Annotated in this window: 56 protein-coding genes and 1 tRNA gene (1 of these 57 running past the window's edge); 21 read left to right on the top strand and 36 right to left on the bottom strand. The window is 40.6% G+C overall.

Annotated elements, in window-relative coordinates; all coding sequences use genetic code 11:
- Positions 1 to 268 precede the first annotated feature (268 nt).
- From METLIM_RS00820 to METLIM_RS00805, 4 genes are all read right to left on the bottom strand, one after another.
- The gene (locus METLIM_RS00820) at positions 269 to 1504 is read right to left on the bottom strand and encodes a COG1470 family protein (protein ID WP_004075899.1); all 1236 of its coding nucleotides are present in this window, start codon (positions 1502 to 1504) and stop codon (positions 269 to 271) included.
- Between the two features lie 148 nt (positions 1505 to 1652).
- Positions 1653 to 2720, bottom strand: coding sequence for a hypothetical protein (locus tag METLIM_RS00815; protein ID WP_004075897.1), 1068 nt, complete (start codon positions 2718 to 2720; stop codon positions 1653 to 1655).
- 597 nt (positions 2721 to 3317) lie between these two features.
- Positions 3318 to 4922, bottom strand: a complete 1605-nt coding sequence (locus tag METLIM_RS00810; RefSeq protein ID WP_004075895.1) for an SBBP repeat-containing protein — start codon at positions 4920 to 4922, stop codon at positions 3318 to 3320.
- 19 nt (positions 4923 to 4941) lie between these two features.
- On the bottom strand, positions 4942 to 5520 hold the full coding sequence (locus tag METLIM_RS00805) for a hypothetical protein (protein ID WP_004075893.1): 579 nt from the start codon (positions 5518 to 5520) through the stop codon (positions 4942 to 4944).
- A gap of 266 nt (positions 5521 to 5786) precedes the next feature.
- Here METLIM_RS00805 and METLIM_RS00800 point away from each other — a divergent pair, with 266 nt between their 5' ends.
- A complete protein-coding gene (locus METLIM_RS00800; RefSeq protein WP_004075890.1) occupies positions 5787 to 6275 on the top strand; it encodes a hypothetical protein in 489 nt (162 codons plus the stop codon).
- Positions 6268 to 6966 carry a hypothetical protein gene (locus tag METLIM_RS00795; RefSeq protein ID WP_004075889.1) on the top strand — a complete coding sequence of 233 codons (699 nt, stop codon included), beginning with the start codon at positions 6268 to 6270 and terminating at the stop codon, positions 6964 to 6966. Before METLIM_RS00800 ends, METLIM_RS00795 begins: the two co-directional genes overlap by 8 nt.
- Before the next feature lie 1413 nt (positions 6967 to 8379).
- Here METLIM_RS00795 and METLIM_RS17245 read toward each other — a convergent pair.
- The gene (locus METLIM_RS17245; protein ID WP_245543561.1) at positions 8380 to 8694 is read right to left on the bottom strand and encodes a hypothetical protein; all 315 of its coding nucleotides are present in this window, start codon (positions 8692 to 8694) and stop codon (positions 8380 to 8382) included.
- On the opposite strand from METLIM_RS17245, the gene METLIM_RS17240 reads away from it, so the two are divergent.
- Together METLIM_RS17240 and METLIM_RS00785 are read left to right on the top strand one after the other, a co-directional pair.
- Positions 8585 to 9397 carry a PKD domain-containing protein gene (locus tag METLIM_RS17240; protein ID WP_394295888.1) on the top strand — a complete coding sequence of 271 codons (813 nt, stop codon included), beginning with the start codon at positions 8585 to 8587 and terminating at the stop codon, positions 9395 to 9397. The two genes, METLIM_RS17245 and METLIM_RS17240, sit on opposite strands and share 110 nt — an antisense overlap.
- Positions 9398 to 10213: 816 nt before the next feature.
- Positions 10214 to 10810: a hypothetical protein gene (locus METLIM_RS00785; protein WP_157202184.1), complete on the top strand. Its 597-nt coding sequence runs from the start codon at positions 10214 to 10216 to the stop codon at positions 10808 to 10810.
- A gap of 347 nt (positions 10811 to 11157) precedes the next feature.
- Here the strand turns inward: METLIM_RS00785 and METLIM_RS00775 are convergent, their stop codons facing one another.
- The 3 genes from METLIM_RS00775 to METLIM_RS00765 all read right to left on the bottom strand — a co-directional run bounded on the left by METLIM_RS00775 (position 11158) and on the right by METLIM_RS00765 (position 17938).
- Positions 11158 to 12786: a hypothetical protein gene (locus METLIM_RS00775; protein WP_157202183.1), complete on the bottom strand. Its 1629-nt coding sequence runs from the start codon at positions 12784 to 12786 to the stop codon at positions 11158 to 11160.
- A 307-nt stretch (positions 12787 to 13093) separates the two neighbouring features.
- Positions 13094 to 16636 carry a PAS domain S-box protein gene (locus tag METLIM_RS00770; RefSeq protein WP_004075883.1) on the bottom strand — a complete coding sequence of 1181 codons (3543 nt, stop codon included), beginning with the start codon at positions 16634 to 16636 and terminating at the stop codon, positions 13094 to 13096.
- Between the two features lie 366 nt (positions 16637 to 17002).
- The gene (locus METLIM_RS00765; protein ID WP_004075882.1) at positions 17003 to 17938 is read right to left on the bottom strand and encodes an IS5 family transposase; all 936 of its coding nucleotides are present in this window, start codon (positions 17936 to 17938) and stop codon (positions 17003 to 17005) included.
- Between the two features lie 140 nt (positions 17939 to 18078).
- Between METLIM_RS00765 and METLIM_RS00760 the strand changes: the two genes are divergently transcribed.
- The 4 genes from METLIM_RS00760 to METLIM_RS00745 all read left to right on the top strand — a co-directional run bounded on the left by METLIM_RS00760 (position 18079) and on the right by METLIM_RS00745 (position 21263).
- Entirely contained in the window at positions 18079 to 18360 is a 282-nt protein-coding gene (locus METLIM_RS00760) for a glutaredoxin family protein (RefSeq protein ID WP_004075881.1), read from the top strand.
- Positions 18357 to 18893 carry a ferredoxin-thioredoxin reductase catalytic domain-containing protein gene (locus METLIM_RS00755; protein ID WP_004075880.1) on the top strand — a complete coding sequence of 179 codons (537 nt, stop codon included), beginning with the start codon at positions 18357 to 18359 and terminating at the stop codon, positions 18891 to 18893. Before METLIM_RS00760 ends, METLIM_RS00755 begins: the two co-directional genes overlap by 4 nt.
- Positions 18894 to 19135: 242 nt before the next feature.
- On the top strand, positions 19136 to 19756 hold the full coding sequence (locus METLIM_RS00750; protein ID WP_004075879.1) for a 2'-5' RNA ligase family protein: 621 nt from the start codon (positions 19136 to 19138) through the stop codon (positions 19754 to 19756).
- Between the two features lie 184 nt (positions 19757 to 19940).
- Entirely contained in the window at positions 19941 to 21263 is a 1323-nt protein-coding gene (locus tag METLIM_RS00745; RefSeq protein ID WP_004075878.1) for an NCS2 family permease, read from the top strand.
- Between the two features lie 57 nt (positions 21264 to 21320).
- Here the strand turns inward: METLIM_RS00745 and METLIM_RS00740 are convergent, their stop codons facing one another.
- A complete protein-coding gene (locus METLIM_RS00740; protein ID WP_004075877.1) occupies positions 21321 to 21782 on the bottom strand; it encodes a HEPN domain-containing protein in 462 nt (153 codons plus the stop codon).
- Between the two features lies 1 nt (position 21783).
- A complete protein-coding gene (locus METLIM_RS00735) occupies positions 21784 to 22365 on the bottom strand; it encodes a nucleotidyltransferase domain-containing protein (protein WP_004075876.1) in 582 nt (193 codons plus the stop codon).
- 287 nt (positions 22366 to 22652) lie between these two features.
- Here METLIM_RS00735 and METLIM_RS00730 point away from each other — a divergent pair, with 287 nt between their 5' ends.
- Positions 22653 to 23843, top strand: a complete 1191-nt coding sequence (locus METLIM_RS00730; protein WP_004075875.1) for an argininosuccinate synthase — start codon at positions 22653 to 22655, stop codon at positions 23841 to 23843.
- Between the two features lie 229 nt (positions 23844 to 24072).
- Here METLIM_RS00730 and METLIM_RS00725 read toward each other — a convergent pair whose 3' ends face one another.
- The gene (locus METLIM_RS00725; protein ID WP_004075874.1) at positions 24073 to 24489 is read right to left on the bottom strand and encodes a pyridoxamine 5'-phosphate oxidase family protein; all 417 of its coding nucleotides are present in this window, start codon (positions 24487 to 24489) and stop codon (positions 24073 to 24075) included.
- 252 nt (positions 24490 to 24741) lie between these two features.
- Here METLIM_RS00725 and METLIM_RS00720 point away from each other — a divergent pair, with 252 nt between their 5' ends.
- The 3 genes from METLIM_RS00720 (at position 24742) to METLIM_RS00710 (ending at position 26888) form a co-directional block, all read left to right on the top strand.
- Positions 24742 to 26235: a methanogenesis marker 14 protein gene (locus tag METLIM_RS00720; protein WP_004075873.1), complete on the top strand. Its 1494-nt coding sequence runs from the start codon at positions 24742 to 24744 to the stop codon at positions 26233 to 26235.
- 9 nt (positions 26236 to 26244) lie between these two features.
- Positions 26245 to 26484, top strand: a complete 240-nt coding sequence (locus METLIM_RS00715; protein ID WP_004075872.1) for a hypothetical protein — start codon at positions 26245 to 26247, stop codon at positions 26482 to 26484.
- Between the two features lie 122 nt (positions 26485 to 26606).
- A complete protein-coding gene (locus tag METLIM_RS00710; RefSeq protein ID WP_004075871.1) occupies positions 26607 to 26888 on the top strand; it encodes a hypothetical protein in 282 nt (93 codons plus the stop codon).
- Between the two features lie 90 nt (positions 26889 to 26978).
- On the opposite strand, the gene purD is transcribed toward METLIM_RS00710, so the two are convergent.
- Genes purD through METLIM_RS00695 form a run of 3 tightly spaced genes read right to left on the bottom strand, consistent with a single transcriptional unit; the run spans position 26979 to position 29301 of the window.
- Complete coding sequence (purD, locus tag METLIM_RS00705) at positions 26979 to 28271, bottom strand: phosphoribosylamine--glycine ligase (protein ID WP_004075870.1); 1293 nt, start codon at positions 28269 to 28271, stop codon at positions 26979 to 26981.
- A 32-nt stretch (positions 28272 to 28303) separates the two neighbouring features.
- The gene (gene pyrE / locus METLIM_RS00700; RefSeq protein ID WP_004075869.1) at positions 28304 to 28816 is read right to left on the bottom strand and encodes an orotate phosphoribosyltransferase; all 513 of its coding nucleotides are present in this window, start codon (positions 28814 to 28816) and stop codon (positions 28304 to 28306) included.
- Positions 28810 to 29301, bottom strand: a complete 492-nt coding sequence (locus tag METLIM_RS00695) for a CDP-2,3-bis-(O-geranylgeranyl)-sn-glycerol synthase (protein WP_048145400.1) — start codon at positions 29299 to 29301, stop codon at positions 28810 to 28812. Before METLIM_RS00695 ends, pyrE begins: the two co-directional genes overlap by 7 nt.
- A 257-nt stretch (positions 29302 to 29558) precedes the next feature.
- On the opposite strand from METLIM_RS00695, the gene tes reads away from it, so the two are divergent.
- Both tes and METLIM_RS00685 read left to right on the top strand, forming a co-directional pair.
- Positions 29559 to 31049, top strand: a complete 1491-nt coding sequence (tes, locus tag METLIM_RS00690; RefSeq protein ID WP_004075867.1) for a tetraether lipid synthase Tes — start codon at positions 29559 to 29561, stop codon at positions 31047 to 31049.
- A 15-nt stretch (positions 31050 to 31064) separates the two neighbouring features.
- Positions 31065 to 31856 (top strand): ATP-grasp domain-containing protein, encoded by a 792-nt coding sequence (locus tag METLIM_RS00685; protein ID WP_004075866.1) that lies wholly within the window; start codon positions 31065 to 31067, stop codon positions 31854 to 31856.
- 140 nt (positions 31857 to 31996) lie between these two features.
- Here the strand turns inward: METLIM_RS00685 and METLIM_RS00680 are convergent, their stop codons facing one another.
- Both METLIM_RS00680 and METLIM_RS00675 read right to left on the bottom strand, forming a co-directional pair.
- Positions 31997 to 32449 (bottom strand): chemotaxis protein CheW, encoded by a 453-nt coding sequence (locus METLIM_RS00680; RefSeq protein WP_004075865.1) that lies wholly within the window; start codon positions 32447 to 32449, stop codon positions 31997 to 31999.
- A 20-nt stretch (positions 32450 to 32469) separates the two neighbouring features.
- The gene (locus tag METLIM_RS00675; RefSeq protein ID WP_004075864.1) at positions 32470 to 35850 is read right to left on the bottom strand and encodes a methyl-accepting chemotaxis protein; all 3381 of its coding nucleotides are present in this window, start codon (positions 35848 to 35850) and stop codon (positions 32470 to 32472) included.
- 317 nt (positions 35851 to 36167) lie between these two features.
- Here METLIM_RS00675 and METLIM_RS17470 point away from each other — a divergent pair, with 317 nt between their 5' ends.
- Positions 36168 to 36290 carry a hypothetical protein gene (locus METLIM_RS17470; RefSeq protein WP_281034208.1) on the top strand — a complete coding sequence of 41 codons (123 nt, stop codon included), beginning with the start codon at positions 36168 to 36170 and terminating at the stop codon, positions 36288 to 36290.
- 84 nt (positions 36291 to 36374) lie between these two features.
- Here the strand turns inward: METLIM_RS17470 and METLIM_RS00670 are convergent, their stop codons facing one another.
- From METLIM_RS00670 to METLIM_RS00630, 9 genes are all read right to left on the bottom strand, one after another.
- The gene (locus METLIM_RS00670; RefSeq protein WP_342633004.1) at positions 36375 to 36689 is read right to left on the bottom strand and encodes a UPF0058 family protein; all 315 of its coding nucleotides are present in this window, start codon (positions 36687 to 36689) and stop codon (positions 36375 to 36377) included.
- Positions 36690 to 36897: 208 nt separating this feature from the next.
- Complete coding sequence (gene dnaG / locus METLIM_RS00665; RefSeq protein WP_004075862.1) at positions 36898 to 38109, bottom strand: DNA primase DnaG; 1212 nt, start codon at positions 38107 to 38109, stop codon at positions 36898 to 36900.
- Between the two features lie 288 nt (positions 38110 to 38397).
- Positions 38398 to 38715, bottom strand: coding sequence for a DUF167 domain-containing protein (locus METLIM_RS00660; RefSeq protein WP_004075861.1), 318 nt, complete (start codon positions 38713 to 38715; stop codon positions 38398 to 38400).
- A gap of 195 nt (positions 38716 to 38910) precedes the next feature.
- Complete coding sequence (gene pyrC, locus METLIM_RS00655; RefSeq protein ID WP_004075860.1) at positions 38911 to 40203, bottom strand: dihydroorotase; 1293 nt, start codon at positions 40201 to 40203, stop codon at positions 38911 to 38913.
- A gap of 136 nt (positions 40204 to 40339) precedes the next feature.
- On the bottom strand, positions 40340 to 41338 hold the full coding sequence (hypE, locus tag METLIM_RS00650; protein WP_004075859.1) for a hydrogenase expression/formation protein HypE: 999 nt from the start codon (positions 41336 to 41338) through the stop codon (positions 40340 to 40342).
- Positions 41335 to 41676, bottom strand: coding sequence for a hydrogenase maturation nickel metallochaperone HypA/HybF (locus tag METLIM_RS00645; RefSeq protein WP_004075858.1), 342 nt, complete (start codon positions 41674 to 41676; stop codon positions 41335 to 41337). The genes hypE and METLIM_RS00645 overlap by 4 nt, the downstream gene beginning before the upstream one ends.
- Positions 41676 to 41900: a HypC/HybG/HupF family hydrogenase formation chaperone gene (locus tag METLIM_RS00640; protein WP_004075857.1), complete on the bottom strand. Its 225-nt coding sequence runs from the start codon at positions 41898 to 41900 to the stop codon at positions 41676 to 41678. The genes METLIM_RS00645 and METLIM_RS00640 overlap by 1 nt, the downstream gene beginning before the upstream one ends.
- Positions 41901 to 42086: 186 nt before the next feature.
- A tRNA-Ser gene (locus tag METLIM_RS00635) sits at positions 42087 to 42170 on the bottom strand.
- Between the two features lie 45 nt (positions 42171 to 42215).
- Positions 42216 to 43322 (bottom strand): hypothetical protein, encoded by a 1107-nt coding sequence (locus METLIM_RS00630; protein WP_004075856.1) that lies wholly within the window; start codon positions 43320 to 43322, stop codon positions 42216 to 42218.
- Between the two features lie 29 nt (positions 43323 to 43351).
- On the opposite strand from METLIM_RS00630, the gene METLIM_RS00625 reads away from it, so the two are divergent.
- Positions 43352 to 44338 (top strand): archaeosine biosynthesis radical SAM protein RaSEA, encoded by a 987-nt coding sequence (locus METLIM_RS00625; RefSeq protein WP_004075855.1) that lies wholly within the window; start codon positions 43352 to 43354, stop codon positions 44336 to 44338.
- A gap of 183 nt (positions 44339 to 44521) precedes the next feature.
- On the opposite strand, the gene METLIM_RS00620 is transcribed toward METLIM_RS00625, so the two are convergent.
- The 3 genes from METLIM_RS00620 to METLIM_RS00610 all read right to left on the bottom strand — a co-directional run bounded on the left by METLIM_RS00620 (position 44522) and on the right by METLIM_RS00610 (position 47427).
- Positions 44522 to 45751: an ornithine cyclodeaminase gene (locus METLIM_RS00620; RefSeq protein WP_004075854.1), complete on the bottom strand. Its 1230-nt coding sequence runs from the start codon at positions 45749 to 45751 to the stop codon at positions 44522 to 44524.
- 78 nt (positions 45752 to 45829) lie between these two features.
- Positions 45830 to 46438 (bottom strand): NTP transferase domain-containing protein, encoded by a 609-nt coding sequence (locus tag METLIM_RS00615; protein ID WP_004075853.1) that lies wholly within the window; start codon positions 46436 to 46438, stop codon positions 45830 to 45832.
- On the bottom strand, positions 46423 to 47427 hold the full coding sequence (locus tag METLIM_RS00610; protein WP_004075852.1) for a pyridoxal phosphate-dependent aminotransferase: 1005 nt from the start codon (positions 47425 to 47427) through the stop codon (positions 46423 to 46425). Before METLIM_RS00610 ends, METLIM_RS00615 begins: the two co-directional genes overlap by 16 nt.
- Before the next feature lie 206 nt (positions 47428 to 47633).
- Here METLIM_RS00610 and METLIM_RS00605 point away from each other — a divergent pair, with 206 nt between their 5' ends.
- From METLIM_RS00605 to METLIM_RS00590, 4 genes are all read left to right on the top strand, one after another.
- Positions 47634 to 47813, top strand: coding sequence for a ribbon-helix-helix domain-containing protein (locus METLIM_RS00605; protein ID WP_004075851.1), 180 nt, complete (start codon positions 47634 to 47636; stop codon positions 47811 to 47813).
- Positions 47814 to 47916: 103 nt separating this feature from the next.
- A complete protein-coding gene (gene ftsZ, locus METLIM_RS00600; protein WP_004075850.1) occupies positions 47917 to 49113 on the top strand; it encodes a cell division protein FtsZ in 1197 nt (398 codons plus the stop codon).
- Positions 49114 to 49840: 727 nt separating this feature from the next.
- Positions 49841 to 50704: a coiled-coil protein gene (locus tag METLIM_RS00595; protein ID WP_004075849.1), complete on the top strand. Its 864-nt coding sequence runs from the start codon at positions 49841 to 49843 to the stop codon at positions 50702 to 50704.
- A 520-nt stretch (positions 50705 to 51224) separates the two neighbouring features.
- Positions 51225 to 52343 (top strand): DUF373 family protein, encoded by a 1119-nt coding sequence (locus METLIM_RS00590; RefSeq protein WP_004075848.1) that lies wholly within the window; start codon positions 51225 to 51227, stop codon positions 52341 to 52343.
- A gap of 267 nt (positions 52344 to 52610) precedes the next feature.
- Here METLIM_RS00590 and METLIM_RS00580 read toward each other — a convergent pair whose 3' ends face one another.
- The 8 genes from METLIM_RS00580 to METLIM_RS00545 all read right to left on the bottom strand — a co-directional run bounded on the left by METLIM_RS00580 (position 52611) and on the right by METLIM_RS00545 (position 57449).
- The gene (locus METLIM_RS00580; RefSeq protein ID WP_004075847.1) at positions 52611 to 53075 is read right to left on the bottom strand and encodes a hypothetical protein; all 465 of its coding nucleotides are present in this window, start codon (positions 53073 to 53075) and stop codon (positions 52611 to 52613) included.
- Between the two features lie 61 nt (positions 53076 to 53136).
- Positions 53137 to 53409 carry a DNA-binding protein Alba gene (gene albA, locus METLIM_RS00575; RefSeq protein ID WP_004075846.1) on the bottom strand — a complete coding sequence of 91 codons (273 nt, stop codon included), beginning with the start codon at positions 53407 to 53409 and terminating at the stop codon, positions 53137 to 53139.
- Positions 53410 to 53430: 21 nt separating this feature from the next.
- The gene (gene asd, locus METLIM_RS00570; protein ID WP_004075845.1) at positions 53431 to 54447 is read right to left on the bottom strand and encodes an aspartate-semialdehyde dehydrogenase; all 1017 of its coding nucleotides are present in this window, start codon (positions 54445 to 54447) and stop codon (positions 53431 to 53433) included.
- 49 nt (positions 54448 to 54496) lie between these two features.
- Positions 54497 to 54670: an indolepyruvate ferredoxin oxidoreductase subunit alpha gene (locus tag METLIM_RS00565; RefSeq protein WP_004075844.1), complete on the bottom strand. Its 174-nt coding sequence runs from the start codon at positions 54668 to 54670 to the stop codon at positions 54497 to 54499.
- 383 nt (positions 54671 to 55053) lie between these two features.
- The gene (gene dapB / locus METLIM_RS00560; protein WP_004075843.1) at positions 55054 to 55821 is read right to left on the bottom strand and encodes a 4-hydroxy-tetrahydrodipicolinate reductase; all 768 of its coding nucleotides are present in this window, start codon (positions 55819 to 55821) and stop codon (positions 55054 to 55056) included.
- Complete coding sequence (dapA, locus tag METLIM_RS00555; RefSeq protein ID WP_004075842.1) at positions 55814 to 56689, bottom strand: 4-hydroxy-tetrahydrodipicolinate synthase; 876 nt, start codon at positions 56687 to 56689, stop codon at positions 55814 to 55816. Before dapA ends, dapB begins: the two co-directional genes overlap by 8 nt.
- Positions 56690 to 56696: 7 nt before the next feature.
- Entirely contained in the window at positions 56697 to 56888 is a 192-nt protein-coding gene (locus tag METLIM_RS00550) for a 30S ribosomal protein S17e (RefSeq protein WP_004075841.1), read from the bottom strand.
- A 9-nt stretch (positions 56889 to 56897) separates the two neighbouring features.
- Entirely contained in the window at positions 56898 to 57449 is a 552-nt protein-coding gene (locus METLIM_RS00545; protein WP_004075840.1) for a thiamine-phosphate synthase family protein, read from the bottom strand.
- Between the two features lie 135 nt (positions 57450 to 57584).
- On the opposite strand from METLIM_RS00545, the gene METLIM_RS00540 reads away from it, so the two are divergent.
- Positions 57585 to 57671, top strand: the 5' portion of a protein-coding gene (locus METLIM_RS00540; protein ID WP_157202182.1) for a hypothetical protein. It continues 84 nt past the right edge of the window; the window shows 87 of its 171 coding nt (coding positions 1-87); the start codon lies at positions 57585 to 57587; its stop codon lies beyond the right edge, outside the window.

The raw sequence follows: 57671 nt of genomic DNA, 5'->3' as shown, positions 1-57671 counted from the left end.
GTAATTATTATCTTTTGATAGTGACGGGCAGTTATATTTTGAGCCGGTATTTTATCTGCATAGTTCACTCTTTTTGATATCTTATAACGTGCAGTATCCGGAATACACCCTTCATGAAACATCTGTATCAGGCATCATAATGTTTTATCTGTTATCTGTTTGCAGGCAGATTTGCCAGAAGATAAAGTGACTTTTGTGAAACAGTTTATGTCTTGGGAGATCTTTCCTTAAAGGTATAAGTTGCAAAAAGAAAGTTAAAAAATAGTTATTATTTTCTGAAAGCTGATTTTAGTGCCATTACAAGTGCAAATATTGTAAGTGCTGCAATTACAAGTGCGGTTGGTAGCGGTGCTTTTCCACTTTCTGTCGGTTTTGAACTGTCACCAGTAGAGTCAGCTGATCCGGTGACTTGTATATTTAATTCCTTTTCACCGGTTTTTTTGTCTTCATAAACTATGTATGTTATGATTTTGTATTCCCCTGAGATTTCCGGTTTATAATAGTAAACAAGGTTCTCTGTCCCCATGGCTGTCACAGTTAATTCATCGGATTCAAAGGTGTCTATTAGTTCATCGTCTTTATAGATCTCACCTTTAAGAACTGCTTTTGTTGGAATTTCTCCTGTATTGACAAATGTTCCGGATATCTTTAATATCCTCCCTACAACAGTTTTTCCTTCGTAGTTAATCTCTGTGAACTCACCTTTTCTCGTAAGCGTCCCTTCCGGAATAAGACTGAACTTTGTTTCTTCTCTTAATATCTCATTATCTCCGATATTAACTGTTACAATGGCAGAGTAGTCCCCGCTTTCCAGACCATTGTTTTCCCAGTTCACTGTTATTTTCTCCTTTTCACCCGGTTTTATCTCTGAAGCGGTTTTTCTGACTGTGTCGATGTTTTTTCCTTCTTTTGATATTACAATCGTTATTCCCGGTGCAAGCACTACATTACCTGTATTCTGAAACATAATTTCAACAGGGACAGGGTAATTAACTTCGGAATCACTGATTCTGAGGAGATCTGCTTCACCACTGATTATTTCAGTACCTGTTACATCAATTTCGACTTTGGTCGTTGCCCGGACTTTTAGTACGGCTCCTACTTCAGTATTTTCTGAAGATTCCGGACTTTTTGTGTCAAAATTAATTTCGGCTCTGTACATGCCGTTTGCCGTATCTTCCGGGACTGAAATTCTGGCTTTTACTTTAATATTTTTGCCCGGAATTTTGATCTCGTTTACAGGTTCTCCCGCATCGGGGGTATCCTCATAGATTTTTATCCATTCTTTGGCATCTCCGGAGATCATGATGTCTGCCATTAGTTCATCATTTCCGGGATTAAATACCGTAATTGTTTTTTCATACTCAATACTCCTTGCTGCATCACTGATATTAATTAATGAAGGTGTTACTGCAATTCCTGCTGCTGAAACTGTATGAAATACAAACAGTGATGTAAATATCAGCAAAGCAATTAATTTGAATCTGTTAAAATCCCCTTTCATTTTCTTTCCTCCTCTTTAAGAATAATTTTTCTGAATCGCTAAAAATAAAAAAGTAGTTAGGTCTGGTTTATCAGTAAATCAATAAATTAAATTAGATGAGAGTTAGAGAATATTATCTCTACTTCTCAGTTTTTATTATTCAGCCTTCTCAGAATGCTTTATCGAATCCGAGGATCATCTCACCCTCGTGAGTTTCTCCTGCAAATCCTTTCAGAATGTGGATTGAGAAGTCAAGTTCTTCGCTGTGGCACATCCAGAGGTCGTCTGGTAATACTTCATTCTGGTCAGGTTCACCGGCTGCAACAGGGTCGTATGCTACGACTGTTCCTGAATCCCCGAGGCGTGCATCGAATTCAACATCCCAGTTGCCCAGGTTGTCTCTTCCAAACTCCATTGCGTCCTGCCTGATAATCTTTACATTTACAGGTACGTTTCCTATATTACGTACTGTTGGGAGGTTGTCCCCGATTGAGAATACTGTGTTTCCTGTTGTCCACTTGTTTGTGCAGACACTTGTGCTTCCGTAATTTACAGAGCTAAAATCAAACTCTGCTGCCGGAACTTCAAGGTAGTTGAAGATGTTTATAAGATTGATTGCAGGGTTGGAGTTTCTGTCAACTGCACGGACAACCACTTCATAGTCGCCTGCTGGCTGGCAGTAGTGAATCTCTGCTGTACCCATCCAGACATCAGCGGTTCCCTTGCCAAGTCTGTACATTACTGCTGTTCCGTTATCTCCGTTCCAGGTGTATCCTGAGGCGAGCTGGATAAGGCCGGCTTCGTATGCTGCTGTTGCATTGGTGACTGCACAGTTGTCATGTCCGATATTTGTGAGCATAACCTGGTACTTAAGCTCCTCCCACATATCAGGGTCAAAGTAAGCGTTGTCAGGGTGGTATACATATGCAGAAACGAGGCTTAAATCTCCTCCGTCTTCCTCATCGCAGACAATTGCATAGTATTTTATCTCTTTTACCCCTTCAAATGTTGCCGGTGGCAGGAATTGTGATCCTAATGTCAGGTGTGTCGGGTCACCGTCTTCAAGTTCTGCTGTAGTATCCTGTTCCCACTTTGCCATAATTACCGGTGCATTTCCCCCCCCGGTGGCAATGTTTACTCCGGTTGTTACTGTTGTATCGGCTGATACCGGTGCAACAAGTGCAAATACAAGCATTGCAAGAATAATGCCTGCAATACCAATTTCTTTTCGCATCATTTTTTCACACATCCGATTTTTTAAAAGCTTATCCTTCCAGTAGTTTCCCCGGTTTCATGTCGGGTTTTCCCCATATCTGGAAAGTTAAACTGTTCTTTATTTTGGGATTACACAGAAGACTGGCTGATTAAACAGATTTCCTCTAGAGTAACCAGACTTTGATTTTTAACATAAATACATAAACGTATGCTGTACAAAACTGACTGGATATAACTTTACCCGGTATTTGGTTTTAATCCTGGATTTTAGGTAAATCTGGTTCTTATTGGTTGATTTTATCATATGTGATGCCTGATTGGTAGTGGCAGGTGTAAATCCGGATTCTGATTCTGTGCTGTGCATTACGCACTGGCAGTGCACCATACTGGTAATCTGCTGTTTTACCTCTCTTTCCGGCTGAAGATCTCAGAAAAAAGCATAATGAAGAATGCAGAACATAAAAGAGCAAAAAGGTCATTTATGAACAGCTGGCTCACAGGTAATGAATGAAACAGTGCACTGTTTCACAGGAGCATAATGAAGATGTCAGAAAAAAAGCAGTTATTATGCCCGATATATCATCTGACATAAGATATTCTTTCGTTTTGTTTACATGTGTTATTTGTCTGCGATTATGTATTCGGTGATGAGTCCGTCATATGACCCGGCATTTGATTTCTGTACAGGTTCTGTTCCGTCAATATCATCTGATTTTGTCATTCCGGCTGTGATTAATTTTCCGTTATATCCGTCAACATCATAAATAACATCATAATCATTGCCCTGTATAAGTATTGCAGAATTCATACTGCCGGAATCTTCCTGAAAGACGGCAATGAAAGCATCAGAGTTATTTTTTAATCTTTTTTCATCCGGAATTCTTTCAATGTCGTATTTTTTGGAACTGAATATATTTTCAGATTTGGTCTCACCTGCAATGATTATATTTCCTCTGTTATCACTCTTTATGGCATGAATAAAATCATCATTTTCCCCGCCGAAATATGTTGAATAAATAATTTCAGTTCCTTCTTTATTAAGGCAGGTCAGAAATCCTTCTGAACCGTTGCCCACGGAAAAATTATTCTGGAATGCATTTTTCACAAAAAGATCGTCTGAATATGTATATCCGGCAATATGAACTCTCTTTTCTGTGACAGCAATTCCTTTGGCCCTGTCACCGCCACCCCCGCCAATATAGGTTGAATAGATCAGATCGCTTCCGTCCGGATTAAATGCCGCGATGTATGAGTCATAAGAGAAAGTTGAGGGGCCGAATATCTCATTTTTTACCGGAAGTGACCTTGTTTTTGATGAATAGGTATATCCTGTAATATATGCATTCAGTTCTGAATCTATTCCTACTGCTTCGCTGTAATCGTCACTGACTCCGCCAAAGAAGGTGCAATAGACAATAATGTTCTCTTCCGGATTAATTTTCATAAGAAATGCATCTCTTTTTCCGGTAATTTTTTCCTGAAAAGCGCCTTTTGTTACCGGAAAATCTCTGGACTCTGTTGTGCCGGTGAGATACAGATTGTTGTTACTGTCAATAGTTATGTCATGCAGTACATCTGATGATGATCCGCCTATTAAGGTTGAATATTCAGTTTCAAAATTATTTATATTTATTTTAACTAGAAATATATCCCATTTACCTCTGTTATTCTTTTGAAGTGCATCTTTGGTTGTGAAGAAATCATCGGAATCTGTGTATCCTGCAATGTATAAATTTCCTTCATTGTTAAAAGCGGAGGATACAGGTTTGTCACTTCCTTTTCCGCCGATAAATCCTGAATATAAAAGCTTTTTTGAGTTACTGTTTATTAATGCAATGAATCCATCGATATTTCCTGCTCTCTTTTTTTGATTATTTTCTGTCAGAGGAAAATCTTCCGACTGTGTAACCCCTGTTATAGCGGTTAGATTATTTTTTTTACCGATAGAAACTGAGTTTACTGAATCCGTATCTTTTCCACCGAAATATGATGAAAATACAGGGATTACAGATGAATTGATATTTGTTACTTCTATATTGTCTTTATAGCTTTCACAATCTGCACCATTGACTGCGTTTGTTTTTGAAATCTCATAGGTATTATTGAATGCCAGTGAATATGTATCGACTGAATTTATCTGAATCAGAAGCAATATTGAAAATAAAATTATTATGACTGATGCCGAAAATATTTTTTTCCCGGACCTGTTTGTTTTTAATGACATAATCTGACCCGGAAATATGTTATCTCCTGATTTTTCCGGCGAAAATTATTATTCCTGAGATCAGGAGAATTGCTGATATACCTGAAGAACTTTTTACCGGCATACTGCTCTTTTCTTCACAGGAATTTTTGCAGGCCCTTATATTGTCAAGATAAATATTCATTGTACTTCCCCTTAATCCTTCGGATGTGAATATAATGGCCTGATTTCCGGAAAATTCAGATGTATCTATCTTTTCGGTTCTCCACTGAAATGTCTCATTGACATATGTCCTGACCAGTGTCTTTCCAATATATATATTAAATGACTGCTCGGATGGTCCGAGTGCCAGGATTTTCAGGTCATATGTTATTTCATCAATATCTGTAAGGTCAGTCTCCTGAATAAGGCATTTATCTGTGAAGAAAAATCCGGCGTTATGTCCCCTTTCAATATCGTACCTTATGTATGGAGGATGATCCTGGGTAATCCATCCGTTAAAATTCTCTTCCTCAAAATCACCGTTTAGAATTATATTATTGCATTCTGCAAATGCGATTGCATTTGGTATCAATCCCAGCAATATTACCGAGATACAGATTATTAATCCCCTTTTCATCTTAAACACCTTCCTGAGTTCATTATCCGGCTCTGTTCAGGGCCGCATTATAATCTGAATTTGAAAAGAATGAGTTTAAAAAAATATGCCGTGCAGTAAAAAATTATTCCATTTTATCTTCACATGACAGAATTTTGACTGCACAGCAAATCAATATATCATGTATGATATAACCGGGACATATATGACTGAAACTCAGGAGATGCTAAATAATAATCTCCGGACAATTTCAGAAGTGATTGTTCCTAAGGGTGAGGGGGGTTTTGATGGTGATATTTTGGAAAGGAAATGCCAAAAAGAAGGATTTAACTGTTAATTATAATGATAAGGGTGGTGGACAGTCATCAACCTGGTTTAATTTTAATTATCCACGGATATGTCTGGCAGCAGCAGTCATTATTATTTTACTTTTAATTCACTTTGCTGGTGGTATGCCGGATATTTATCCCCGTGTGCCGGGATTTCAGGATGGAGATAATCTCTTTTCAGGTCTCTCTTTTTATTCAGGAAATGAATATTACCCGGATGAATCTGGTAATCTATTGAATAGTTATTCTGAAGTTTATTCAAAATATCCGGGTTATTCTGTCTCTTCGGGTGAAACCGGAGTTCTGACGATAACGATTACGCCGACTGAAATGACGCTGTCAATCTTTCTTTACCTGATTTTGATAATTATTATGCCTGTAACTTTTATGATCTCTTTCATTGCTGTGATCTTTGGTTCCTGGAACAGGAGAGGTATTCATGACTAAAAAGAACATATATGATGATAAAACTGACAAAAGAAGAAGATATTGGAATTATATTTTTATTTCTGTGATTTTGGCAGTAATTATCCTGTTTTTCTCATTTGCTGTATCCGCAGAATTATTTGCATCATCAGACGAATCTGAAAAATATGCTCAGGAAGAGATACATATTAATAATTCCTTTAATTATTACAGGAATGAGGATTACAGTCAGGCATATTCTGAAATTTCTGATGCCCTTGATATTAATGGAAGTAATTATCTGTCACTGACTCTTATGTCATCTCTTCTTTTAAAGATGGGTGATTATACCGGTTGTATAAAATATTCCGAAAAGGCGATGGAGACAGACGGGCGTTCAAGTGATCCATTTCTCTTAAAGGAGATTTCACTTCTGAGACTGGGGTTTAATGAAAGGGGCATATCTTTTATATCCGGAAATCCTGGAAGGGTTTATTATAATACAGGAGACATTATTGTTGTTAATACCTGTAAATCGGATCCTGACAATTATGAATTCTGGAAAAAGTGGAACAGGCTTAATCTGTGGGAATCTCCCGGAAGTGAAAAATATATTGGTACAACCAATGCCTGTGATGATGTTGAAGTAATTGTTCTTGAAGAGAGGGAATATAACGGGGATATATATTACAGGATAAAGGAGAATAACAGGGATTTGTCCGGTTGGTTATAGCCCGTCAGATAAATCCGGCTGCTTTTCAGGTAATATTGTACTGTCATCAGATATTTTTAATCCTCTATTTATTTTAATCCTTTGTTTATATTGATTCATAATTTATATTGGTGTTTAATTTATGCTGGTGTTAATTTATTTTAATTTTTAATTTATATCGGCCATCTATTTATTTTATTTTTAGCGGAATTATGCAGGATAATTGATATTCTAAGATATTTTGAGAGTTTTGTGGGTTGAACAATTCTGTCAGTCTTTTTTCTTTTTCATTAATGTATATCAGTAAATATATATTGTGTGCTCTGCACATATCTATATTATTTATAGCTTATTTATCGTATGGTGACGCGTCCAAAGGCCTTTTCTTATTTATTAAGAAAGGTGTCTCTTCATGGTTCAATAGTAAGATCATTTGGCATTTAAACAGGTGCTTTCTGGATGGTTGAAAATGCCTTCCTTTAATAGATAAGGAGAAAGGATGCTCACCATCTCTTTTTGGATTGATTTTTACAGTTTTACAATCAGCTGCCGTAGTATCATTATAATTATATAGGATATTTATGATTTGAAATTGTAAATTGCTGCCTTTATATGGACCTTTACGTCTATAAATGGATTATATCCGGCTGTGCTGTAAATGAGTCCGGGATGTTAACATTATTTAATGTAGCCGTAAATTAAAGCCTGAATTGAGTTTTTATTTCATGCTCCTATGAAACAATACACTGCTTCATTCATCATCTGTGAACCAGCTGGTTCATGAGTGACTATTTTGAATATCCGCAGAAATTGACACAGTAGCAGTACAAATATTATTCTGAATGGTGATGCTGCTCATTTTTGCTTTGCATAGTTTTATTATTACTGTCTGTGTATTTTTGTTTGTAGCTGGAAATTTTAAATCATATAGTTCAGGCGGCCTTGAAAAGACCTATCTGCCCGGAGAATTATATTATCTGATATTTCCACTTTATCTTTTGTGAAGTTTATTTATTATGTGGATATATTTCCTTTTTAAGGACAGAAATGAATTATTATGATATAAAATGGCATATCTGATAGATTAATTTAGAAATTGTGTATATCAATTTTAAGATGTCTGTATGTTCTGATAAAGGTTATATGAATATCTGTATATTCTAATAAATATCATATAAATGTCCGTATGTTATGATGAAGGTTATATAAATATCCGTATGTTCATTCTGTCCCTGTCTGGACAGATATGCTATCCTTTACATATGAATGGAATATTTGTTTTATCTGTCAATTGTAATCCGGCTCTTATTGGTTACTTTTTACATACATATATATCAGTTTCAGAATTTCTGTTTTGCAGAATTATTTGGCAAATGTTTATTCTTCAATATCATCTTTTAGGGCTTAAAGAATTGCGGGTGTTATTGTAATGGATCAAAAATTTTTGCTGGCTTCTAAATTTTTCCTGCTGATTATTATAATTGTAGTTCTAAGTGGACCTGCGGTCGGCTCTAATGTGAAAACTTCAGTTACAATTATTGGGGGCAGTTCTCTGGATGCAGATTTTACTGTGATACAGAATTGCGGGAATGATGTAATTGCTGCACAATTTAAGGATACCTCCAGGGGAAATCCTGACCTGTGGGAGTGGAATTTTGGGGATGGATGTAATTCAACTTCAAGTGAACAAAATCCCGTGCATTGCTTCCAAAGTTCTGGGATATATAATGTTTCATTATTTATTTCCAACAATTTCAGTTCTTCAAATGTGACCAAGGAGGTTGTCTTTGTTATGGAGGAAGTTCCTGAACCTGGTGGCAGCAGCCATGATGACTGGCCTGAAGATGAAGTGGTTACATTTGATTTACCAGATTCTCCCGGTGGAAATAGTTTACAGAATGAGAAATTATTTATCCTGTGGGCTGACGATTTAAAAGCGTATATTTATAACCTGAATTCCTTTGATTATACCTCAGAAAACGGGATCAGTTATATTGGTGATCCTGAAAATATATCCATAAAGAGATTAAATTCAGACCCTGCCTGCCTTGATTCTGACTGTCCTTATTATACATACTATATATCTCCTGAATATTGCTCTTTTGAATGTTACAATGTACTTACAATAGTTCCGGGACCTGAGGAATGGGATTATATTCAGTCAGGAACCAGCATTGAAGGTATAAAATGGATGAATCCTTATACCGGATACTGGGAAGAGCTGAATACAGTTGAGAGTCGGGAAAACATGTCATTTTCAGCAAAGATAGAAAATTTTGGTCTTTATGCTCTCTTTTTAACCCCAAAAGAACCGAAAGAGAATATTCAAAAGGTCATGTCAGAGATTTATACTGAGGAAACCATGGCTTCAGAGGCAATTGTTTTTGTTTTTATGGTATTTGTTCTTATTTCCGGACTTGTAATGCTTGTAATATATGATAGTCATAAATGACTATTGTATCATTGTTTTTATTCTATATTTTTGTTGGATTTCATCGCCTGATTGCAGTTGAAGGTGAAAAAGCAAATTTTAAAATTTTATTAAAGCTAATTTCAAAAAAAATAATTTCAGTATGTTATGTTTTATGACTCTTATCCAATTTTCTGAAAGAGTATATTTACCTGATATTTGTTGTGATTCATTAAATTTGTCTGATTATTTCTGACAATTTATTTGGTCTCAGATTTATATTATTTATATCTCTGATATCCCAGACTGCTGATTGATTTAATAATTTCCGTTCAGGATTTAATTTGATTACATCTGATCGGTTAACCTTTCGGAGAGGTACAATATTATAGTGCAGAACTTTACATTTAGAAATGTCCGGAGAGTATTTCTAAACGTGAACTTTAATCGCACTACATAATCTTAACTAATTTTTTGAATTATTCCTAAAAGTTCAGTATTGGATTATAATTCCTGCTCTGTCAAATTTCGGATCTCTGGGTATGCCAAGCATAACTGATGTTTATAATGATGAAGATAGCTTCTTTTATAAACTATGCTAAATTGGAGTTTATGGGTAAGGAACACCGGGAATTTCCTAAAATACTTGAGGTCTTAAAGGATAATCCCAGAGGAATGTCTGTTAAACAAATTTCCGAAGCTATAGGGGTAAACAGAATATCGGTCGGGCATTATCTTGAGATACTGCTCCTTTTAGGGGAAGTTGATATGGAGACGTACGGACAGGCAAAAGTCTTTTTTCTGTCAAAAAGGATACCCATCAATGCAATGATGGACCTGACATCAGATGCTGTTCTTATGTTAAACGAAGAAAAAAAAATAGTCAGTACAAACGAAAAAATGTCTGCACTATTGGGTATTGAAAATAATTTTCAGGGTATTGATGCTGAAAAAATTATTTATGAAAAACTATTGATTGATATCTCGGAATTAATTGATTCCGGCATAGAAGGTGAAAAGGTTTCAAAAGAGATAACAATTTCTGTTTCCGGAGAAGAACAGTATTTTCAGATGAAAATTATTCCTACAGTATTTTCCGATGGTAGTTCGGGAATAACAATAATATTTGTTGATATAACAGATTATAAAAAATCTTTGATAGCACTTGCCGAAAGTGAAAATAAACTTCTTACCCTCATTCAGAAACTTAGTGATTTTTTAAATTACGTAGATGAATATGAAAAGATAAATGCAGATATCAGAAACCCTCTTCAGGCAATTGTGGGCCTTACTGATCTTGAAGGCGGCAAAATTGCAAATCGTGTCTATGATGAAGCGCTTGAAATAGATAAATCGCTTAGAGAACTGGATATAGGCTGGAGAGAGGCTGAAAATATAAGGGATTTTATAAGAAAATACGTGGCAATAAATAATATTTTATTAAATGCTGCCTGATGCCTCCTGATTTTTGTTATGACATTTTAAGTAATTTCAGAGTTTTTCCGGTTCTGCAGGATAATTCCCTGTCATTGACTTTCCTGATTTTCTCAGTTGCATGTCTGAATATTATTCATCAAAACATTAATAATAAGGTGGCTGTAATATACTGGTGGTCAATTATATGTATGCTGGCACCGGAAAAGGCCACAGATCCTATAAGCTGTGACGGTGGTCAATTATATATATGCTGACCTCCGGGAGAGAATAGGTTTTGCATCATTTACCTCACATCTTCCGGATAAAATATATTGGTTGCTTTAATTCAGATATTTATATTGTCATTATATTTGTTGGTCTGTGTGTCATTTGTGCGAAATATCAGGATATTCAAAAGACCATGCCGGATTACCCTGGCTACCCAGATTTATTTCAATATATGCATTGCCGGGATTGAAATCTTCTGGAACAATAAAGAGAAGAACAGATTCAAAATGCTCCCTTCTATCAAGTTTCTTTTTGGAATAAGGCACTCCGATACCTGTTATATATTGTTCTGGTGTGGAAGGACTGATTTTCTGATTTAACCAGTGCAAAGAGATGTCATTTTTTGAAGGAGTGCTTACCGTCTGACTTTTTCCTCCCCTATATCCCATGTGGGTTATATCCAGTGTTACAAAGAGAAATTTAGTGCCATAGTCGGATGTTACTATAGTATTTTCTGAATTACCATTTTTCAGATAGTACCTGTATGCAGTATTATAAGCCTCAATTTTAATTGATATATCGTTTGATCCTGATATATCTTTATATTTGTATATTTCATTTAATTTGAGTAGTTTTGGAAGCATTTCAGTTACTGGTGCCCTGAATATACGTTCTTCTTTAATCTCATTAATTTCCAGATTGTTAAATGCCGAATTTAAATGGTTAATTCCGGATTTAACTGAAAAAGTACCTTCAAGAATCCTGTCTGAATTATAATAGTACGAACCGTACCAGAAATCCATCCCTGCCTTATTATATTGTTTAAAACCTTCTTTAATTTCTTCAAGGGGCCCTTCAAGGTTTTTATCCACAGCAAATTTTTCGATTTCTTTTATATATTCTGATGAAACTGTTATAAGATTTTCAGATTCTTCTGCTGCTTTAAACCAGTCTTTTTTAACTGCATAATCTGTAATTTTCCAGGTAATTTCATTGAGTTCTTTTGACTTTTCAATAGTGTATTCTCTTAAATCATCTGCTGAATATACTCTGGCGGCATCATTGTATGATATATATTTTTTTGAATTCTCAAATTCAAATTTTGTAGCCGGATCTTCATAATATTTTATCTCTGTATCCATATCTATTTTATATTCTGTCCATTCACTGCCCGGAATATAATATCCAGGTTCCGGAAAATTATCCAGTTCATCAACATCGCCTGCACTCATTTTAAATAATACATCATTTTCCCTCCCGTCAACATCATCAAAATTAATTATTATAAAGGCGATATCGTCCCTGTTTTTCCCACCCATAATTCCGGACAGCATCCTGGTTGCATCAGTTTCAAATGCCCATACTGTATTCTGGATTATGTTAAGTCTGCTGCTCTTATAGTGGACAATTATCCGTATTCCTGTCTCCTTTTCAAGATATTCCGGATTAATAATATAAGAGTCAGGAATCAGATCAAAGACCTGAATTTCAAATTCTTCAGCTATTTTTGCAGGCCCTATAAAATCTCCGGCGGCAATATCAAGTTCATCCTTTACTGTTGTCTGAAAAGAGATGTTCTCTTTCATTTGTTCATTAACCAAAGATTTACTGATCTCCTCTTCCGGAGTTTTTTTAATCAGATTTAATATGTCATTTATACCGTTTCTTCTGGTTATGTCGTCGAAAGTACTTTTTTTTTCAATTCCGGCGTTAGTTATTTCTTTTACATCTGTGCTTTTAAAATTGTCATCATAAAATATAGATCCTGATGCAGATATTGCAGGCATTATAATTAATAATGCTGCAAAAAGCAATACTCTGTAGTCTGTTCTACAGATTCTATTAATTATTCCGGATTTTTCCAGTATACTCAGGCGGTTCAGAAATTTATTATAATTTTCCGGATTTATTCCGGCTTTCGCAGAATAATACTTTAAAAATTTTTCAATAATGTCATATGGATTCATCCCTTTTCAATCCCCAGTTGTGAAATTGCCGCAGGTTCTATGATTAAGGTTTGCTAAACAGCTATGCTGTGCATCAGAATGAGGAGATAAGGAGTTAAAACTGATAATTACGTGGATTCTGGGTTATTTAAATTTGCTCTGAAATTATTGGTGGTGTCTTTTTTAATCTGTTTCCGGTCCAAATTATTGATTCTGCATTTCCTGAATTATTGATCGGTTTGTTTATATTCCATAATATTGTTTTTTTGTTACCATTTCCATCCGGATGCTGTGCAAGTAAAGAGGCCGGATTTGTTTCTTTCCTATTGGATATTTTTTCATGTATTTTTCTTGCTGTATCCTGCATATACCCCGGAAAGCAGGAATAAAGATCTCTTCCAATTATATTACTCTCTGAAATTCCTATTAATTCACATGCTTTGTCATTGATAAGAGCAATGTTTCCATAAAGATCAACAGTAATTATTGCTTCACTATCGTCTTTTGAATTATCAGGGTTGTTCTTTTTTATATTTTTTAAATCACCGTATTCTGAATCGTAATGTTTAGTTTTAATTTTTTTTTCATAGAGATTATCCGCAGTTGTAGCAGATCTTAATAATTCTGAATTATTCCGGTTACGGTTTATATTAATAATAAATTTATTTTCAGATAATTCTGCTTTGTCTGGTGATTCTGATTTTAGAGATTCTGTTTTATTATTTTTAGTGTCTGAATTATTCTTAAATTTATTATTTTCATAAGGTTTGCCGGTTATCAGGAGTATATCTTTTTTTTCATTCATATCATATATTTTATTAAAACAGAAGATTACCGGTATGGATTCCCCACCTGAATTAATTATACTGCATTCTGTTCTGGACTGCTTATCAGGTTTATTCTCTATTTCTTCATATAAATTCTTAATTTCTGCTCTAATATCATAATTATCAGCAGCAAGATAATCATAAAAGGACTTGTTGTATATCTCATAATAATTGTAGCCAAAATACTTTTCTGTAAATTTATTAAGATAGAGTATTTTTCCGTTAATATCAGTTTTTAATACAATAAAATCCGCATTTTCAAAAAATTGCCTGTAGTCTTCTCCGGATTTTTGGATTCCATATTCATACTCTTTTTTTTGCGAGATGTCTCTTCCAGTACAATTAAAGGAAACCAGAGAGTTTTCTCTGTTAAATACCGGTTTAATCGTCCATTTCTGCCAGAAAGTTTTCTTTGTACTGTCAACAATTCTGGTTTCATAATTTGAAGAACCAATTTTTGGTACTGGATTATTCTGAATATTATTTATGTTCTCACATATACTCTGTGGGAATATATTTGAGATGTCCTTTCCAATAAGTTCCTTCTTCTCAAATCCAAAATGTGAGCATAAAGAGCTGTTTACAAAAGTAATTTTTCTTTCCGGAAATGAGAACCTGCATATCATATCCGAGTGCTCCTCAATCATTGACCAGTATTTTCTTTCACTCTTGCTTAATGCATCTCTGGTCTTATTCAGTCGGGTTAAATCTGCTATTGTTTCAATTGCGCCGTAAATTTTTCCTTCTTCATCATACAGGTAAGAGGCACTGCATTTAATGTCTACGCCCTGTCCTCTGTTTAATTTCGGGCAGAAACATCTCCTGGATAGCGGTTCAGGATATTTTTGGCTTCCGTTATAATTCTCAATATTATTCAGTAGGTTTTCTATGAGAAGTTCTTCATTTCCTTCATAAAATATCTCAGAATATCTTTTATTTATTCTGTCTGTTTCATCTTTTCTGATTCCTGTAAGTTTTTCCATGCCTTTATTCCATGCAATAACTTCTTTATCAGTATTCAGCGCAAATGTTGCATCCGGCAGGGAATGAATTATATCGCCAAGAACTTTGATTCTGTTCTGAAGATACTCTTTATTTTTCTCTTCTTTTGTGATATTGTTCTTAAAAATTACAATCTTTGTGAGTTCAGAACTGCTGGACAGAATTGGATAATAAGTGTATTCAAATACGTCATTTTCGTATTTGCTCTTAATAGTTCCCTGAATTTTTTTATCTTTAACAGCATTGAATATCTGTCTTATGTCCTCAGACTCTTCCTTTGATATAATTTCAGTAAAGTTTTTACCAATTAGTGATGCACGGTTATCATCCTTATTTATACTGTCACTGTTATCTTCAATGTCATTACTGCCTTCTGAGTTACTGCTTTTATTTTTGCTGATATTATTTTTTATGGCGATACTGAAATATTCAAATATTTTTCTGTTGTGGTCAAGGATATTTCCATTAGTATCCAATAGTATTGAGGCTGTTGCATTCTCATCAAGCAGTATTCTCGCTGTCTCTTCACTGATCTGTAACGAAAGTTCTGCTTTTTTGTTATCAGTAATATCCCTTGCAACAGACTGATATTCAATAATTTCTGATTCTTCGTTAAATATCACCTGTGTGCGCCACTGGAGCCATATATCTTTTCCTGTATCTGAGATTATTCTCTGTTCAAATTCTACTGTATTGTTGTTTTTATCAATTTTCTTCAGGCAGTCTTTTATTATTTTTTTATCTTCCGGAAATATCTCCAGTATGTTTCTGTTACCGATTATTTCTTCTCTTTTTTTATTGCAGAACCGGCAGAAAGCATCATTTACATAACTGAAGGTTCCGTCAGGGTACTGGCGGCAGATGAACTCTGATTGTGTTTCCAGAATTTTGCGGTATCTTTCTTCACTTAATTCAAGACATTTCTGAGCTTTCTTCCATCTTGTAATATCCCTTACAATAAAAAGAACAACCAGATTATTATTCAGAAGAAATATCTGGCTGCTTATTTCCACAGGAATTTTTTTTCCGTCGCTGCGGATTAATGAACCGTCAAATATCGAGTTGTAATTTTCAGCGAGGTTTTGTTCAAGCTGTGTTGAGATATCCCAGTTTTCAGGTTCTATTATTTTACATGCCGGTAAATGAGGCATTTCTCCGGGTTCGTAGTTAAGATTTTCAATGGCTCTGTCATTTACCTCTATCAAATCACCGATAATTTTGTCTTCATTTATTCTATAGAGGAATATTGAATCAAAAGCGAAGTTAAAGACATTTCTGAATTTCTGTTCACTCTCAAGAATTGCTCTCTCTGCAATCATTGATTCTGTAAAATCCTGGATTCTGAGTAATATTCCTTTTCCCCCACCATCAAGGACCATTGAAATGATATTAATATAAAAATCATATTCTCTGCTTTTATATTCCAGAATAATTTCAAGCGCTGCTTTTTCACCGTCTTCTATGCCTTTTGAAATCAGTTCTGTAATTTCTTTATTTTCCAGTATCGGGTTTTCAATCCTGTCATATTTTTCAAGGAAGAGTTCGTCTTTTTTATGGCCAAAAAAATCGAGGAAATTAGTATTTACATTTACAATTTTCTTTTCTTTGTTAATTATGAGGATCAGGTCTGTTGTGCAGTCCATCATTGATGAAATAGGAACTCTTTTTGCAATGGTGTATATCTTTGCATTTCCAATTAACTGAATATCCACTTTGCCTGATGCTAATAATATCTGGAGATATTTTGCAATAGAGTTCCTGTGTATCCCCGTCTGGCGTGACAATTCGGTAATTGTCATTCCTTTGCTCTTAAACCGGATTATTTTGAGAATCTTCTCAAGGGTCTCCTCTTCAGAGGGCATCAATGCATTATAATTAATGTATCTTATTTAAAGTTGTGCTTTGCAGTTATGGTTTCCATCTCTGCCGGACTGAAAACCTGTTATAAATATTATTTTCTTATTTTAGATATTCATTATTCTTTATAACGATCTTTTGAGTTATTCAAATAACCGGAATTTATCTTTATTTTTATTATTTTCTGATTTTCTGCAGAAATTATGTATATCTGATGTGAAATTATACTGGAGATTATCTAAAAACCCTTGATTTTTTCAAAATCATGCCAAATATTCTGCAAATATCTCAATGATTTAGGAGTTTAAGCTAAAAAAGTCTTCATATTTGAGTTATTTTAGATTTTTTTCTATAGCTGTCGCTATTGTGGACTATCGCGATAAGCCATCAAGTCGAAATAAATTATATACAAAACAAGAAAACATATTTTTTGCGTGCACTCTTTCAACTGTAGTTTGTAAAACATGTCCTCCATGGAATATACGCTTTATGAAAGCATAAGGTAATTCCACCATTGATCTTGTTCGGGAAATTGCTCTATTTCTACGCTTATCTTTTTCTTTCAATGGATGATTTCTTGTTGCTCTCTTCATCGTTTTATCCATTGAAGCATTTGGTTTAACTCCAAAGTATCCTTTATCACGATATACTGTCTCCCCTTCTTTTGAGAGATCTATTTTGCTATCGTGAACATTGGCTATAGTTGTTGTAAATCGATAGATAAGCTGATTTTCTTTATCCGTTAATGTGTGCAATTTGTAACCAAAATATGACTTATTGCCTTTTTTAGACCATTCCCCATCTTTTGATCTTCGTGTTTGTGCTTCATCACCCCTTGGTTTATCCTTCTTTGCATGACCAGGGTCTGCTGTGATGAATGATGCATCCTGCATAACCCCACGAGTGATAGTAAGCCCTTTGTTATTCATTTGTCTTAGCAATTCATCCCATATTTTATCTATAATCTGGCCTTTTACCAGTCTTTCTCTAAAGAACCAAATTGTTGAGCGATCTGGAATTTTGTCTGGATAATTCAAAAAGTTTCTGAATGAAAGTCTGTCATAAGTTTGCCTTTCTAATTCAGGATCGCTGAGGCTATACCATTGTTGAAGGACAAGCATTTTGATCATCAGAACTTCATCATAATTGGGCCTTCCACCAAGCCCTATCTTGTTCATATATAATGGGGCAATAATGGGCCTAAATTTTTCCCAGTCAATTTTATTATTTACTTTGGCCAATTTGTCTTCTTTTGAAATTTTCTGTTTATACTCATTCTTCAAAGCAAAATTGGCAAAGGAACTCATAATAATTATAGGTTCTAAGAAGGTAAAGTACTTTTTAAGGGGGTTTTTCGAAATTCTCACTGATGTATTTTCAGGTTTATCTGGAAAAGATTATTCTGTGAATAAATTAAATGATGGTTTCACTGATGAGGTGAGAATAAATGAAATGGCTTCATGTTGACGGGAGAGATGCAGGGGATGTAAAACTGTATGCCTTAAGCACCTGCGGGCACTGCAAAAGGACGAAGGAATTTTTAACAGATTCAGGCATTGCATTTGATTATCTCTTTGTTGATCTTCTTGAAGAAAAGAAACTCTCTGAGATCTATGAAGACGTTAAAAGATTCAATCCGGCCGGTTCTTTCCCGACAATTGTCATTAATGGCGATAAAGTTATAGTCGGCTCAAGACTGGATGAAATATCGGAGGCGCTTGGGCTATGAATGATAACTCTGATGACAATCCCGAAAGCAGTTCTGTTCTTCTCCGGAAATATAATGAAATTAAATCTTATGCAAATGTCAGCGGTATTTTTCTCAATCCGGATAAAAAGTTCACTATGGACCTGATAAACGGCCTGCTGATTAATAAAGAACGATATGGCCATGAGGCGTGCCCCTGCCGCCTTGTAATCGGGCCGATAGAAGATAATTTTGATATAGTCTGCCCCTGTGATTACCGCGATGAGGACATCAGGGAGTTTGGATGCTGCTACTGCGGCCTTTATGTCTCAGAGGATGTAGCTTCCGGGAAAAAGGATGTCAGTATAATTCCTGACAGAAGATTACAGGTGAAAGAGTCGGAGGAGGGGAACTTTCCGGGTGAGGATAACCGAAATATTCCGGAAATTATGAAATTAAAATATCCTGTCTTCAGGTGCAGGGTCTGCGGCTATCTCTCTGCAGGGAATTCCCCGCCGGAAAAATGCCCGATATGTGGAGCATCTGAAGAGAGGTTTGAGAAATTCATAGGCTGAGCTGATTTAAAAAGTTTAGCATAAATCCCCTTGGTCTTTAGCCCAGAGGTAGTTCACGAAAAATACATTCTGCAGTTATCCGTCATTTTACTGCATCTCCTATGAAACAATACACTGTTTCATTCATCATCTGTGGACCGGCTGGTTCATGGGTGACTTTTTTTAAAAGATAACTGCCGGAGTTATGGCTATTTATAAATAATGCCGGATGTCATTCTGTACAGATTTAAGGTGTAGATGCTATGACAGAAAACATTGCAATTGATATAGTCCTCCTTCCTCCGGATGAAATTTCCAGGAAAATTATCTCTTATAATCAGAAACTGACTGACAATTCCGGCGACAGATCAATTCAGTTAAATTCAGATGACTGCCTGCCGCATATCTCTCTGCTTATGGGCGGCATCAGCCATGATGATATTGAGCCGCTAAAAGAGGCAATTTCAGTATTTTCAGACCGGTTTCTTCCTTATAGTGCATCATTTTCAGGCTTTGCCGTTATAGAGACCGACTCCGGGACAACAGTATCCGGTGCTGATATAAGAAGAGATGAAAAAATCCTTAACCTTCAGAATGAAATTGCAGCAATTGCTGAAAGATACCTTAAATGTGTCAGCTCTGATATGGTTTACAGTGACAGAACTGAGGAGATTACTGAATTTACGGTCAGTTACTCGGGTTCATATATTAATGAATCAACCGGAGAAAACTTCTCACCGCATATAACCATAGGTCACGGTGATATCAGCAGGCTTAAAGATCTCCCTGAGATGCCGGAAGAGTTTATCTGCAGAAGGATTGCCATATGTCACCTTGGGAATCACTGCACCTGCAGGAAAATTCTGGCTGAGATTATTCCCTGAGTCTGTTACAGGGGCGGCGGAATTTACCTGCCGGAATTCTCCGGAAAGTTCTGCATTATAATATATTACGGCAGGAATGTGAATTCCGGCATAAAATGAGTCATTATAGTCCAGATTTTCTCCTTAATATCCGGATCTCGTTTAAACAATTTTTTTTACTTTAAATCCTAAATAATTAATCAGAATGTTTTCCGGTTTACAAAATACCATCACCAGATTCTTCAGAATCAAAGAATCAGGGACAACCATCAGAAGAGAGTTCTTCGCAGGCCTTGCCACTTTCATGACAATGGCATATATAATTGTTGTAAATCCTGCAATACTAATGGCCGCCGGAATTCCTTTTGGCCCTTCAATGGTTGCGACTATAATTACGGCAGTCACAGGCACCCTGATAATGGGTCTTTATGCAAACCGCCCTTTTGCAGTTGCACCATATATGGGTGAGAATGCCTTTGTGGCATACACTGTCTGCGGCGTTCTTGGATATCCCTGGCAGACGGCAATCGGTGCGGTATTTGTAAGCGGAATAATGCTTACAGCGCTGACACTGGCGGGCGGCAGAAAACTTATGTGTGAGGCTGTCCCGGAAAGTCTGAAATATAGTTTTGCCGCCGGAATAGGGCTTTTTATCACCTTTGTCGGGCTTGTTAATTCCGGGATTGTGGAGGCCGGCACAGCGGGTGCTCCCGTTCACGTAGGTAATCTTGGCAATCCGGCAGTTATGCTGGCAGTATTTGGTTTTATCTTAATTGCAGTGCTTTATGCACGGAATGTCAGCGGCTCGATTCTTATCGGAATTCTTGTCACTTCACTCATCGGTTTTTCTGCCGGAATCTTTGCTCCACCGGAGGCTCTATTCAGCATGCCCCCGGACATATCCCCCATTTTTCTTCAGCTCGACATTATGGGTGTCTTTACCTGGGGATTTTTTGCCGTTGTCCTGACCATGTTTACCATGGACTTCCTTGATACCATGGGTGGTATCATCGGAGTCTCCGAACAGGCAGGTTTTCTTGATGATGAAGGAAATCTCCCTGAGATCGAAAAACCCTTTCTTGCGGATGGCATTGCAAGTGTCATAGCCGGGATATCCGGGACAACAACAAGCGGTGTATTTATGGAATCTGCCGCCGGGATTGCAGCAGGTGGAAGGACAGGTCTTGTGGCAGTTGTTGTCGCAGGTCTTTTTGGAATCGGCCTCTTCTTATCGCCGCTATTCTCTGCCATACCTGCCGCAGCAACCGGCCCTGCGATGGTTATGGTCGGACTGATGATGCTGTCACCCATAAAAAAGATCAATTTCAGCGATTATACTGAGATGATACCTGCCTTATCCGTCATTGTCCTCTTAAGCTTTACATACAATATCGGAGTTGGCCTTTGCAGCGGATTTGTGTTATATCCGTTATTTAAGGTCGCATCCGGCAGATATGCAGAGATTCCAAAACTGACCTGGATATTTTTTGTATTCTGCCTGTTATTTTTTATATTCTATCCATACTGAAATATGAGGATATTACCTGTGACTCCTCATATTTTTCCGGTTTCGATAACCGTAAAGTCATGCAATTGTCTTTCTTATCCTCTCAATATCACTGTTTTTTATCATCCGGCTGACCTTTGCGCACTTCAGGACAAATTCAGGTGCAGCACGTATTATCCACGTGATCTCTTTGCCGCGTGCTTTTTCAGGGACATAGTACTGGGCATCAATTCTCAGTTCCTTTGCCCTCTCCATTGCTTCGATATCCGTATCTGAAAAATAATCTGAGAAGAAAGCCCTCATGCATTCTATGGTGCAGGTATGAATCTCACTCTCAATTCCGGCTCTGACAAGTATTGCATAGAGGGCATAATACATGGCATAATAGCCGGTTGAGATCTTCCAGTCCGCAGATGTGACCGAGTCCATTGCAGAGAGGGCATCTTCAGCCTTAAGGAAATATGCTTCTGAGAGGTTATTGTTCGGACTGATAATCTTAAGCCCGTTTTTATTCTTTCTGCACCAGATTATTGTATCCATCTTAAAAAATCTCCCGAATAAAGAAATCCTGGCATTTTATCAGGATATGTGATTTATAGACCTCTTTAATTAAAGGATCATCTCTTTTGATCTCAGTGAAGAGATCAGCCGGATATGCCTTAACCTGAATTCTGATGCCAAAGATCCGTGAAATTTTCATAATCTCACTTCTGTCATAATCTCCGGCGACAAAGATGTCTATATCGGAATTTCCGTCAGGTCTTCTCTTTGCATAACTCCCGAAGAGTGCCGCCGGACCGAAGAGATGCGGAGTAATTCTGCATATTATCCCGTCTGCATCCGGAAATTCCTCTGAGAATATGACCCTTTTATAACTCTCGGCCAGGGCGCAGTAGTGCTGTGCCTGATTATTTTTTCTGAGGGTAAAAATTCTTATCTTTCCCTTAATAACCGATTCCAGAACTCCTCTCTTCTCAAGAAGTGTCAGGATATTGTATGCAGTGCCGTGTGTCAGGGGCAGAAGTCCGCATACCTCCCTTATGTACAGCTGCCTGTCATAACCTTCAGTAAAGAGTGCCATTACCTTCAGAAGATTTCCGGTTATGCTTAATGAATCAGACATATGTATAATTAAATAGACGATTAATCCATAAAAATCTGGCGGGCAGGGTGCATATCTCCCGTATGAACCTCTACCCGATAATTCCGGAGTTTTCCCGGTTGAGAAGAGATAATACTTAAGAATAGAATTTAATCTTTTGAAATACAATAATTAATCGGATTTTTACCGGACAGGAAATAAATCCTTTATGCTCCGGACAGTCATAATTTCAGCATCATATGCCGGAGATTATTGTTTCTGTCAGACGTCCGGAACCGGGGCATAAAAAAATCAGGAGATAATCACAAATGGGTAAAGGAAAAGTTGTTCTTGCATTCTCAGGCGGTCTTGACACATCAATATGTGTGCCCCTTTTAAAGGAGCACTATGGATATGATGAAGTAGTCACAGTGGCTGTTGATGTCGGTCAGCCGGCTGAGGATATAATCAGCGCCACAAAAAAAGGCGAACTGATCGCTGATAAGCACTATACAATAGATATCAAGGAAAAATTTGTGGAGACACAGCTATTTCCGACAATTAAGGCAAACGGTTCATACGAAGGCTATCCGATGGGTACAGCCCTTGCAAGACCTCTGATTGCTGAAGAGATTGTAAAAATCGCAAAGTCAGAGGGTGCATTTACAGTTGCCCACGGCTGCACAGGAAAAGGTAATGACCAGTTAAGGTTTGATTTCGTCTTCAGAATGGCCGGACTTGAGGTTATTGCACCTATGCGTGAGATGAACCTGACCCGTGAATGGGAGATGGAATACGCTGAAAAGCACAATATACCTGTTCCGGTAGTGAAGGAAAAACCATACTCGATTGATGAGAACTGCTGGAGCAGAAGCATTGAAGGCGGGAAACTTGAAGATCCATCTTTCCATCCTCCAGATGATATCTATGGCTGGACAGTCTCTGCAAAGGAAGCGCCTGACACTCCTGAAGAGATATCAATTGAGTTTGAGAAGGGAATTCCGGTATCGATAAACGGCAGAAGGATGAATGGCATTGAACTTATTGAGGAGCTCAATGTAATTGCCGGAAGAAACGGTGTTGGCAGAAATGATATGGTTGAGGACCGGATTCTTGGGCTTAAGGCACGTGAGATCTACGAACACCCTGCGGCAACTGTGCTGTTAAAGGCGCACAGTGACCTCGAGCGTCTTGTTCTGAGCCGCCAGGAACTCTCATTTAAGGCATCAGTAGATGAAAAATGGTCCGAACTTGGATATATGGGCCTTATTCATGAACCTCTCTTTGCAGCACTGACAGCATTTATTGATAAGACGCAGGAGAGGGTCAACGGAAAGGTTGACCTCATATTATACAAGAGTTCAGTAACAGTTGCAGGCAGAAGTTCACCTGACGCTTTATATTCTGACGACCTTGTATCATTTGACAGCACAACAATAGACCAGAAGGATTCAGAGGGATTCTCTGCATTCTACGGATTCCAGGCAAGACTGAGCAAAAACCTCAGAAATAACAATTAATCTTTTTTTATGCAGGGTAATTTCTGTATTTAAGCCGTATTTTCCAGGTCCGGAGTATCTCCTGTGAAGAAATCACGGGGATATAACTGCCGGAACTTTTATTTTTCGGAGAATTGCGACTTCTTCTTTGAGCCGTTTAAATAGCAATTCATTGCCCGGTAGTTATTCTGTTTTGGTATCTGCAATAAAATAGTATAAATTTCTCCGGATATTTCCGGCATTCAAATTATCAGAGCAGTTTCTGTCCGGCAATTTTTCCCGGAGTGCACTCAAAGACTTCTGTAATTTTAATAACAATCAGTGATTTTGCAGGCATCTGCGGTTTTGCATCTTTGATTCTCTTTCTTGCAGTCTCATAATCAGGACCTTTTGTTTTGATTTCAGCATCCCCCTTTACCTGAAGGCATCTTTTGGTTTCGGGGTCCCAGAAGTATAATGCCACTTTGGGATTTGCTTTAAGGTTATCCAGAGTCTTTACCATAAAATTGTCTCCAATCCAGAAGGTTTCGTCATCCTCAAGCCAGACAGATGCCATAGGTGCCACATTGGGTACACCGTCTGCTGATGTAGTTGCCATAGGAACGGCAAAGAGCTTCTCCATATTTTTCCTGTAAACTTCTTTCATATCTTCGCTAAGTTTTACCAAATTCAGTTCCTCCTTAATACTTCCAGATATTGTCATTCATATAATTAATAAATGTGGCGCTGAGAGCTTAGCTGATAACCGTCAGCTTCTTTATTTCTCTTATTTTCTTCATAAACCGGATATTTATTTATCTGGAATAAATCCGGCCACATCTGCCGGATAATTGTTATATCCTGCTAATCTGGGGTGTATTTTTTCGGGGGAGTCATAGAAAAAAGTTTAATTCATCTAAAAGGCAATCAAAATATTATTATGTGTGCTTTTTCATTTTTTAAAAAGAAGAAATCCCCCCATATTGTGGAAAGCCCAAAACCCCCAACTGTTGGTCAGGGTGCGGGGATGATGGTTCCTGAATACAAAAGCAAGCCATATTACATCGTTGCCTCTGTTGAAATGGGCAATACCACAACAAAATGCATACTGATAGGGACAAACCTTGAGAGCGGCCGTTCATATATCATCAATAAAACGGTCAGCATGTCCCGTGATGTAAGGCCGCCAAAACCCGGAGAGGAGATATTTGGTGAGACCCTTGTCGGAACACCCATCACAAGGGAGTCAGTTACTGACCTTGTAAAAGATACACTGATCCGCTGCCATAAGGAGGCCGGACTCTCTATTAAAGATGACCTTGATTTTGTTGTAAGGAGCACCGGTGTTGTTGCGGCAATGGACTCACCTGACCAGGTAGGTGATTTTGTCATTGCACTGGCAAACGGGTGTCTTGAAGCAGGAGTGCCTCCAAAGAAGATGACACCTCCTATGGGAATTGACAACCTCCCGGCAAGGATCAGAAAGTTCAGTTTTGCTGACAGGCTGACATTCTGCGGCACTGTTGCGGGTGTATCCCCGCCTATTGGTTCTTCCGGTGTTGAAATGGTTGCAAACGAGATGGAAGGAGAACTTGCAATGGCGGGCATCAAGGAGGGTGCAAAATGGACCGAAGTTGATTTCAGAAATCCATGCATATCAATTGACTTTGGTACAACACTTGACGGCAGAATTACAAGTGACGTTGCCGCCGATGCCGAATATCCGTTTGCCATGACAATCGGAAATTTCTGCGGGCTTGCAGGTGCGATTCCGGATGCGATTGTAAGAGGCACGGGAAAGGTGAATGACCATACAGGAACAGCACTTGATCTCTTTGGTGATAAGAGCATAAAATGTGCGCTCTCCAGGAAAAAGAATACCATTGTGTCAGATTATGAGGAGATGATCAATGACCTGATTGATATAAGAATCGTTCCTCCGGAGAGGGAGAGGTTTGGCAAAGTTCCGGTAAGGGCAGATATTGCGATGAAGTCAGGAATTGCGATGATTGGCTGCGATGCCGGAGAAAACTTCAGCATGGCTGACAGACTAAAGGAGATCGGCAGTGAGATTTATACAAAACATAACTCCTGCATTCTGACTGAGGTAGTCGATCATGTCTGCGCCGGTATGGCGCTCAGGCTCATTGATGTTGCTTCAGAGAAGAAACTTGTCCCTGAAAACTCTTCAATTGGCTTTACAGGAAGGGCGGCTATATCCGGTAAGAAACCACAAATTATTATGGACGGGATCGAAGAGAGGGGATTTTACAGAGATCCTTATGATCACGTCTTATTTGTTGATGACGGCCTTGCAAGGGGCGCGGCACTTATGGGCAGATGCATGTCCTCAATCGGTAAACCTAACAATCCGATGGGCGGCGTCAGAGGCGGACCGTGCATCATGAAGAGACGCATGAAGATAGGAAAGTAGGTATCTGATATGGAAGATAAAAAAACAGAGTATTTTGATGTTTTAATCCCACCGGGAGTGCCAAGAACGATTATTTATGATATCACCGACAGGTTTGAGGTTGAGGTCGTAAACCGCAGGCGCATGATGAAGTTTGCAAATATGGACGGAGACATAAGGGAACTTTTAGCATTCCGCTGCACAAAGGATACGGCTGAAAAAGTTCAGGAGTACATGCTCTCTGAACTTGAAAAGTTTATAGCAGACTAACTTTTTTTGGGTCTTTAATGACCCGGAATAAAATTTATTATATTTTAAACGTTTTTTTTGTTTTCTGGTTGATCAGAGCCAAACCACAAGAAACTTAAACAAGTCGCAGATATTTTTTAGTAATGGTATGGCTAAAAACACTTGAAAATTCATATTTAAATACTGACAGTATTCTCTCCATAACTTTTGACAGCAGATGCAACTCTTTTGTTGCAGTTGTCGGATATAAGGATATAAGGCTTCAGCATAAGATATTCCAGAACCGGATACTGGATGATATACTTGCCGGAGATCAGCCCAGAGATGAGTGTGAGATTATCGAGGAGATGATATATCACATTGAAGCCGCTAAAAATAATAAAGATAAATTTATACTGGATTTCAGTTCAATATTTGGTTATTGATTCCGGACTGCTTCTTTAGAATATGCAGCCCGGTAATTTTTTGAGAAATTAAAGTAATCCGGGATTGAATTTTATTCTGAAAAAAATAATTTATCTTATCTCTTTCATGTGGGCAATTCTTTTATCAAGGACTTCCTGTGTGCCGATGTCCTTTCTGTATCTGATCTTTCCCTCTACCGATGCTGCTGCCTTTTCTGCAATCTCCTCTGCCTCTTTTAAGGTATCTGCCATTCCGACGAATGCAAGTGTCCTTGATGTCTGCGTATAGAGTTTTTTATCTTCTTCAGTGACATTGGCATAATATATGTATGCCTCTCCGGCATCTTTTATTGTAATCAGGTCTCCCTGGTTTGGTGAGTCCGGATAACCTTCCGGGACAAGATATTTGCAGACCGTTGCTTTATTCTCAAATGTAACATCTGACTGTGAGAGCGTGCCTTCTGCAATTCTCCTGACAATATCACAGAAATCAGATGAAAGGAGAGTTAGCAGATTCATAGCCTCAGGGTCGCCAAATCTTGCGTTAAACTCAATAACTTTTGGTCCTTCGGATGTATTCATAAACTGACCGTAGAGCATTCCGCGGTAAATTACATCTTCACTTCTGAGGGATGCAACAACATCTTTCATTATAGCAAGTGCCTTCTCATAATCCTCTTCTGTAACAAAGGGCATCATGTGATCCGGCATTGTATATGATCCCATACCTCCTGTATTGGGGCCGACATCGCCTGCAAATGCTCTTTTATGGTCCTGCACCAGAGGCATAGGTACTATGTGGGCACCGTCCACAAAGGCCATAAGTGTGAACTCCTCACCGATGAGCCGCTCTTCCAGGACGACATCTCCGCCGATCTCCTTTATGTACTCAATCGCGCCTTCAGCATCAAAGTGTTCACCCATTATCTTTACGCCCTTTCCACCCGTAAGTCCGATAGGTTTTACTGCAAGATCGCCGTCATAACTCCGGATAAAAAGAGCCGCCTCTTCAGCGTCATGAAATACCCTGTAAAGCGGGCATCCGGCAACGCCGTGCTTCTCCATCATATTCCGGCAGAATGCCTTGTCTGTCTCAAGCCTTGCCGCCATTCTGGACGGACCGACACAGGCTATACCCTTCTCTTCAAGCAGGTCCACAATTCCTGCTTCAAGGGGGGCTTCCGGGCCGATTACAGCGTACTCAATACCATTATTATATGCAAATTCAGCCACGGCAGCAATCTCCGTCTCACTTATTTCCAGATATTCTCTGCATATCTGTGCAATGCCCGGGTTTTTCTTACCCATAACCGCATATAATTCGCAGTCGGCATTTCGTGACAGTGCCTTTGCAATTGCGTGTTCTCTTCCTCCTCCACCGACAACAAGAATCTTCATAGCCATATTATTTCCATCCTGTAAAACAAAAATCTGTCTTATTTACTTAAAAGTTCAGAGACCGAGGCAAGTGATTTCAGTTTCACACCCTCCTCTGCAAGCCTTTTATCTGCTCCCTGTTCACGATCGACCACAGAGACAACCGTTTCAATATTAGCGCCGGCATCTTTGAGTGAATTTATGCCATAAATTACACTTCCGCCCGATGTTGTAACGTCTTCGACTAAAAGGACATTTTTACCCTTTACATCCCCGATTATGTTTCCGGAAAGTCCGTATTCCTTCTCTTCTTTTCTGATTATGCAAAAGGGTCTGCCTGATGAGAGTGATGCCGCAACTGCGATTGGGACAGCGCCTACGGCAACACCTGCAACTACATCAAATTCAAAATTTTCAGAGATTGCGTCTCCTATCTGAGAGAGCAGTGCCGGTTTTGTGCATGCTGTTTTTATATCAATATAATATGAACTCTTTGCGCCCGATGCCAGCGTGAACTCTCCGAATTCAATCGCGCCGTGTTCAATGAGAATATCTGCAATTTTGTTTACCATGGAACATCCTTTACTCCTATCATATATCCTGCAATATTTGTAATTCTATGCAGAAGAGGTGTGGCTATCAGAATCCAGATGAAGACAACCGGAGTTATATATACTGTCAGCCACTGGAAATCAAATATTAACAGGAGCACCATGGCTCCTGCAACAAGGTCATACTGATCTGCAATAAGCCACTCTTCCCCGCTTTTTTTGTTCAGCCTCCTCTTAAAGAAACTCTTTACAAGGTCACCAAGCAGTGCGCCCGCTGAGAGGAGCACTACAGAAAGAACGGTATGTATCTGAAAATCAAAGACTCCCTGGAGGTATATCTGGATAAGCCCGATGATTATTCCACAGAATATACCGCCGATGAGGCCACGCCACGTTTTACCGTCCCCAAAAAGTCTTCTTCCGTCAGAATAGTTCTTCCCGGAATCTATCGGTCTTCCGCCTCCGAATACTGCCGCAGCAGAATTCGGAATGTACGCCGGAAGCATAATCCACAGTGCTATGAAGAGAGCTGTTAAAATATCCTGGTAAATGAAATCAATTAACGACAATATACTAATATAAAGCTTTATTAAAATAAATAATATAACGATTTAATAAGAATAGTCAATTTTGAAATTTAAATTCAATATGAATTAAGTTAAGGTATCATTGTCATAAAATATAAGGTATAGAAAAATTAATGAAAAAAAAGAATATAAGTGGGAATAATCCCGATTAATATGATAATACTTGTGAGATCAATATGGTGCTGAAAATTACAAAAGGACTCTGTCCGGAATGCGGTGCAATTCTTCCGGCAGAAATTATTGAAGATGACGGTAAAGTATGGATAGTCCGTACATGTCCTGAACATGGTAAATTTAAGAATTTATACTGGTCAGATGTGGAGATGTACAAACGATATGAACAGTTTGAGTATATTGGCAGAGGTGTTGATAATCCACAGAGAATGGCGGCCCCTGAGGAGTGCAATACTGCCTGCGGGCTTTGCAATAACCATAAATCATCCACACTGCTTGCAAACATTGACCTGACAAACAGGTGTAACTTAAACTGTGAATTCTGCTTTGCCAATGCGAGGGCATGTGGATATGTCTATGAACCTACATTTGAGCAGATAGTTGATATGCTTAAGATGCTCAGAGCTGAAAAGCCTCTTCCTGCGCCGGCTGTTCAGTTCGCAGGCGGAGAGCCTACGATGCGTGACGACCTTGTTGATATCGTCAAAAAAGCCCGTGAACTTGGCTTTAAGCAGATACAGCTTGCAACAAACGGTGTCATTCTTGCACGCAACAGAGAGCTGTTAAAAGAGCTGAAGCTTGCCGGTTTATCCACAATATATCTTCACTTTGATGGCGTTACAAAGGATACCAATCCAATGATCAATATCAGCAGAAAAGTTGTTGACAACTGTTCTGAGATCGGGCAGGGGATTGTTCTTGTGCCGACAGTCATAAACGGCATGAATGACCACCAGGTGGGGGATATAATCAAATTTGCATCTGAGCATATTGATGTTATAAGAGGTGTGAATTTCCAGCCTGTGGCATTTACAGGCGCTGCTTCTGAAGATGATGTTGTAAAGGAGCGGGTCACTATCCCTGATCTTCTTGAAAGAATTGAGGTTCAGACTGAAGGAAAGCTTAAAAAGGATTATTTCTATCCGGTTCCGTGCGTGGTTCCAATTTCAGAGCTTATTGAGTCATACTCCGGAAAACCTCAGTTTACCTTTACAGCTCATCAGCACTGCGGCGCAGCCACTTATGCCTTTGTAACCGAAGACGGACTTTCTCCGGTTAACAAAATGATAAATGTCGATGAATTTTTCAGGGTTATGACCGAGATGGCAGAAAAACTTGGCGACAAGAGTACAATTAATAAATACAAGACTCTTGCAGAGGGGATTAAAGGTCTTCATCACTCTGTCAAAACCAGTGAATCCGGAAAGACAGGTGAGTTCTGGAAGATGCTCTATCAGGCATTAATTAAACATGATTTTGATGCATTGAAAGATTTCCACTGGAATGCACTTTTTATCGGAACGATGCACTTCATGGACAATTATAATTACGACCTTGCCCGTGTGCAGAGATGCTGTATTCATTATGCAACTCCTGACGGGCGCCTGATACCGTTCTGCACCTATAATTCAGGTCCTGTCTTCAGGGAGCAGGTATGGAAGAAGTTTTCAAGGCCGATTGAAAAACCGGATGATCTCGAATCTCTCGATTAAATAACATTTTTTTACATGATACGCATTGTTAAAAAACCCACTGATACGCCGGATGACAACTCCACCGGGATGGTTGCAGATGCACTTAAAAAGAGGGGCGCGGATTTTTCATACCTTGACCTTGACAGCATTGACTTATTCTCCGGCGACATCGAAAATGATCTCATCTGGGTATGCGGCATTAAGCAGACCGGAATTCATTTTGATGCGATCTCTGCACTGAATCTGAGCAATCAGGTTGTCAATTCTCCGGAGGCGATAGCGATATGCGCTAATAAAGCCCAGACAACTGCCAGACTTCTGCGTGATAATGTACCGACGCCTGAAACGATATTTACTGATTCGGTGGAGAAAGTGGAGGAATTCTTAAAGAAGCGGAAGAAGGTTGTTTATAAGCCGGTTTATGGCTATGACGGCAACGGGATTTATCCGATGGATGACATCTCGATGCTGGGTGACTCTCCGTACTATATTCAGGAATTTATCGAAAATATCTGTGATTACCGGGTATTTGTGATCAATGGTGAGGCGGTAGGTGCTATAAGAAGGGAGTCTGATACCTTTGCACATAATATACACCAGGGAGGGTCAGGTGTACCTGTCTTTGATATCCCAAAGGATATGGCAGATATTGCTTCACGGGCTGCCCTCTCTGTCGATATTGACTACTGTGGTGTTGATCTTTTAGATTATAATGGTTCATACACTGTTCTTGAGGTAAACGGGACGCCAAACTGGCACTGCATGGGCGTGCCTATCTGGGATTATCTCGCAGAATATCTGATAGAAACGGAAAAAACTATTTAAATCCTGATTTTTTTTATTCTGCTGTTTATTGGTATAAATTCCGGCAGTTTATCTCTGACATTTATGTATGTTAAATGTCTAAAAAAATATTATTTGTTGTATTTTTTCTGAGTTATTGATCGTCCTGTGTTTTGCAATAATTATTTTACCAGAGTGTCTGCAAGAATCTTTGCGATGTCGATCCAGATTACAAGGTCTTTTGTTCCGTTCTCTTCCTTACCGATTTTAATAATGCCTTTAACATAGGCTTCTCTTGACATTGTCTCATCCATCTGGTCAACATCGTCTTCGGATATCTGTAGTACGCTCTGGACATCATCAACTATGAGGCCTACATTTGATCCGTTTGCCGCATCTGCAACAAGAACAATTATTTTTTGATTTTCTGCTTTATCTCCGGCCGGAAGGCCCATAAGCTGATTCAGGTTCAGAATGTTGGTAATCTCTCCTCTGAGATTGATGATGCCTGCAATATGTGCCGGTGCCCTTGGAACCGGTGTTATCGGCATCATCTCGACTATCTCTCTGGCAATATGTATATCGAGGGCGTAGTGAACGCCCGATATTTCAAACTGTACAACATCAATCATCATTGTGTCTTATCTCCTTTCTGTCAGCATTTGAACTTTGAGTTTGCGGCTTCAAGTTTATTTGCAAGTTCACTTACTTCATGAATTGCGCTGCCAATCTCCTCTACAGATGCGCTTGCTTCTTCTGCAAGTGCTGCAAGTTCTTCTGCTTCTTTCTGAACTTCCTTTGTCTGTTCTGTTCCGGTATCAGCCGAACGGACAACATTATTGGAGATGTTGGCCTGATCTTCAATGGCCCTTGTAATCTCACCTATATCGGTTGAGACCTGCCCGGCATTACTGATGATAGTATTCAGGGCTTCTATTGTCTTTGTAACGCTTCCGACACCGTCAACGATCTCATTGTTCGCAGATGTTATTGCCTTCGCTGTCTTCTCACTGCTGGCCTGAACCATGGATACAACATTACCTATTGAATCTGCTGCTGCCCTTGCCTCTCCTGCCAGGTTTTTGACTTCACCTGCCACAACTGCAAATCCTCTTCCGTGTTCTCCGGCACGTGCTGCTTCTATCGCTGCATTGAGCGCAAGGAGATTGATCTGTCCGGTTATATCATTGATCAGTTTTACTACATTGCTGACTTCTTTAACCTTCTCGGTCAGTTCGTTTATATCAAGGACACTCTCGTTTGCGATCTTCTCTACATTGCCCATCTTCCGGTTCGCATCATTGCCGAGGTTCTGCGCTTCCCTGCCAATCTCAACAACGTGGTTTGCCGCGTTGAATACTTCCTGTGATGTGCTTGCAATCTCCTCGTTTGATGCTGAAAGGTCGGCAATCTGGCGGTTAATATCTTCTATGCTCTCCAGAAGCTTTCTGGTAAGGTCTGCTGCTTTCTGGCTTGTATGTGCAACCTCTTCCGCCGCCTTGCCAACTTCGTCAGTTCCCCTGCTGATCTCTCCTGAATTGATTACAATCTGTTTTGTGACATCGTTTGCTACACCAAGGCTTTCGGAGATATTTTTACCGACATTGTTCAGTTCATGTTTAAACCTCTCAAAATCACCTTTGACTGTTATACCGTCTGAAAACCTTGCTGTGAAGTCTCCTTTGGCGTAGTGTCCTGATAGTGACATCGCTTCATGTATGGGTGTTGCAATGCCCTGCATGAGATTGTTGATATTTTCAACAAGCCCTGAATAGATCCCTTCGTATTTTTTGCCGTCTGCCCTTTCGGAAAGGTTGCCGTCCTGTCCTGCCACTACAAGATTATCAATATCATTGATAAGTTCAAGGAGGGTAGTATAGACCACTTTAATTGATGAGGATATTTCAACAAACTGCTCTCTTATCTCTTTTGTGTAACTGTCTGCTTCGCCTACATCAAGCTTTATGTCTTCGGGTTTACCGGCTGCTATTGCTTCAAGATCTGCTGCAATCTTTGCAACCTCTCTGTCCATGTAAAGGCTCTGTGACACTTCAGCAGTCCTGTCCTGGTAGATGTAGTAGTTCACATCAATATTACCGTCATCGTCAAGAATAGGTGTCTGGAAGAGCCTCAGGTATGATTTGGTGTTATCGGGCCATCTGATCTCAAGGTCGGATACTGCCTTTCTCTTTGTCTCGTATGAGGCATAGAAGTCGTCACCTGTGACATCAATGTCAAAGTCATAAAGCTTCTTTGCCATCAGTTCTTCATAGCTTCCGCGCCATGCCCTCTCATATTCTTTATTGAGATCAAGCCTGTGCTTGTCGGGTGCAAGCATTGTTATTGCCTGAGGATTGTCTTTGAGGAATGTCTCGGCACGCTTCTGTAGTTTTTTGGAGTTATTAATTTCTTCTCTGAGCTGGGTGATATCGTTGTAAACCGTTAAAACAAAGTCCACAGTTCCGGATTCATCAAGCATCGGGATGTTGTATCTCTCAACAGTCTTAATTCCGCCGGGGAACTCGATTGTGGCGTCTCCATAACTTGCCTTTTTTGTCTCAATGGTTTCGGCAACCGATTTTCCGGTCTGTTCTATGTATTTAAAATCGTTGATGGTGAGATTTTTTGCCTCATTTTCAGTAAATCCGGACATTTCTATGAATGCTCTGTTTGACTGCTTCACACTCATGTCCTTTTCCCACAATATTATGGGCATAGGATTTTCCTGAACTATGGCATTGGACTGCTCTTCAAGTTTTTTTATGTTGCTTATCTTCTCAACCTCTTCGGTTAAGTCCTGGTAGATGTAGTAATTTACATCAATTTCACCGTTCTCATCAAGAATAGGAGTCTGGAATAGCCTGAGATATGTCTTTTCTCCGCTCTGCCAGTTTATCTCAAGGTCTGATACTGCCTTTCTCTTTGTCTCATACGATGCATAGAAGTCATCGCCGCCTGTAACTGTAATGTCAAAGTCATAGAGTTTCTTTGCCATCAGTTCATCGTATGTTCCCCGCCATATACGTTCATATTCTTTATTCAGGTCAAGCCTGTGCTTATCGCCTGCAAGAACAGTTATTCCCTGCGGGTTGTCCTTTAAGAAAGCCTCTGCGCGTTTCTGTAGTTTTTTGGAGTTGTTTATCTCTTCTCTTAACGCTGTGATGTCGTTGTAAACCGTTAAAACAGAGTCAACCATGCCTTTTTCATCAAGCAGCGGAATATTATACCTCTCAACGATTTTTATTCCGGATGGGAACTCTATCGTTGCCTCACCGTGGCTCGCGGTTTTTGCCTCTATGGTCTGTGCAATTGATTTTCCGGCCTGTTTTATGTATTTAAAATCTCTGATTGTCAGGTTGTCAGTTTCCTCTTCTGAAAATCCTGTCAGTTCTGTGAATGCCCTGTTTGATTTTCTGACAGACATATCTTTATTCCAGAGAAGAATCGGCATCGGGTTTTCCTGGACAATTGCATTTGACTGCTCCTCAAGTTTCCTGATGGCATTCATCTTTTCGGTCTGCTCGGTAAGATCCTGATAGATATAGTAATTGACGTCAATTTCACCGTCATCATCAAGAATTGGTGTCTGAAAGAGCCTGAGGTAACTGACTTCACCATCAGGCCATTTTATCTCAAGGTCTGAGACTGCATTTCTTTTTGTCTCATATGAGGCATAGAAATCGTCTCCGCCTGTAATTGTTATATCAAAATCATAGAGCTTCTTGGCCATCAGTTCGTCATAGCTTCCACGCCAGATATTCTGATACTCTTTGTTGAGATCAAGCCTGTGCTTGTCAGCAGCAAGCATAGTGATTCCCTGCGGGTTGTATTTCAAAAAGGCATCTGCACGCTTCTGTAGTTTTTCTGCCTCTTTTGATTCTTTTTCCCTCAGTTCTTCAATATTTTTAATCTCATCCATAAGGATGTTTAAAAGCTCTGCATATTCCTTCTCCTGATCTTTAAAATCATCGGGATTGAGTAATGCACTATTTTTGTCTTTTAGAAATTTTTCAACAGTTTCTCTTACTTTATTCATTATGATACACCACTAACTGTATTTCAAAAAAAAATACCGATAATCAACAATCTGTTATCAGTACTTTTTTGTTTTTATTTCCATACCAAAAATCCTCAGGATTTTATAGCTGATGAGTAACTGTAAGTAATTTCAGCATATATAATTTATTTATTTGCCATTTTTGTATGGATATATTATTTTATGGTCTGAACTGATCAGAATTGGTCGTATTGATCAGAATTGGTCGTATTGATTAGATAAATCAGAATTGATCGTAGTTTTACCAGCAAAATAACCTTCACTGGCCGACTCCTGCTGATTCAGGGAGTCTCTGTATGACTGCATCTGAAGGTATGATAATCGCATCTGAAGGTATGATAATCGCATCTGAAGGTATGATAATCAAAAATATTCAGAATAATCACCGGATGGTAAAAACCATTGCAGATGCTAAATAATTCCGGAATGATGTAAATACCGGGAAAAAACTTCAGTAAAAAAACTTCAGTAAAAAAACTTAAATTAGGCTGTCTGAAAATATTTCAGTATTTTCTGTGGCCCCTTTCGGAATCTTCATCTATCTCTTTCTCTGTCTTTAATGCCAGTTCATGCATTCTTGCTGATATTCTTTTTGCCGCTGAAGGTTCAATATCTTTCATAGCATCGGCAATCTCTTCACCAAGAATAAATATTGCATGCTTATGCTCCATTTTGCTTTTATGCGTCTGGGTTGGAAGTACTTTTAATCCCTCGTATTCGGAAAATGAAGCGTTTGCATTAGCTTTCTGCAGGTTTTCCTTAATGGTAAACATGAACTGGTGTAGCGCTATTAGTTCGTCTTTGTGCACTGATTTCACATCCAAAAATATCCCTTATATGTCATTATATTGCCTTTTTAAGGTTATAATGGCTTATTTTAAGAGGCGGTGGTTTGTCCTCTGAAGGATTGATATTACAATTTGTGTTTCAAACCATTTAACTTGAAGGGGTGATTTTCAGTTCTACCATAACCCTTTGCTGACCTCCGCCCGGTTAAGCATTTTTTCAGACACTATACAGCCATAATTACGGCTGATTAATCTTCATAAGTCTGACAGATACGGGCTTTTTGACTATATCCCTGAAATCCGGCGCGGCGATCATGGATATTCCATGCATTGCAATCAGGTCAAGAAGATTCTGGTCAATGGTCTGCCCGGTAACTACTCCTGAGACATTATCGTCAGCCTTTTTTAAGGCAGCTTCAATTTCATCAGATGGATACTCACTTATGGTTTCGTCTGCAACTGAGAGGAATCTGACAATATTCTGCTCCCGAACCTCTTTCATCATACTATGCAGTAATTTCTCATGCTGTGGCATAACAGGTTCATTCTGCTCTTTTTTATCCTCTTCTTCCTTCTCTTTTCTCATCTTTTCAGAATGGAGGGAGAGAATATTTGTGTCCAGCCGTCCTTCTGACGTCAGTGCAAGTTCAGCCGGGATTTTATTTCTCAGAGGTTTTATGATCTCCTTTCTGGTCATCTCCTCTACATTTTTTCCTCTCGGACTTACTGCAATAAAGTCAATATCCGCAACCTGGAGAAGTTCACTTATAATTAAATCCCCACCCCGGTCACCGTCCATAAACGCTGTGGCTGTCTTTTTTTCACAGAGGTCAATAATTGAAGCCGGAACATTTGTGCCCTCAACGGCAATTGCATTTTTAATTCCGTATCTTAACAGGTTAATAACGTCCGCACGTCCCTCCACAACGATAATTGCATCAGAATCCACGACATTCGGTCCGGAAGGGAGTTTTTCAGGGCCGTATTCTATGACCTTCTCAATTCTTGAATGTTCTCTTATCTCATCCAGTATCTCATTTGTGTCAAAATCACATTCTTCAAAGCTTCCGGCTAAAAGTTCCTTGGCCCTCGAAATGATCACCTTTCTCTTGGATATGCGGATATCCTCAATATTTCTGATGGCAAATCTTGAGGCGCAGGGTCCCACCCTCTCAATGGTCTCAAGGGATGCAGCAAGTAATGCAGTTTCGATTTTATCTATCGATGAATAGATTGTAATCTCGCCTTTTGTCTGGCCTTTACGGCTCTCTGTCCGGACATCAATTCGTCCGAGACGACCGGATCTCTGAAGGTCCCGGAGGTCAAGGTCCTCTCCAAGAATGCCCTCAGTCTGGCCGAAAATTGCTCCGATTACATCTGATTTTTCAACAATTCCCTCCGCTTCAAATGTTGCATGAATCTGATATTTTGTTGTTTCTGATAAGTACAATAATAATTCCTCCTGTAATGCTGTAATCTCCTGTGAAATGATATAACTCCTGATAGGTCAGGCATATGACAGTGATTAGTAGTAATTAAAATTATATATATCGTTGTGATGGTTTATTTTTGCCCGGGATTCTGAGTACAGAATTTTTCCGGAAAAAATTATTTACGGGTAAAAATCTGCCGGATGATGGTTAATACAGAATCCGGTATTTGATGCAGGAAGCAGTATCTTATGTGGAAATAATTGCTTATTTTTCAGGCATTTTTCCGGCGCGGAAATATTGTTCAATTATTTATTTATTGATGATTTTAAGAGTTCCACTGCTCTGTCAGGTTCGATACCCTCAATCAGGACACGCTTAAGTGATGAGGTCTGGCCTGAGATGATGGAAACATTTCTTTTTGGTATTGAAAAAAAGTCTGAAACTGCCCGTTCAATTTCCTTATTGGCTTTTCCGTCAACAGGCGGGGCAGAAATTCTGCACAATATTGCCTTTCTCCACTCATTATATCCGGAAGGAAACTGTGTTTTTTTGCTTCCGGGACTTACATCAAGGGTAATGGTAATACCAGTTCCGGATTTAAAAACTGCATCCTCTAAATTCATCTTAATCGTAGCTTAAAAGTAAAATGTCGCCCGGTATTAACAGACATGGATCATAAGTGGCTCTGCGGCCGTAACTTCACCTGTCAAACCCAACCGGGCGTTTTAAATACCTGTCGCGTATCCGGGTTGTCCCGCACATCATGTCAGGATTCTTCCTGTGATCAGGCGGGGACCTAAAAGAAACGCATTTATCGGCTATATATATTTATCTTCTTTGGCTATATAACCATCCCCGCAGATCCATTCTGAAGATCTCTGCAGGAAACTTCCGTCTTCATAAACATGCTCTCCGTTAATGACAACAATTTCCGGAAATATGCCGTTCATTCCCTCATAGGGCGTCCATCCGGCCTTTGAGAACAGTCTGTCAGCAGTGATAATTTCCTTTTCATTGCTGTAAACCGCAAAATCTGCTTTCTGACCTTTTAAAAATCCCGGAGGCTCTATCCCAAGAATATCTGCCGGCTTTGTAACCGTTTTTCTGAGAACTGATTCCAGTGTAATGCCGCCTTTTTCAAGGCACCTTTCAAGCAGAAGGGGCATCATTGTTCCTGTGCCCGGAATTCCGGACGGGACCTCAGAAAATCCGGCAGACTTCTCTTCCCTGGTATGCGGCGCATGGTCCGATGCAATGACATCAATCCTCTCCCACCTTTTCCAGATGGCGTCAACTATTTTTCTGTCTCTCAGTGGCGGGTTTACCTTTCCGTATCCGGGGTTTTCTTTATCTTCAAACATCTCAGGTGTCAGGAAAAGGTGGTGCGGCATAACTTCAAGCGTATAGCCGGCCGGCACTGCATCTATTGAAAAAGGTGATGATAGATGGCAGAAGTGAAGTTTCATCTTAGGATCTGCAAGTTTACAGATATATTCCACGGCATTGGCCTCAAGATCTCCGGGCCTTAAATTGTCGTGATCAATGAGTGAATCATCGTCACCTTCAAGCACAATTTCAGTGTGAACCGTTGCAGTTGCATTCATCTCCGAAATTTTATCCAGTGAATCTTTCAGCTGTGATTCTTCCAGCGCATCCCCATAGCTTGACGGTGCCGCAAAGATCTCGCCAAAGGCAAGTGCTCCTGCTTTGTACAGACCTTTTAGGTCAGATTTTGGGTAAACCCCTCCGTTTATTCCAAAGTTGCAGTACGACTGCTCCTTCGCTTCTCTGAGACGTTTTTCATACACGGCGGCATCTGTAAGAGGCGGGACTGTGTTTGGCTGGTCAACCACAGTTGTGACACCGCCGGAGACGGCACTCTTTGTGCCGGATTCCCAGGTCTCTTTATATGACTGTTCACCGCCGCGGATATGGACATGCATGTCTATGGCTCCGGGAAGGCAGAGGCGGCTTTTGCAGTCAATCACAGATTCCGCGTGGCCAAAAACTGATCCGCAGTGAAGGACTCTGCCTTCTGAAACTGATATGTCTTTTATAAGGCCGTCAGGAAGCCTTGCATTTTTTAGAAGCAGTTCAATATTTAATCCCATCTGTATTCCCCTTTATTAATCCCTTTTTTTTGAATTTATCCGGACCAATGCAAATTTCCGGCTGATTCTGATATCGTGATAACTCTGGTATTGTATGTTACAATTTATAAAAAAGATGACTTTGGTTTTGATATATTCAGCACACTCTTGGAACCGGATCTCCCACCGGCGGTTCGATAAATCTCTCGCCCCCGATTCCGGTTTCCATAATCACTGATTTTCCTTCAACTACTCTGCCGACAATTGCTGCATCTTTTCCATATTTGTCTTTTTTGATTGCAGCGAGGATAGCTTCTGCGTCCTCCGGTGCGACACCCATTACGACCTTGCCTTCATTTGCAACGTCAAGCGGGTTTATACCGAGAAGTTCTGAGGCACTCCTTACACTTCTTCTGATTGGCAGGCTCTCTTCCGAAATTCTGACCTGGACCCCGGACTTTTCTGCCATCTCATTGATTGCATTTGAAAAGCCGCCCCTTGTGGGGTCCTTCATTGCGTGTACTTCTCCTGCCTGCATTGCAGCGTTTACGAGATTCCATACCGGAGCAACATCAGATCTTATCTGTTCGCCAAAGTCAAACCCTTCCCGGCTTGTCATAATGGCAAGTCCGTGATCACCGAGAGTACCGCTGACAATTATTATGTCTCCGGGTTTTAAGGCACTGTCACGTACCGGTTTTTCAGCTATCCCTATTCCGGCGGTGTTTATGGCTATGCCGTCAATTTCACCCTTTGCAAGCACTTTTGTATCTCCGGTAACGATTGAAGCGCCTGCCTCTTCAAGGGCACTGTCCATGGACTGAACTATTCTTTCCAGGATTTCAATGTCAAAACCCTCTTCAATGATCATTGAGCATGTGAGGGCGAGCGGTTTTCCCCCCATCATTGCCAGATCGTTTGCAGTCCCGCATACCGCAATTCTTCCTATGTCTCCTCCGGGGAAGAAGAGCGGCCTTACAACATGCGAATCGGTTGTCAGAACAATATTTTTCCCGTCAATTGGGATTACAGCGCCGTCATCAAGTGATTCAAGTCCTATCCCGCCGGCATTGTTGTTTTTATATTTTGTCAGTGTCTCTCCGAGAAGTTCTCCAAAAACAGCACCTCCCGCACCATGCATCATATTGATCTTCATTCTTCGTCAACCTCTATTTCGATATTTGTGACTCTCACTTCCCTGCCATCCACAATTTCAGGCATGCCGCCGCAGTCAGGACATACATATTTTTCACTGCCCTCATATCCACATTTGCAAACCGATTTTACGGGTGTGTCGGTATATTCGAGGATACAGTCCTTAAAGAGCGGGTCTTCATCCTTCATGGTGTTGAATAAAAATACCACCTGTTCGGGATTGATCATTGTCATCTCTCCGACAGACATGTGGACCTTTCTGACCATGGTGGCGGAGTTGTCAAGGGCTGTCTTTTTTGCGGTTGCAAAAATATCGTATGCTATTGAATATTCGTGCATCACTCCTCCATAGCCGCATAGACCTCCTTAAAGATCTGGCGGGTCTGAAGGGCATCCTCACGGCTCAGCTTCTGTATAGCAAAGCCTACGTGGACTAATACGAATTCGCCTACATTTACATCAACAAGATCTATTCTTACTTCCTGCTGAAGGTTGCCGTAATCTACAACGGCTTTATTTCCGTCCTTTATCTCCAGAACTTCTGCCGGGACTGCAATACACATGTAAAGTTTGCCTCATGAAAGAGTTAGAACTTAATCTCTTTAAAATTAACGAAAAAAGCACAGATATATGATAGAGGTAATTGTATTTGATATTATTAATCTGCCATTATTGAAGTTAATTTTTATTCCCGGCCGGAAGGACACGATCTAATCCTCCCGGTAAAGGAATTATATTTCAAAAAGGAGCGCCGAGAAGGAGATTTGAACTCCTGAGGTGGAATCACCAGTGGCTTTCAAGGCCACCGCCTTACCGGACTAGACTATCTCGGCCCGCTCTACTAATGTTGTGGCTTATAGTTAAAAAAAGATTTGATTTTATCTTCTTCTGAGAGATACTGCAATAATGGACAGAATTACTGCTGTAAGTGTGCCTATTATTGTTTCAGGGCCTGACTGTGTTGCTTCTGCCTTTGACAGGTCATCAAAATACTCTGATGCGTCTGCGCTTACAGTCAGTGATGAAGCGCCCTCAGCATTTATCTTTACATATCCGCTCTCAGATTCACTTGCAGGACAGACTCTTATGTAAACTGTCTTTCCGCTCACCGGAATTGTGAACTCCTCGGCAGTTGTGCTCTGGTGGTTATTGATGGTGACAGATGCGCCTTTGCCGTCATTATAGCATAGTATCCAGTCCTTTCCTTCTGAAGTATATACATGAAGTTCTCCGGTTGCAGTCTCCGCCTTAAAGTAGGCAGGTGATGAAACGGATGCGAAAGCCTCTGCTGACAGAGGTTTTATGGTTGTGGATGGTTTTGCCGTGCTTCCTGGAACTGTTGGCTGGACTGTCGGAGAAGATGGTATCAGATAATAATCAGTGTGCCTGATAACTCCTTTTGGATCGTAGAAATATACCTGATAGGTGCCTTCTTTGTACACCGGAATTTTAACCGAGAAGCTTCCGGCGCTGTCTGTGCTCACCCATTCTCTGGGAAAGACGGTACCTTCATCATTCTTTGCCATTATCTCAATTCCTCTGTCACCCCTCGTTGTGCTTCTTCCGGTAACCTCAAGAATTCCGTTGAACTTCTGCTCCGCAGGTGATGTCAGAAAAATCTCACCTGAACGGTCAACAATACTGAATATTTTTGTTATATCAGAACTTCCGCCGAGATTTTCCTTATACCCTTTAGGCACTTCAAGTTTGTACTGTCCCGGTTTAAGTCCGGTTGTGTCAAAAGAGACTGACCAGCCTCCGCCCTCCTGAACAACAAATGACTGTCTGTCAACTTCAACTATTGAATTGATATTGGAGTACAGGACAAGTTCCATCGTTGTTCCGGCCGGCAGTGTGCCTGTTCCCTCAGCGATTATCATGTCGCCTTCATACACGGTTGCCGGCATATCATAGTTCATGACATATGCTGATCCTGTGCATATGGCAGCTGCTGCTATCAGCAGTATCCAGCAGATCTTTTTCATATCTACACGATCATAACTACTAACACTAAATGATATCTGTTACAACTGAGAAACCTCTGGCGTGCTGGCCTGGCACGGATAACTACAGCGGGGCGGAAGTAAAATGCCTCACAGTGATTTTTAAGACATCGGGATGCAGGTGGAATAAATGCCTGATGTGCGGGTACCGTTTTGAGAGATACCATGATATCTGCGATGAAGACCTTGGAAAGAGGCTTATCGCGCAGGTAAACTGGGTAAAGGAGAACTTTGATCTCTTTGGGTTTGATATGATTAAGATCTTCACATCCGGAAGTTTCTTTGATCCTGAGGAGGTTCCCCCTGAGGTGCTGGAATATGCCGGCGGTGTTTTCAGGGGAAAGATTGTCATTGCCGAGACGAGGGCTGAGTATGTGCAGAGAGAATCTGTAAAGGGTTTTTTGGATGCAGTCAATGACGGCACACATGAAATTCCGCTTTACATTGCAATGGGCCTTGAGACCACCGATGATTTCATCCGGGAGAAATGTATAGATAAGGGTCTTACCTTTGATGAATACAAAGGTGCGGCAGGCGAGGTCAGGGCCGCCGGTGCTGGTGTTAAGACCTATCTTATGATGAAGCCGTTATTTCTCACAGAAAAAGAGGCAATTGACGACATGAAAAAATCCCTCCGTGAATGTTCGGAATATTCTGATATTATCTCAATGAATCTCTGTACAATACAGGGGAGGACTGAGGTTGAGCATTACTGGAAGAGGCGTGAATACCGCCCGCCATATCTGTGGAGTGTCCTTGATGTCTTAATTGATGCTGAGAGGCACATATTATGCGATCCTGTCGGCGGTGGTAAGATGCGCGGCCCTCATAACTGCGGGGAATGTGACCATGACATCGTTGACGGCATAAGGACATATTCACTCAATTATGATCGTGAACTGTTAAGGTCACTCTTTGAGAGGGGCTGCCGCTGCAAAGAGGAATGGGAGTTTGTGCTGGATGAGGAGAAGCCTTACTGCATGCCTCTGACGAGATGAAGAGAGATCTGTAAAAATCAAAAAAAATGTCCGGTTCTGCTGCCGTCCGGCAGAGGGAGTAAAATCAGAGGGATAAATTAATTTTATTTTTGTGTGTGTCTGCACGGGATTTATTGAGGGACGGCCTTTCATCCCGGAAAAATTAATTTCTCCGGGTTTTAATCCGGAATTTCATTTATATTTTTATTCCTGGCTCTTTTTGCTGAGTGATTTTGCAAGGAGCGGCAGGAATGCACCTGCATCACTTACAACACCGATAGCCTGGCTTGTCCCCCTGTCCATCAGTTTTGTCACCGATGCCGGGTTAATATCGACACAGATGGTCTTTACAAAAGATGGCAGGCAGTTTCCTATAGCAACTGAGTGGAGCAGTGTGCCAATCATAATTACCATATCAAGGCCGTGGAGATACTCTCTCATCATATCCTGCGCTTCAACAACGTCAGTTATGACATCCGGCAGGGGGCCGTCATCACGTATTGACCCTGCAAGTATGAACGGGACATCGTTTTTCACGCATTCATACATGATACCCTTCTTTATAATTCCCTGTTCTACTGCATTCCTGATGGACCCTGCCCTTATTACCTCGCTGATTGCATAGATGTGGTTCTTATGCCCGCCAGGTGTCAGTTTCCCGGAGTCAAGCTCCATACCGAGAGATGTCCCGAAGAGATTGTATTCTATATCATGGGTGGCAAGTGCATTCCCGCCAAAGAGGACATCGACATAACCTTCCCTGATAATCTCAGCAAGTGCCGGGGCTGCCCTTGTATGGATTATTGCAGGGCCGCCGACAATTCCGATTTTACCTCCGTTTTTCCTGATCTCAAGCATCTCATCCGCAATTTTGGCGATGATCGTCTCGCTCGGCCTTTCGGATGAGACAGTATTCTGCATGAATTCAAAGGAATTTACCTTCCTGGATCTCTCCGGAGGGACAATTCTGACTCCCTTCTCTCCGATTACGACTAGGTCTCCTTTTTTGAGCCTTGACAGCGGGGTGCACACTGCCCTGTCTTCATCAGGTTTTATAATTATCAGGCAGTCCATCTCAATATCTTCAACATCTATCCATCTGTCATTGTATTTGAGAAATGTCGGGTGGTTTGTTGTTGAATAAAAACCCTTTGGGACTACCCTGTCTGCCTCTGCTGCTTTCAGTGCGACGTCCTCCACTTCCGGCATTTTGGCTCCGAGTCGGTGAAGTTCGCTCAGGATCTCCTCTAAAAGTTCTTCGGATTCTGCTGTCACTATAAGCCGGGCATAACTTATATCCTGCTTTTTTTTGCCCACATCAAATGTAATGAGTTCAAAATTACCCCCCATATCTATTATTTTATCATACACGCGGGTCATTATGCCTGAATCTATGATGTGCCCTTCAAGTTCGATCTCTCTGGAAGAATCCATGAAAATAAGGTTGTTTTATAATGTTAATATTTTTTTGCTGGTGACAGAGCAGTAAAAAAAGGAACCGGGATGATAATTTCAGAATATGCCTTTTCTGTCGGATTTCAGGAATTTTTCAAAGAGTGAGAGTTCATCCGGTGTGTTGATATTATACCCAAGTGAGATGTCATCCGAAATTACTTTCAGTTCGTCCTGTTCCTCTTCAATCATACTTCCTTTTACTATATTCAGTCCGGTGGGGCAGGCTTTTACCCCTTCAATATTTTCACGGTAACCGCAGCTGAAACTGATCTCTCTGACAAGGTCTTCCGGAATCCACACTGAGCATGAATCCTTCCCTGACTGCGAATACTTCATGCATATCTCATTTATCGTCCGGCTGGTGATTCCCGGGATGTCTGAAGCGCATGTGAGGAATGCCGATCTCTCATTGGTTTCTCTTGTAAATTCTATCAGGTCTTCCACATATCCAAGCCCGCCGGCGCAGTAATATTCAACCCCGTTTACTCTGCACCAGTTCTTTGTCATGGGCACGTTGTCCGAGAGTGCGATTATAGGTTCATGCCCTGCGCTCTCAAAAGCCTGTAATATATAATCTATCATCGGTCTGTCCAGAATTCTGACAAGCGGCTTTTCGCCCATTCCAAGTCTTGTGCCTCTGCCCCCTGCCATTATGAGTGCAAGCATTCTTTTAGTGCCTCCAGCAGTCTCTCATTCTCCTCTCTTTTCCGGACAGCAATTCTGATGGAACGGGGGAGGCCGAATGATGTGCAGTCCCGTACATAAAATCCTTTTTTAAGAAGTTTTCCGGTAAGTTCTGATGATAAAATTTCAGTACTGAAAAGGATATAATTTGCAGAAGGGGGATGATAATCCAGGCCAAGATTTTTTAGACCTTCGCAGAGGTAGTCTCTCTCAGCCCGGATTTTTATTCTGGAATTTTTTAGTCTGTCATAATTTCTGACTGCGGATATTGCAAAATCTTCTGCAAAGGAATTTACTGTCCAGGGGAGGCGTATGGCCTCAATTTTTTTAATTAATGATGGATTGCCTATGCCGTAACCGATACGGAGTCCCGGTATTGCGAAGGATTTTGTGAGCGATCTGCTGATTATTACGTTATCATATCCGCAGTCTGTCACGCTCTCGTCACTGTCGGCAAGGTCCATAAATGCCTCATCAACATACAGCATTACTTCTTTTTCTGAGCATTCATCAGCAATGGCCAGCATTTCTGCCCGGGTAACAATCTCCCCCGATGGATTGTTGGGGTTGCATATCACTCTTAATCTGTGCGGTGTTTCTGGATCATGTATGCATGATGCGCCTGCAAGTTCTGCGGAAAACCGGTACTCACCAAAGGTATGCCTCTCTGTCAGGACGTTCTCTCCCGGATTTAATACGGCCTTAAAGAGTGATCTTATTATCTCAACTGATCCGTTTCCAACAGCTATATTTTCTGTTTTAACTCTGTGGTATGCTGAAATCTCCTCTTTTAATCTGGTGTATGTATCATCCGGGTAGTCTTTTATTCTTTTAAAATCAGGTTTCCATCCTGTTTCGGGCGGCCAGGGATTTATGCTCGCGCTGTAATCTGTTATATATTTATTATAATTATCCGGTCCCAGCTGAAGAAGGCCTCCGTGAATTACCTTGTTCGGGAAATTGTCTCTCAAAAAAATATCTCCTTTCAGGCTAATATTGTATTATAATAGCTAAATATTCTTTTGAAATGCCGGTATGTCCAACTCATAAAGTTTAAATACAATACAGTAGCATGATTTCATTGTCTGAAAAATAAATTTGAATCTGACATGAGGGTGCTCTATGTCAGACTCATGGCTGACATATGTCTGCCAAATGTCGGACGCAGTTGGTTTCAATGATGGAGCGAGTTACAATCAGACTGCCCTCACAACAGGTTGCAATGCTTCATAAACTTGTGGAGGCAGGCGAATTCCCGACGGTTTCTGAGGCAATCAGGTATTCTGTTCGTGAACTGATAGAGAAACATGCAAACCGGGTAATCATGGACAGCGAACAGATATCATTTAAAATGTAAGGAAATAAAGTAGCAATATACAGGGGTTTATGATTTTTCGGCGGATAACCGGACTTCTCTCCATGTATTTAAATAAAATTGAGGTATTTAGGAGGTTTATTGTATGCAGAGCATAATTAACGAGGCATTAAAACATGCCGAGAGTGATCAGAACAGCAGAAGAAGCGGAGTAATTGGAGAGGATGATTTCATTGGTCAGCCAAGAATTGTAATTGTCGGTTGTGGAGGTGCAGGCAACAATACAATTAACAGGCTTTATCACATGAAAGTGCGTGGTGCCGAAACAATTGCAGTCAATACTGATAAACAGCACCTTGAGATGATCCAGGCCGATAAGAGGGTTCTGGTAGGTAAGTCACTCACAAAAGGTCTTGGTGCCGGCGGTTTTCCGGATGTCGGAAAGCGTGCGGCAGAGATGGCAAGGACTACTCTTGAAGGACTGCTTCAGGATGCAGATCTTGTATTTGTTACAGCCGGAATGGGCGGCGGTACTGGTACGGGTGTTGCACCGGTGGTTGCTCAGATCGCAAAGGATCAGGGTGCAATTGTTGTCGGCATGGTCAGTTACCCTTTCCAGGTTGAAAAAGCCAGGCTTATCAGGGCCGAGGAGGGTCTTGAAGCGTTATCAAATGCGGCTGACTCAGTCATTGTTCTGGACAACAACCGTCTTATGTCCTTTGTTCCAAATCTTCCGCTTGGACAGGCATTTTCAGTCATGGATCAGCTAATTGCCGAGACCGTTAAAGGAATATCGGAAACTATCACTGAACCATCACTGATCAATATAGATTATGCTGATGTGAGGGCAATTATGAGCAAGGGCGGCGTTGCTGTTATGCTTGTCGGAGAGAGCAAGCAGCAGAACAAATCTGAGAGCGTTGTTCATGAATGTCTAAACCACCCTCTTCTTGACATAGATTATCGCGGTGCAACCGGAGGTCTTATTCATATCACTGGTGGAAGTGACCTTACACTTTCAGACGCAGAGGATATTGCCAGCACACTTACATATGAGCTTGATCCGCATGCTGATGTTATATGGGGTGCACGTATCAACAATGACTATGAGGGTAAGGTGAGAGTCATGGCCATCATGACCGGAGTCAAGAGTGCGCAGATTCTGGGCAGAAGCGGAGTTTTATCATCGGGTTCTTCAGGTTCTTCAAGGCAGGGCCTCTCACAGATTGCAGAAGGGCCGTTTGAGAGAAACAGCAGGCGTGCCGGAAGGCCTCTCTCAGGTTCAGGTGCAAGGGCGGCACATGAACAGACGAGTGGCGGACTCATCGACTTCATCCGCTGAAAGATAGCAAAAATATTCCCGTCAGTGAATTTCCGGTCCGCATTCAATAACCAACCCAGCCAATAAGGGCGTCCGGAAATTCAGCCAATATTTTTTTAATCCGGAGATTCATTCAGTTACCGGTATATCTTTAAATTATCTTATCTGCGTGGTTCACAAATTTTGAATTACTGCTGTATTTCTCCGGCAGGGATGTTTATCTGTGCCTGTTTCGGCGTATGTGAAATAAGCCGGACTTTAGTATTGCGGTTTCCGGTTCTTTTCTTTTAAGTTAATTTTCTGTTCTTTTTCTTCTGTCGTCTGTGGCCCTGCTCTGTCTGTCCGGGAAAAATCGTCTGCTGTTCTGCTGTATATTTTTTGACCTGAATTTTATGGCCTGAACTACTCAGAATAATATTCTGATTCCTGTCGTTATGGTTTTATCAGCTCTTTTATGTCTGGCAGATATGTTGGGATCATTTGCGATACACTTATATCCTCTAACCGCTCAATAATTAGAAATCACTGTGATATCCGTAATGGGTAAACAGTTTGACAGGGGTAAGATGAGTCCCCTGGTGGAATAGGGAGTAGAACACGACGAACAGCGTGATGAACACGGATCCGAAAACGGCCCGGAAAAAGTCTTTTGTTTCGTTAATTTTCATTACCCAATCGATCCATCCTGTCAGCTGTGTGTATACTCCAAAGGAGTCCACAGAGTGATGAACTGAGGTAAGAGTTGAGCATGTTGAATGAGCTTATTGATAAAAGAAAAGTAGTTCTCCAGCAGTCTGAAGAGCATAAAGAGAAGAGAAATGAACTGAATGCACTTGCAAGCACGTATGCACGTGAGCGCAACCAGTTAAATGCCCAGACCAGAGAGTGTGTAGATGAAGCGCAGAAGAACAAAGAACTTCGTGATGAAGCAAATAATTCTGTACACACTCTGAAAGCGGAGAGAAATGTTCTTAATGACAAGGCAAATGTTCTCTTTGAGGATATTGATGCATTTAAGAAGGAACACGGCGGAATCAGCAACAACCGCGGCATAAAAGAACTTCACAAACAGATTGAACGCCTTGAGATGGAGCAGCAGACAAAAGTCTTCAGCCCGGAAAAAGAGCGTGAATTAATTGAGAAGATTAAACAGCTAAGGGCTGGTATAAAAGATCAGGAGGATGAGATCGAGCAGAACAAGGAGATTCACGCAAAACTCCAGGAAGCACGCGATCTCAGAAAAGAAGCATCCGATCTTCATGCCAAAGTGACAGAGAGTGCTGAACTTGCACAGAAACACCATGATCTTATGGTGGAGTGCTACAGGAAAGCAGATAAGTCCAGAGAAGCAGCAGATGAGTCACACAAAAAATTTGTTGAGGCCCAGGAAGCTGCTGATGAAGAGCATAATAAGTTCATAGCATGCCAGAAGGAGATTCGTGACTACGATAAGGTAATCGGCGGACTCCGCAAGAAGACAAGAAAGACAAAGGTTACAAAGGAACAGAAAGCTGTAAGAAAGGAAGCAGAACAGGTATTCCAGCAGTTCAGAGCCGGTGAGAAGCTCACAACTGATGATATTCTGCTCCTCCAGCGCTCAAAATTATTATAATTTCTATAATTTTTTTGTGATCATATGGTGTATGATCTTTCCTGAATGATTATCGAAATTTTACTTATTTTATTCTGTCTGTTCTTTATTTTCTCCGGATGATGTATCGGGCAGTTATTACTGAATTCACTGCTGTTCTGTTCTTTATTTTCTCCGGATGATGTATCTGGCAGTTATTACTGAATTCACTGCTGTTCTGTGCTGATTTTCTCCGGATGATGTATCGGGCAGTTATTACTGAATTCACTGCTGTTCTGTTCTTTATTTTCTCCGGATGATGTATCAGGCAGTTATTACTGAGTTTTTTTTCAATAACCGGATTGATATTGTCTGACTGTATTCTGTTGCTGTTTACATAGTTGCATCTTTTTATTCTGATACTGAATTTTATATTTGTCTCATGATTTCTGCTGCCGGGTGGTTCAGAATATAATTTTATTTTTTTATTTGTTTTGTTGAATGTTTATTTTCCTTTCATTAATCAGGCAATTATTTATAGATTCAAATTGATTTTTAAATGATGCCTGACGAGCGGACACTTATATTGTGTGTCGATCGTGATGATGATATCGGCTATAAGGCTGATGTTAATGAGCCTGCGGTTGGAAGAGAGAAATGTCTTGATGCAGCTAACCGCCTGGCACTTGCCGATCCTGAAGATTCGGATGTTAATGCGATTTTTCAGGCGATAAAAACCTATGACGAACTATCTGCCAGAGGCGAAAATGTATTTGTGGCAGTAGTTGGCGGAAATCATACCAATATGATAGACGGAGACAGGAGGATCTCCCATGATCTCGGAAAGATAGTCTGGGATAATGAAATAACTGAATGTATAATTGTTACGGACGGCGCAGAGGATGAATTTGTTCTCCCAATAATTCAGGCTTCTGTAGATGTCAAAAGTGTTCAGAGGGTGATTGTAAAACAGATGCCCAATCTTGAAGGAACATATTACATAATCAGAAAGCTTCTGGACGACCCTAAGATTGCAAGGACATTTCTTGTACCTGTAGGTCTGGCGATGCTTCTGTATGCCGTGGCAAACCTTCTGGGAAGTCCTGAGATTGCAATAGTGATAGTTGTTGGTGTGATTGGTGTCTATCTGCTCTTCAAGGGTCTTGGAATTGATGAATATTTTGGTTATGCTGTAAATTCCCTTCATAAATCCTTTGTAGGCGGAAGAGTTACTTTTGTTGCATACATATCCGCACTTCTTATAGGTTCAATAGGAGTTATTATAGGTCTTACAAGTCTTCTTGAATGGTACACTCCTGACCAGGGGTTATTATTCTATCTTCTCTCGTTTGTTTATGGTTCTGTTGGCTATTTCACAATAGCTGCTCTGACAGCCTCCATAGGCAAGATAATTGATGTTTATCTCAATGAGATAAATGCTCTGGGGCGGGTTATTGCAGTTCCTTTCTTCATTGGAGCCGTGGGTATTATTGCATATGGTGCAAGTGTCTATGCCCTCTCTGTCGGCAGCAGTATGGACTTTCCTGTTCTTGAAGTTGACGGTGTCAGACTGATAGTTTATACGACTGTCATAGGTCTTATATCTGCGGCATTCGGGGTATATCTTCAGAAGTACGTATCCGGATGGCTTAAGAGTGCAGTTGAGAAGGATGAACTCTGACAGCTTTACTGAATCTGTTCATATAATTTATCTCATATTCAAAGATGTCCCGGGGCTTTTAACTGAGGGATTTTTTTCAACCCTTCGCTGTGACTGTCTTTTTTCAGACTGTCGGTTTGCCTCTGACCGTCTACTGATGGAGTATAAGGGGCTTTTCAGGATATTTTTCCCTGACCGTAATATCTGTCAGAAAAATGGTGATGGTTAAATTTCCGGGCTTTAAAATTTTTGATGTGGAAAAAGAGATCTCTTTACCTGAATGTTCTTTTACTTTATGGCGATTTCTATTGGTTTTGCGAAGTATCCTATCCCCGGTATCTCAGAAGTATTGGTGAATCTTCTGGTCGATCTTGGTGTTTTGATATTTATCTCCGGAATTTCAGCACCGACCTCTTTTTTTGGAAACCACAGTGATCCGTCTCCGTTGTTAAGTGAGGGAGAGTTCATAACCAGTACTGCACGGTTCATATCCACAGATTCGAATTTACTGTTCTCAAACGGGAAAACCTCATAAAGTTTCTTTTTAAGGTCTGCCTTTCCAAGGAGTAATACAATGAACTGTATTGCATCTTCGACAGAATAGTTGATCTCAAGTACTGCTCTGTCCTCTTCAAGTTGCATATTTACAGATTCAAATGTTATATAGCTGTATCTGTTGTCTCCGGCATATGCCGGACTTATCAGTATTGATGTAAGAATAAGACAGAGTATTATCAATCCTGATTTTTTCATTACAATAGATATTCTAAAACTACTGATATAGGCTTTCTGGTCGGATAGTTAAAATAAGGTTTTATGGAATTTTGGAAAGGGTGATTTCAATGCTTGAGACATTGGTCTGGCCACTTTCAGTATCCACAAGTTCTGTACCTGTTATGATCCCGGACTTTTGAACGCCTTCCAAAAACCGGTTTGTTGCAATTTCAGCTGTATCTACTGCACGTGATATTGCCTTACCCCGGGCCTTTACAGCCACATGATCTGCTCCCTGATTGAACTGGGTAACAACCGCAAGAACATAATTCATTACGGGTTTGTTACCTACGAACACTGTGTTGTCAGTCATAAGATACACTCTCCCATCAATTTAGAGATATTTTCTGCTTGCTATCAATTCGGCATTCAATACTGAGGCCCCCGCAGCACCGCGTATTGTGTTATGCCCCGTTGCAATGAACCGGAGACCTTCTCTGACCCTTCCGACAGATACTGACATCCCGTTGCCTGAATTCCTGTCAAGCCTTGGCTGTGGTCTGTCCACGGCATCCAGATAGATGACCGATTTGTCCGGTTGTGTCGGCAGGTTGCTGAAAGGTGCCCTGTAGTTTCTGAAATCATTTATGATCTCTTCTGCAGGGTCGTCTGTATCAGCCCATATTGCCATTGTGTGCCCGTCAATGACAGGCACCCTGTGACATGAGGCGCTTACCTGAACCGGAGAATACTCTATCTCTGAGCCGTTGAAGTGGCCCATAATTTTTTTGGTCTCGGTCTCCATCTTTGTCTCCTCAGATCCAATGTATGGGACTACGTTGTCATAAATTGCCATTGCTGCAATTCCTTCAAATCCTGCTCCTGATACGGCCTGCATAGTTGCAACCCTTATATCTGAAAAATTTCTTTTCCTGATTGGATTGAGGGCCATTGTCATAACAATTGTTGAACAGTTTGGATTTGTCACAATAAAGCCGTCTCTGCCTCTGTCGCGCTGGACATCTATAAGGCCCAGATGGTCCGGGTTCACTTCCGGAATTACAAGCGGGACGTCTGCATCCATCCTGTGGGATGCGGCATTGCTGCATACTGCAACCCCGGAGTCTGCAATTTCAGTCTCAAGAATGCCTGCAAGTTCGGCAGGAAGTGCCGAGAAGACTATATCGAGATCTTTTACACTATCAACCGATGTTTTTGAGACAACAATGTCGCCCATATTTTCAGGCATTGCAACATCAAGTCTCCAGTTAACGGCTTCCCTGTAACTCTTTCCTGCGCTCCTCTCGGATGCAGTCAGTGTTTTAAGGTTAAACCACGGGTGTGCGGCAAGCAGCTGTACAAATCTCTGTCCGACTGCACCTGTTGCACCAAGTACTCCTACATTGATCATGGGTTAAAAGAGAATTGTCTGGTTTGTATATAGGGTTTTTCTAAAGCCCTTAAACCATCTTTATTGCTTCTGCCGGACATTCATCTACACATGCTTCGCAGTCCACACAGAGATCTTCATCAACAACGGCTATGTTGTCTTCCATTCTGATTGCTTCTGATGGACAGACATCGACACAGGTTTCACATCCTGTGCACTTTTCAGCGTCAATTTTTGCTACCATAATATTTATCCTCGGTGTTATGTTTGTACAGGATAAATAAAAGAGATTCGATTGAATTTCATAACATTATTATCTGACTTGTCATTCATGGCAGTGCTGTGTGCCTTTTATTTAAATATAGGCAGCCGGTTATGCTGCCGGTATGTCTTCATTTCTGTGAATGCGCATATTCTCTGCTTCTGCAAAGTCCGGGTTATGATTATTTATGATCATCTTCCGGTTTACTCAAAAGCCGGATGTCAATGAATTCTTTAATTCCGGAGTGATGATATGACTCAGGATATTCTGCTTTTCGCCGGGTAATATTCCTGCTCTGAAAATAGTTGGATTTTCTGAAAAACTGTATTTATGATACAGATTTATTTTTCAAATCCTTTGATTGCTTATCTGATGAGGCCGAGTACATCATCCATAGTATAGATGCCCGGTTCTTTACCTGCAATCCACTTTGCGGACCTTATAACTCCGTGTGCAAAGACTGCGCGGTCATATGCCCGGTGTGAAAGTTCGATTACCTCGTTGTTGCCTGCAAACATCACCGAGTGATCACCGACTATATCGCCGCCCCGGATGACATGCACTCCGATCTCTTTTCCTCTCGCACCAACCATACCCTCGCGCCCGTACATCTCCTCACGGTCTCCTGTTTCCTCTTTGATTATCTCAAGGATTGTCTTTGCAGTGCCGCTTGGTGCATCTTTTTTGAAGTGGTGGTGGGCTTCAGTGACCTCAATGTCGTAATCTGAGAGCTGTTTTGCAGCCTCACGGACAAGTTTCCAGAAGATATTTACGCCGACACTGAAGTTGGTTGAGATTACTGCCGGAATTGTGCCCTCAATATTCTTCCTGTTCTCTTCCTTCTGCTCTTCAGAAAAGCCTGTTGTGCCGACTACAACTGCAACGCCTGCTTTGGATGCGGCCCGGATGTTTTTAACTGCGGCATTGGCAATGGTAAAGTCAATCAGGACGTCAGGCTTTTCCTCAGCCAGAAAATCATCAATGTTCTCTGAGCTTACAACCTTTTTGCCGAACAGGGTTCCTTCTCCGACATCCACACCGCCGATAAATTCGAGTGCGGGGTCTTCATCTATCATGGCTGCAATGGTCTTACCCATGCGCCCCAGTGCACCGCATATTGCTATTTTAGTCATAATGTGAAAGCACCTCCTTAAGTGCGCTGACCTTTTCATCTTCCATGTAGTCAAGCGGAAGTCTGAGAGGTCCTGCGGCCATGCCAAGAATTCCGGATGCAGCCTTCACCGGAATCGGATTTGTCTCTATGAACATTGACCTGATAAGCGGCGATAACCTGTAATGGATCTCCCTTGCACCTGCAAGATCTCCGGACTTAAACTTTTCATACATGGCAACCATCGGTTCAGGCATGATGTTTGCTGCAACGCTGATTACTCCGCTTCCTCCGAGCGCAAGGAGCGGAAGGCTCATTGCATCGTCACCCGATATGACACTGAAATCTTCATCAGCCGTGTACTCAATAACTCTTGACATCTGGACAATATCGCCTGAAGCCTCTTTTATTCCGGCAATAGACGGATGCTTTGCAAGTTCAGCTATCAGGTCCGGGGCAAGGTTCTGGCCTGTCCTTCCGGGCACATTGTACACAATTACCGGAATGTCAAGATCGGCAAGTTTTGTATAATGCTTTACAAGGCCTGAACGGTTTGGCTTGTTGTAATAAGGGCTTAGTACCAGAACACCGTCTGCTCCGAGATCCTTCGCTGCTTTGGTAAATCTCAGGGCTTCGGAGGTGTTATTGGAGCCAGTCCCTGCAAGAACCGGCACGCGCCCGTTTACGACCTCAATCGTCCGGCCGATAACTTCCTCATGCTCTTCAAAAGTAAGAGTTGCTGATTCTCCGGTTGATCCACAGGGCACTACCCCGTGAACTCCTCTGGAGATAAGAAATTCAATGTTGGAAGACAATCCGTCGAGATCCAGATCTCTTTCGGAATTGTCCTTAAAAGGAGTGATTAATGCTGGATATACACCCTCAAACATGGTGTACTTATATGACTCTCTTCCTATTTACTTTTCTTGTGATATTTCCGGCTACTCTGTTGCGTACCTTCTTTGAGCTGATAATCGCAACTTCAGATACTGCCTGCTTGTTTGCGTCAAAATCGTTTGTAAACTTCTCACCGTGCTTTGCCAGAAGTTCCTGGCCAAGTGCCTTTATATATGTCGGTTTAATTCCCATGTTAGTTACCTATTGGTTTTTATTATTTATGCGCCTTTGAAGATTAATAATATTTCTGACTATCTCTACAGGATCTTCACCAAGAACCAGTATCCTGCCCTCTCTTAATGCGCTTTCACGGTTAAAAATAACATCGGGAATGTCATCCTCAAAGCAGCATGATGCAACGCCCCAGTCCATAGATAAAGCCGGCAGCGGCCGGGTGTCAGGATCAAAAGACCCTGCCTCCGGGAAGTAATCCAGAACTGCTTCAGTTATTTCTTCTGAATATCTGATATTTGCCGCAGATCTTACTGACCTGTCATATTTCATTACTGTAAGTATCGCTGCTGAGATCTCTTCATCCGCGCCCGTTACAATTCCGGAAGGAAATCGCATCCCTTCTTCAGATACTGTTATTCTTTCGGGGAGTCCAAAAACCTCTTTTGCATCTGTTGCATTCTCCTGTGCAAAGGCGATGGTCATCCCTGATTCAGGTATAATTTCCGGTTTTAAATCCTCTTTCAGGATTTTTAACGCTTTTTTTAACCGGAAAAATATCTCTTCTCTCTCTTCATTCATTCTTTCATGCAATTTTTGTTTAAGCAGATATTATATGATCCCTGCGCCTCTCAGGAAGGGGTGGAGTCAGGTTACATATGGGTGACTTATTTTACCTTTGAATGAAAGATTATTTTTATGAATCAGCAGGTCGTTATGGATTGTTCAATCGCGGTTGTAAGTTTAATTGTACTTATTGTCAGTCTTGCGTTATTTCCGGTCTTCATCCCCGGCGGATATGCA

Source organism: Methanoplanus limicola DSM 2279, from assembly GCF_000243255.1.
Lineage (GTDB): Archaea > Halobacteriota > Methanomicrobia > Methanomicrobiales > Methanomicrobiaceae > Methanoplanus > Methanoplanus limicola.
This window is presented reverse-complemented; position numbering and strand designations above follow the sequence as displayed.

Bases quoted from the DNA above. Each gene is read 5' to 3' on its own strand.
- METLIM_RS00710 (WP_004075871.1), top strand. From the start codon at position 26,607: ATGGTATGGCTAAAAACACTTGAAAATTCATATTTAAATACTGACAGT.
- METLIM_RS00775 (WP_157202183.1), bottom strand. From the start codon at position 12,786: ATGCCTGCAATATCTGCATCAGGATCTATATTTTATGATGACAATTTT.
- METLIM_RS00735 (WP_004075876.1), bottom strand. From the start codon at position 22,365: ATGTCTGATTCATTAAGCATAACCGGAAATCTTCTGAAGGTAATGGCA.
- METLIM_RS00785 (WP_157202184.1), top strand. From the start codon at position 10,214: ATGTTAAACGAAGAAAAAAAAATAGTCAGTACAAACGAAAAAATGTCT.
- hypE (WP_004075859.1), bottom strand. From the start codon at position 41,338: ATGAAGATCAATATGATGCATGGTGCGGGAGGTGCTGTTTTTGGAGAA.
- purD (WP_004075870.1), bottom strand. From the start codon at position 28,271: ATGGCTATGAAGATTCTTGTTGTCGGTGGAGGAGGAAGAGAACACGCA.
- METLIM_RS00805 (WP_004075893.1), bottom strand. From the start codon at position 5,520: ATGAAAAGGGGATTAATAATCTGTATCTCGGTAATATTGCTGGGATTG.
- METLIM_RS00745 (WP_004075878.1), top strand. From the start codon at position 19,941: ATGTTTTCCGGTTTACAAAATACCATCACCAGATTCTTCAGAATCAAA.
- METLIM_RS00640 (WP_004075857.1), bottom strand. From the start codon at position 41,900: ATGTGTATTGCAGTCCCGGCAGAAGTTCTGGAGATAAAGGACGGAAAT.
- METLIM_RS00590 (WP_004075848.1), top strand. From the start codon at position 51,225: ATGCCTGACGAGCGGACACTTATATTGTGTGTCGATCGTGATGATGAT.
- pyrE (WP_004075869.1), bottom strand. From the start codon at position 28,816: ATGGTAAACAAAATTGCAGATATTCTCATTGAACACGGCGCGATTGAA.
- dapA (WP_004075842.1), bottom strand. From the start codon at position 56,689: ATGTTTGAGGGTGTATATCCAGCATTAATCACTCCTTTTAAGGACAAT.
- METLIM_RS00565 (WP_004075844.1), bottom strand. From the start codon at position 54,670: ATGGTAGCAAAAATTGACGCTGAAAAGTGCACAGGATGTGAAACCTGT.
- METLIM_RS00605 (WP_004075851.1), top strand. From the start codon at position 47,634: ATGATGGAGCGAGTTACAATCAGACTGCCCTCACAACAGGTTGCAATG.
- METLIM_RS00760 (WP_004075881.1), top strand. From the start codon at position 18,079: ATGAAATGGCTTCATGTTGACGGGAGAGATGCAGGGGATGTAAAACTG.
- METLIM_RS00675 (WP_004075864.1), bottom strand. From the start codon at position 35,850: ATGAATAAAGTAAGAGAAACTGTTGAAAAATTTCTAAAAGACAAAAAT.
- METLIM_RS00695 (WP_048145400.1), bottom strand. From the start codon at position 29,301: ATGCTTCCGGCGTACATTCCGAATTCTGCTGCGGCAGTATTCGGAGGC.
- albA (WP_004075846.1), bottom strand. From the start codon at position 53,409: ATGACTGACAACACAGTGTTCGTAGGTAACAAACCCGTAATGAATTAT.
- METLIM_RS00755 (WP_004075880.1), top strand. From the start codon at position 18,357: ATGAATGATAACTCTGATGACAATCCCGAAAGCAGTTCTGTTCTTCTC.
- METLIM_RS00625 (WP_004075855.1), top strand. From the start codon at position 43,352: ATGATATCTGTTACAACTGAGAAACCTCTGGCGTGCTGGCCTGGCACG.
- METLIM_RS00660 (WP_004075861.1), bottom strand. From the start codon at position 38,715: ATGAATTTAGAGGATGCAGTTTTTAAATCCGGAACTGGTATTACCATT.
- asd (WP_004075845.1), bottom strand. From the start codon at position 54,447: ATGATCAATGTAGGAGTACTTGGTGCAACAGGTGCAGTCGGACAGAGA.
- METLIM_RS00795 (WP_004075889.1), top strand. From the start codon at position 6,268: ATGACTAAAAAGAACATATATGATGATAAAACTGACAAAAGAAGAAGA.
- ftsZ (WP_004075850.1), top strand. From the start codon at position 47,917: ATGCAGAGCATAATTAACGAGGCATTAAAACATGCCGAGAGTGATCAG.
- pyrC (WP_004075860.1), bottom strand. From the start codon at position 40,203: ATGGGATTAAATATTGAACTGCTTCTAAAAAATGCAAGGCTTCCTGAC.
- METLIM_RS00810 (WP_004075895.1), bottom strand. From the start codon at position 4,922: ATGTCATTAAAAACAAACAGGTCCGGGAAAAAAATATTTTCGGCATCA.
- METLIM_RS00765 (WP_004075882.1), bottom strand. From the start codon at position 17,938: ATGAGTTCCTTTGCCAATTTTGCTTTGAAGAATGAGTATAAACAGAAA.
- METLIM_RS00685 (WP_004075866.1), top strand. From the start codon at position 31,065: ATGATACGCATTGTTAAAAAACCCACTGATACGCCGGATGACAACTCC.
- METLIM_RS00545 (WP_004075840.1), bottom strand. From the start codon at position 57,449: ATGAATGAAGAGAGAGAAGAGATATTTTTCCGGTTAAAAAAAGCGTTA.
- tes (WP_004075867.1), top strand. From the start codon at position 29,559: ATGGTGCTGAAAATTACAAAAGGACTCTGTCCGGAATGCGGTGCAATT.
- METLIM_RS00800 (WP_004075890.1), top strand. From the start codon at position 5,787: ATGGTGATATTTTGGAAAGGAAATGCCAAAAAGAAGGATTTAACTGTT.
- dapB (WP_004075843.1), bottom strand. From the start codon at position 55,821: ATGACTAAAATAGCAATATGCGGTGCACTGGGGCGCATGGGTAAGACC.
- METLIM_RS00615 (WP_004075853.1), bottom strand. From the start codon at position 46,438: ATGCTTGCACTCATAATGGCAGGGGGCAGAGGCACAAGACTTGGAATG.
- METLIM_RS00770 (WP_004075883.1), bottom strand. From the start codon at position 16,636: ATGCCCTCTGAAGAGGAGACCCTTGAGAAGATTCTCAAAATAATCCGG.
- METLIM_RS00680 (WP_004075865.1), bottom strand. From the start codon at position 32,449: ATGATGATTGATGTTGTACAGTTTGAAATATCGGGCGTTCACTACGCC.
- METLIM_RS00720 (WP_004075873.1), top strand. From the start codon at position 24,742: ATGTGTGCTTTTTCATTTTTTAAAAAGAAGAAATCCCCCCATATTGTG.
- METLIM_RS17470 (WP_281034208.1), top strand. From the start codon at position 36,168: ATGACTGCATCTGAAGGTATGATAATCGCATCTGAAGGTATGATAATC.
- METLIM_RS00750 (WP_004075879.1), top strand. From the start codon at position 19,136: ATGACAGAAAACATTGCAATTGATATAGTCCTCCTTCCTCCGGATGAA.
- METLIM_RS00715 (WP_004075872.1), top strand. From the start codon at position 26,245: ATGGAAGATAAAAAAACAGAGTATTTTGATGTTTTAATCCCACCGGGA.
- METLIM_RS00630 (WP_004075856.1), bottom strand. From the start codon at position 43,322: ATGAAAAAGATCTGCTGGATACTGCTGATAGCAGCAGCTGCCATATGC.
- METLIM_RS00730 (WP_004075875.1), top strand. From the start codon at position 22,653: ATGGGTAAAGGAAAAGTTGTTCTTGCATTCTCAGGCGGTCTTGACACA.
- METLIM_RS00580 (WP_004075847.1), bottom strand. From the start codon at position 53,075: ATGAAAAAATCAGGATTGATAATACTCTGTCTTATTCTTACATCAATA.
- METLIM_RS00815 (WP_004075897.1), bottom strand. From the start codon at position 2,720: ATGATGCGAAAAGAAATTGGTATTGCAGGCATTATTCTTGCAATGCTT.
- METLIM_RS00620 (WP_004075854.1), bottom strand. From the start codon at position 45,751: ATGGATTCTTCCAGAGAGATCGAACTTGAAGGGCACATCATAGATTCA.
- METLIM_RS00820 (WP_004075899.1), bottom strand. From the start codon at position 1,504: ATGAAAGGGGATTTTAACAGATTCAAATTAATTGCTTTGCTGATATTT.
- METLIM_RS00595 (WP_004075849.1), top strand. From the start codon at position 49,841: ATGTTGAATGAGCTTATTGATAAAAGAAAAGTAGTTCTCCAGCAGTCT.
- METLIM_RS00645 (WP_004075858.1), bottom strand. From the start codon at position 41,676: ATGCACGAATATTCAATAGCATACGATATTTTTGCAACCGCAAAAAAG.
- METLIM_RS00740 (WP_004075877.1), bottom strand. From the start codon at position 21,782: ATGGATACAATAATCTGGTGCAGAAAGAATAAAAACGGGCTTAAGATT.
- METLIM_RS00550 (WP_004075841.1), bottom strand. From the start codon at position 56,888: ATGGGAATTAAACCGACATATATAAAGGCACTTGGCCAGGAACTTCTG.